The organism is Nocardia sp. CY41 (assembly GCF_009829325.1).
In the GTDB taxonomy this organism is placed as follows: domain Bacteria; phylum Actinomycetota; class Actinomycetes; order Mycobacteriales; family Mycobacteriaceae; genus Nocardia.
Genome location: NZ_VUOS01000028.1, coordinates 1 through 57,671, shown reverse-complemented (window position 1 = coordinate 57,671; position 57,671 = coordinate 1). Strand labels below are relative to the sequence as shown.

The window sequence follows — 57,671 nt, the reverse complement described above, 5'->3', positions numbered from 1 at the left end:
CTTCAGCGTGAGCGAGACCGGGACGGTCACCTCGAAGGTCACCCGTGGACCGCTGTGCAGCACGCGCGGGGCGCCGACTTTGCCCTCGGCCACGAAACCGGCGAGTCCGGCCGGGCCGATCGAGACCGGGCCGATGGTCACACCACGGCCCGTCATGCCGGCGACGGCGGATTCGACGCGGGCGGCGTTCACCGCGTGCGTGACGAAACGCTCGCCGAACTCGGCGTAGTCGATCCACGCGGGCGCGCTACTCGATTCGTCGGTCGGATGCATCAGGAGTTCCGGAACCCTCACCTCTCGATGGACACCCGACACGGTACGCGACCGATCTTGCGCCGCCCCGGAACGCGGTGGTCAGCCTGAGATCCCCGTCCTGCCGATGAGGGGGAAGCAGGGCGGGGATCGGCGGCGGCGCTGCCGGGCGCCGCCGACTCCATCGTAGGGCCATCCGGCACGCCGATTCACCCGCATATCGAACAGATTCCGCTCACCGGGGAGGGGCGCTCATCACAATCGCCCGACACCGACCACGCCCGGCACGTCGTCGAGCGCGAAGCGGTGGATCCGGATCTCGCCGTACTCGTTGCCCCCGATCGTGGTCACCTGCCCGGCGTCGGCCCGCAAGACGATGTTCGTGTGCTGGCCGAACGGGCTCGATTCCCGGTACAGCAGCACGTCACCGGTGCGCGGGCGGTAGCCGGAGCCGAGTGGGACGAAGCGGCCGGCGCTCTCGTAATACTCCTGCAAGGTGTAGACGCCGGGAATCCGCCAGGAGCCCGAATGCGGGTTGGCCAGCGGCGCCCCCGCCTCGCGCAACACCCAGCTGACGAAGTCGGCGCACCACGCCTCTTCGGCGCCTTCCGCGTATTTCGTGCCCGCGCCCGGCTCGGCGAACTCGCGCTCGGCGACCGTGACGATTCCGGCTTGGACCGCGTCGAGCGCCGACCGGTCCAGCGCGGGGAATTCGGTGAGGCGCTCACCCACGACCGCTTCGCGATCGGCTCGGTCCTGCCACCACAGGGCCCCGGCGAGCCCGGCTCCGGCCACGCCGAGCACCACCAACGCGAGCGCGATCCACCGCCCCGCCCGCGATCTCAGCTGTTGTGCCATCGCTCCCCCGATCCATTCCTGTGATGCTGTTGTCGAGCTTATGGGTTTCGACGCGCGAGCACGCCGAACGGTTCCCGACGCCCTACGATCGGTTTCGCCCGGCCGAGCGGCGGGGCAACCCGCAGGAGCCGAAATCGCGTACGGCACCGGGAAAACCGCGCTAGTCTCCGGAGAGACCAGCCGATGGGGAGGTACGGCCCTGGACACGCTGTGGACATTCATCGTGCACCGGCGGCACCAGTTGCTGGTCGACTCCTACTTGCACGTCTCGGCCGTGGTGCAATCGGTGCTGCTGGCCACGGTGGTCTCGGTGCTCATCGGAGTTCTGGTCTACCGCAGTCCATTCGGCTCATCGATCGCCTCCGCGCTGGCAGGCGCGGTGCTCACCGTTCCGTCGTTCGCGCTGCTCGGCCTGCTGATCCCGATCCTCGGCCTCGGCGTCGCACCGACGATCACCGCGCTCGTGGTGTACGCACTGCTGCCGATCCTGCGCAACACCATCATCGGACTCGATTCGGTAAACCCGGCCGTGACCGATGCGGCCCGCGGCGTGGGAATGAACCGCCTGCGGGTGCTCGCCCGCATCGAACTGCCGCTGGCCTGGCCTGCGATCCTGGCGGGCATGCGGGTGAGCACCCAGTTGATCATGGGTATCCTCGCCCTCGCCGCGTACGCCAAAGGCCCCGGGCTCGGCAACCTCATCTTCTCCGGCCTCGCGCGCCTGGGGAGTCCGAACGCGGTGCCGCAGGCTCTGGTCGGCACGATCCTCGTCGTCGTGCTCGCGCTCGTACTCGACGGCATCTACGTGCTGATCGGCCGGCTCACCACCTCGAGGGGAATCCGTGACTGAGACCGAAACACCCGACGGGACCGCGGAATCCGTCGTCTCCGGCGTCGAGATCGTGCTGCGCTCGGTGACCAAACACTATCCGGGACAGCGTGATCCGGCCGTGGACAGCGTCTCGCTGACCATCCCCGCCGGTGAGATCGTGGTGCTGGTCGGACCGTCGGGCTGCGGCAAGACCACCACCATGCGGATGATCAACCGGCTGATCGAGCCCACCTCGGGCACCATCACGATCGACGGGCGCGACGCGGCCACGATCCATCCCGACCGGTTGCGCCGTGGCATCGGCTACTCGATCCAGCAGGCCGGACTGTTCCCGCACCTGACTGTCGCGAAGAACGTCGCCACCGTGCCGGGGCTGATCGGCTGGGACCGGCGGCGCATCGCGGCCCGGGTCGACGAGATGCTGGAACTGGTCGGACTCGACCCGGCCACCTTCCGCGACCGGTATCCCCGGCAGCTGTCCGGCGGCCAGCAGCAGCGCGTCGGCGTGGCCAGGGCGCTGGCGGCCGACCCGCCCGTGCTGCTGATGGACGAGCCGTTCGGGGCGGTCGACCCGATCACCCGGGGGCTGTTGCAGGACGAGTTGCTCCGTTTGCAAGGCGAACTCGGCAAGACGATCGTCTTCGTCACCCACGATTTCACCGAGGCGGTCAAACTCGGCGATCGCATCGCCGTGCTCGGCGACCGGTCCCGGATCCTGCAGTACGACACGCCCGCGGCGATCCTCGCCGATCCGGCGGACGAGACGGTCGCCGGTTTCGTCGGTGCGGACGCCTCGCTCAAACAGCTCACCCTCACCCGCGTCGGGGACATAGACCTCGGCGACTGCCCCACCGCCACCGAACAGGACCCGGTCGACGAACTGCGCGCCACGCTCGTAAGCCGAGACTGGCCGTGGGCGCTGGTGCTGGACGGTCAACGCCGGCCGCGCCGCTGGGTCTCGGCCGAACAGCTGGCGCACGCCGACTCGCTGCACGGCCTCGGCTCACCGGTGCCGGAGACGTTGTCGCTGAAGTCGACGCTGCAAGACGCGCTGGACGCCTTGCTGACGCATCAGAGCGCCACCGCGGTGGTGACGGGGACGCGCGGCGAATACGTCGGGCTGATCACCATCGACACCCTGATCGGGCACCTGTCGGCGCTGCGGGCCGAACACGGCGGCCGCTCCGGGACGGATGGCGCGCCATGACCACGGCCGCCGTGACTCCCCCCGCCCAGCGCCGCGCCGAACGCCTCCGGTTGGTCGCGCAACCTCTGCTCGTGCTCGTGCTCACCGCGGGCGTACTGGTGTGGGCGTTCGCCCGCGACCTCACCGCCACCCAGCGAGCGAGCCTGAACGCGCGCAATGTCGCGACCGTCACCTGGCAGCACATGTTGATCACCGCGACGGTGGTGCTGATCGTGGTCGCGGTGGCCGTCCCGCTGGGCACCCTGCTCACCCGACCGGGATTCCGTCGTCTCACACCCGTTTTCGTCGGCATCGCCAACATCGGCGCGGCCGCGCCCGCCATCGGCCTGATCGTGCTGTTCTACCTGGCCACCCGCACCACCGGCTTCTGGATCGGAGTGGCGCCGATCGCGTTCTACTCACTGCTTCCCGTGCTCCGTAATACCATCCTGGGCTACCAGCAGGTGGACCCCACGCTCGTCGACGCGGGCCGCGGTCAGGGCATGTCGGCCCTTGCGGTATTGCGCCGCATCGAGTTTCCGCTCGCGGTGCCGTACATCCTGGCGGGGTTGCGGACGTCGTTGGTGCTCGCGGTCGGCACCGCGACGCTGTCGTTCCTGGTGAGCGCGGGCGGGCTCGGCATCCTGATCGACACCGGCTACAAACTTCGTGACAACGTCACGCTGGTGGTCGGCGCGGTGCTCGCGGTGGCACTGGCCCTGCTGGTGGACTGGCTCGGCGCGGTCGCCGAAGCGTTCCTCGGGCCGAAGGGGCTGAAATGAGCCGGGCGTGGCGCGCGCTCGCCCTCTGGGTGGGGATGGCGTTGCTGGCGGCCTGTGGGCTGCAATCCGGCAGCGCGGTGCCGCTGCGGGTGGGGCCGGGCAGCATCCGCCCGATCCCTGAACTCGACGGTGTGCGCGTCACAGTGGGGTCCAAGGACTTCACCGAGCAGAACATTCTCGGGTACCTCATCGAGTTCGCCTTGACGGCGGCGGGCGCCGAGGTGCGCGATCTCACCAATATCCAGGGCTCCAACAGCGTGCGCGACGCCCAGCTGCACGGGCAGATCGACCTCGCCTACGACTACACCGGCACCGGCTGGATCAACTATCTCGGCAACGAGACGCCGGTCCCGGACGAGATCGGCCAGTTCGAGGCGGTGCGCGACGCCGACCTCGCCCGGCACGGCATGGTGTGGGCCGCCATGGCGCCGATGAACAACACCTACGCGCTGGTCATGAGCGCGCGGACCGCGCAGGAGACCGGCGTGCGCACACTGTCGGACTACGCGAGGCTCGCCGCTGCCGACCCCGCCGCCGCGGCCCTCTGCGTCGGCACCGAATTCAACGTCCGGCAGGACGGCTTCCCCGGTCTGGCCCGCAGATACGAGATCGATGCGGGCAAGGTACGCAAGCAGATCGTGCAGGACCCGGTGGTCTACCAGGCGACCGCCGACGGCAGACAGTGCCGCTTCGGCTCGGTGGCCGCCACCGACGGACGCATCCCGGCGCTCGATCTGGTGCTGTTGCAGGACGATCGCGGATTCTTCCCGAAGTACAACGCCGCTCTGGTGCTGCGCAAGAGTTTCGCCGACGAGCACCCGGAGGTGATCACGATCCTGACGCCGATCTCGCAGCGCCTCACCAACGAGGCGATCACCGAGCTCAACCGTCAGGTCGATGTGGACGGACGCGAACCCGCCGAGGTGGCCCGGGACTGGATGGTCGCCCAGGGGTTCGTCACCGCCCTCTGACCGCGCCGCTACGCCGTCCGCGGGGCTCGGTCGGTGAGCCCCGCGTCGGCGGGGCTGCTCAGCGCGGATCGCGGCCCAGGTAGCGCAGCAGCTCTCCCAGGGCGCCATCGGACGGGCCGTCGACGATCGCGGCGTAGGCCCCCCACTGACGCAGCGGTTCGGTGATCTCCGCCGTCTCACCGGTGCCGGGCGCGGGGTGACCGGCCCGGGCGGCGGTGAGCAGGTGGGCGGCGAGGTCATCGGTCAACGGGGACGGCTGACCGGTCGCGATGGCGATGTCCCAGGCATGGACCGCGGCATCCAGTGCGCACAGGACCGCCGCCACCGGGGTGGGAAGCGCGCCGTGCGGCAGCGGGGTGGGCACGGTTTCGGTGGCGTCGTCCACCGTGGTCCAGGCGAAGGCGGTCTGCTCGACCGCCACGCGCACCAGATCCCCGGCAGTGCCGTCGATCGCACCGGAGGGTGCGAACGGGTTGTAAGCCGGGCCCTCGCCGATGCCGAGGGACTTCGCGTACGCCAGCTGGTCACCGGCGGCGTGCTGCACCACCTGCGTCACATCCCATTCCGAGCACGGGGTGGGCAGGCGCCACTGATCCGCGCGCACCCCGGCGACGACGCTCTCGAGCGCGCGGTGTGCCTCGGCAAGCACGTCCCGCCAAACATGGCGCAGAGTCGCGGCGGCGGTGGTGGTGGCGTTCATGTCGGGAGCCTCTCGGTCGTTCTCGCTGATGACACAAGCCTATCGGCGCATTAGGCTATTTTCTTTCCTAATGGATCAGGAGGAGAAAAGTGGCGTCGACCACACCCCGGCTGCTGCGATTACTCGCACTGCTGCAGGACCGCGCGCACACCGGCCGCGAGCTGGCGGAGCGGCTCGGCGTCACCGATCGCACTCTGCGCCACGACATTCAGCGCCTGCGCGAACTGGGCTATCCGGTGCATGCCGGACGCGGCGCGATCGGCGGCTACCGGCTCGGCCGCGGCGCGACCATGCCGCCGTTGCTGCTGGACGACGACGAAGCGGTGGCCGTTGCGGTCGCGGTCGGGCTCGCCGAGGACGGCTCCACCGGCATCGCGGACATCGCCGAGCACGTCACCAGAGCGCTGGGCAAACTGGATCAGATCCTGCCGAAACGTTTGCAACGCAAAGTGTCCGCACTGCGCGAGGCGACGGCGATCGGGCCGGCCACCACCGGATCGCGCGAGCCGGACGCGCCGGTTCCCGCCGCTGTGCTCACCACCCTGGCCGGCGCCATCCGCGACGGTGCGACGGTGCGGATCGCCGAAGCCGAGTCTTCCGCCGAGATCGAGCCGTACCGGCTGATCAACTGGCAGCGCCGCTGGTACCTGGTCGCCTACCGCCTGGACGACCACTCCTGGGTGGCGATTCCGGTCGCCCGCGTCCTGCGGGCGGAGACTACTTCGCGCCGTTTCGCCGCGCGCTCGCTGCCCGACGACGATCTGGTCGCCTTCGTCATGCGCCACATCGCCACGACCGGGTGGCGAGTGCAGGCCCGGGTCACGGTGCTCGCGCCGGCCGAAACCGTCGTCGCCCGGATCAATCCCGCCGTCGGCGTGGTCGAGGCGGTCGACGCGGACACCTGTGTGCTGTACACCGGCGCGGACGCGCTGGAGACCATCGCGATCTACCTGTCCATGCTGATGATGGATTTTCGGGTCGACGGCCCGCCCGAACTCGTCGCCCACATCCGCGCTCTCGGCCGCCGGTACACCGAGGCCGTTGCCGACAGCTGACTACGGAGGCGTTTGCACGTGATTCGCCGACCACCGACGAGGCACACGGTCACGCGCACGAGACCTCGCGCGCGGATTTCGGCACTCGACAAGCAGAGTCGCGGGCGACGGAAGCCGGTACCGAGTACGGCAGCCGTCAGGAATGCCCGGTGGTGGTCGCCGCGTCGGCGCTCTTGCGCATCGGGATCAACGTGGTCAGGCCGATCGCGACCAGCGCTGCCACCATCGCGATGAGAAAGGTGGTGTGGAACCCGTCGCGCGAGGGCAGCAGGTGCGGACCGAACTGGATGGTCATGTGCGCGAGCACCACGCTCATCACCGCCGCCGAAGTCGAGGTGCCGATCGAGCGCATCAACGAGTTCAAGCCGTTCGCCGCCGCCGTTTCGGTGATCGGCACCGCGCCCATGATCAGCGCGGGCATCGCCGCGTAGGCCAGGCCGACACCGCCCGCGACGATCACCGAGGCGAGCATGATCTCCCAGACGCTGTTCATCAACACCACTGCGCACAGGTAACCGACGGCGATCACCGCCGACCCGAGCGCGAGAGTGACCTTGGGCCCGCGGCTGGCCGACAGCCGAGCCGACACCGGCGACAGCAGCATCATCACGAAACCGGTCGGCGCCAGCGCCAACCCGGCGCTGATCATGGACAACCCGAAGCCGTATCCGGTCCGCTCCGGCGCCATCAGCAGCTGCGGGAAGGTCAGCGACATGCCGTAGAGCGCGAATCCGACGGCAATCGAGGCCGCGTTGGTGAACAGCACCCGCGGCCGCGCCGAAACCCGCAGATCCACCAACGGCGAACGCTGCCGCAGTTCGAAAGCGCCCCAACCGATGAACACCACCACAGACGCCGCGAACAGAATCAGGATCGGAGCGCTGGCCCAGCCCCAGTCCGCGCCTTTCGTGATCGCGACCAGCAGCGCCAGCAGCGCCGCCGACAGCCCGATCGCACCGCCGAAGTCGAAGCGGGCGGGCGTGCGCACCGGCGACTCCGGCACGAAGACGAAAACCAGGGCGGCACAGAGGAGGCCGAGCGCGGCGGAAGTCCAGAACAGCACGTGCCAGTTCGCGTTCTGCGCGATGGCCGCCGCGACGGGCAGGCCGATCGCGCCGCCGACGCCGAGCGTGGCGCTCATGATCGCCATCGCCGAACCCACCCGCTCGGCGGGCAGTTCGTCGCGCATGATGCTGATGCCGAGCGGGATCGCGCCGACCGCGGCGCCCTGCAGCGAGCGGCCGACGATCTCCGGCAGCAGCGTGGAGAACGACGCGCAGACCACCGAACCGGCCACGAGCAGAAGCAGATTCGCGAACAAGATGCGGCGCTTGCCGAACATGTCGCCCAGGCGGCCGCTGATCGGGGTCGCCACCGCGCCCGCCAGCAGCGTGGCCGTCACGACCCAGGACGCGTTGGACGCGGAGGTGTGCAACAGGACGGGCAGCGACGGAATGATCGGAATCACCAGTGTCTGCATGAGCGAGACGACGACACCGACCATGCCGAGCGTCGCGATGAGCAGAGCCGGCGATGGCCGCCGCCGGTCGCCGGATTCAGAGACGCTCGAGGACGCGTCGGCAGCTACAGTCACATGTGCACGGTACATATGGTGTGTATGCTGCACAATTTGGTATCGACGTGATCCGCGCGACATAGTGGGGCATGTCCGATTCCGGTACCGGCGACGACAGCGCGGCGCTCCAGCGCCTCACCTTCGAACTGTCACTGCTGTCCAGGCACTTCCCCGCCGCTTTGCTCCGGCGTCCCGGCTTCCGGCTCGACCGCTCGGCGTTCCTGATCTTGACCCGGCTGGAACTGGACTACCCACTGAGCCTGCGCGAGCTGTCCGAGGCGTTCCAACTGGACATTTCCACCATCAACCGCCAGGTCGGAGCCATGCTCAAGCAGGGGTTGGTCGACCGGGTGCCCGACCCCGACGGAGGCATCGCCCGCAAGGTCCGCGCCAGCGCGAAAGGATTGGAAGCACTGGCCGCGGACCGGATGCAGAGCCGGCAGGGCATCGGCGCGGTGGTGGCCGACTGGGCCGAGGCCGACGTCGACCTGTTCGGCAAACTCATCGAGCGCTTCAATCAGTCGGTCGAGGACAAGGAGCACAACCCCTGGCCGCGCCCGCCCGAGTCGGCCTGAGGAGCGGTCACGCGGCGGAGTAGACGCCGGGCGTGATGCCGTAGCACCGGCGGAACCAGCGGGTGAGATGTGCTTGGTCGGCGAAACCGGCCGCCGCGGCCGCTTCGGCGACCGGCCTGCCCGCCGCGATCAACCGGCGAGCCGCGCGCAGCCGCAGCAGACGCTGATAATCGCTCGGCGCGAGACCGTAGTTCGCACGGAAAGCGCGATACAAGGCGAAGCGGCTGGCGCCGCTCGCTTCGACCAAGTCATCCATCGAAAGCGGATCGAGATAGCGGTCGTCGAGCAGCGCGCGGACGCGGTGCGCGATCGCGGCGCCCGGCTCGGCCGCCGAGCGCGCGAGCGGACGGCGCGCCGCACGCCACGTCAACGCCGCGACGGAAGCGGCCAGTGCCTCGTCGGCGGCGAGTTCGGTGGCCGGGCCGGTCAGGGCGGCGCACAGCCGACGCAGCGCCGAGGTGAGCACCGGGTCGCGCAGCACCGGCTCGGCGAACAGCGGCAACCCGGCCGGTCGACCGGCCTGATCGGACAGCAGATCGGTGACCAACTCGGCGCCGATGTGCACGATGGAGTAGGTGAAGCCCTCCGCGGTGCTGCTGTGGCCGTTGTGCGGCTCGTCCGGGTTGAAGGCCATCACCATGCCCGCCGCACTGGTCCGCGCCGCGCCGCGGCAGTCGAAGCTCTGCGCGCCGAACTCGGTGCAGCCGAACGAATAGGTCTCGTGACTGTGCGCGTGGTAGACGTGCCCTTCGAAGTGCGCGTGCATCAACTCCACCGGGCGGTTCGGCATTCGCCGGTATCGCACCCACTCACCGTCGGCCACCATCTCATTGTGCGCGCGCACCAGCGTTCAAGACCGCGGGGCCACCCCTCAGCAGGATCGGATCCGTGCGTATCCGATTGTTGCTCGTTGTGGTCATGGCGTTATGGGGTAGCGCGTTCGCGTCCTCGAAACTCGCGATCCGGGAGGTGCCGCACGAGGTGGCGGGCTTCCTTCGCTTCTTCCTCGGCGCCGTCGTCCTGCTCGTCGTGCTGCGCCTGCCCAGGCTCGCGGTGCGGGACGCCGGGCGGGTGGCGGCGCTCGGCCTGATCGGCGTCTTCGGCTACAACGTCCTTTTCTTTCTCGCGCTCGCCCTGGCGCCCGCCGCGGACGGCAGTGTGATCGTGCCGATGGCGGCGCCGGTCATCACCGTCGCAGGCACGGCGGTGCTGACTCGCACCCGGCCGACCGCGGCCCGAGCCGTCGGGCTCACCGTCGCGACCGGCGGCGGTGTCGTCTTCTTCCTCGGCATCCCCTCCGGCGGTGGTGATCGTCTGCTCGGCGACCTCGTCTTCCTGGGCGCGGCGGCGTGCTGGGCGTGCTACACCATGCTCGGCGCTCCGGTGCTCGCCCGGCTGGCGGCCCCTACGGTGACCGTATACGCCACGGCCATCGGCGCTTTGGCGCTCGGGGTAATCGCGGCGCCACGCACGGCCGACGTGGCCTGGTCCGACCTCGGTGCCGAATTCTGGCTCAACCAGGCATATCTCGGCGTGCTCCCGACCGCGCTCGCGTACGTTCTCTACTACCGCGCCGTCGGCGAGGTGGGCCCGGCGTCAGCCGCCTCCGCCATGTTCCTGGTGCCCGCTTTCGGTCTCGCCTGCGCGTGGCTGCTGCTCGGCGAATCCATCGCCCCGGTCCAAGCCCTCGGCGCCGCATTGATGTTCGCGGGGGCGTGGCTCAACACTCGCGACGGCAAGCCGAGCGCGGCCACGCCGCCGCCGATCGAGCCGGATGCCCGCGATTTGCCACTTCCCTCGGGATCAGGGGCGTCAGGCTCGCCGCATGCGAGATCCACATCGTGCGACGAACTGCTCGTCAGCCGCGCATTGCGCAGGTGGGTCGAGCAGCGCCTGCGAAGCTCGACGTAGCCGCTAGCCGCAGACCTGCCGATGCGCGTTCCGCAACGCGACCGCGAGCGGATCCTGCGACAGGCCGTACGGGTCGATGCTGTTCCGCACCACCCATATGGCACCGCCCACCACCACGCACAGCGGAGTAGGCGGCTGCGACGGCGGATTCGCTTGCGCGATCGTCGTCCCCGCTGCCATGAACGAACCGGCGATCACCAACGCGGCGAGCATTCTTCGCATCGTGGAGTCCTTTCGTCGCCGCACAGCGTACGCCGGATGCCACGGCGAAACCGCAGAATGCCGCCCTTGCGAACGCCCTGGTGCCCAGATCGGGCTCGCCGGACGGCCGAGCCCATCGACTCGGCCGTCCGGCGCCGTCGTGCGCCGAGGCCGTCGGCACAGCAGCCCGGAAGCGCTATGCGATATAGGGATATTCGGCGCGGGCCGACCGCAGAACGCGACCCCACCAGACCAATTGGCCCAGTAGTTTGTCCGCCGCGACGGCAGGCATCTCTTGATCCGTCGGCTGACCCGCGGCGTCGAACTGCCTGCCCGCATCGTGGAAACTCACCGTGTCGCGCACGGTTACCGCGTGCAGTTCGACGAAGACGTGCCTGAGGTGCTCCACGGCTCGCAGACCACCGGAGATGCCGCCGTAGGAGACGAAACCGACCGGCTTGGCGCGCCATTCGGTGTAGTGCCAGTCGATGGCGTTCTTGATCGACGCCGGATAGCTGTGGTTGTACTCGGGTGTCACCACGACGAAAGCGTCCGCCGCGGCCAGTCGGGGACCGACGGCTGCCAGCGCCCGCGCCGCCTCGGGTTCGGGACGGTGGGAAAGTCGGTCCGGCAGTGGCGTTTCGGCCAGGTCGACGACGTCGACGGTGACGTCGTCGCGCCGGTCGGCATGTGCGGCGAACCACTCGGCGACGGTGGGGCCGAAGCGGCCCGCGCGGGTACTGCCGACGATTACGGCGAGCTGAATCGGGTGGTCAGGCATGGGAATTCCCTTCGACGCTTTTCGGTACGGGATCAGCGTCGAACCTGAACCATAGTTCAGGTCAAATCGGCACGCGCCGATCAGACCTCCAGATCCTCCTCGATTCCTCGCAGGCGGTGGCGGGCCAGCGCCAGATTCGCCCGCCCCCGGTCCAGCGCGAGATACAGGAACAGGCCCTTGGACTTGCGACCGGTCATCGGCCGGATGATGTGGTACTGCCCGGACAACGTGATGAGGATGTCCTCGATGTCTTCCTTGAGCCCCAACTGGTCCATGGTCCGCAGCTTCGCGCGCACCACCTCGGTGTTGCCCGCGCCCGCGACCTGGAGATCCAGCGACTTGGAACTGCCGAGCATGCCCAGCGCCATGCCGCTGTTGTAGTCGACCACGGCGGCGCCGATCGCGCCGTCGATCACCATCATGTCTTTGAGTGCCAGATCCATATTGGACATATGTGTTCCTTTCAGTGGGTTTTCGTTGCCAGTCGGCTCTCTGCGTCGGCTGCCACCGGCGTCAGCAAATCGGCGATCGCACGGGCCGCCGGACGGGATTCCAGATGCAGCCGACCGATGTTCACCTCGGGTGCGGCCAGGACGGTCAGTGAGGTCCAGCCCGCCGCGTAGATGACCACGTGCCCCCCGGTGCCGTGCACCACCACTTCGCTGAACCCGCCGCCGTGCGCGGTGGTCGCCAGCCGATGGGACAGCGACAGTTGCGAGGCGGCCATGGCTGCCATCCCGTTGGGCTCGATCTGCGGGGGTAGATCGTGGGCGACGAGCAGCCCGTCGTTGGAGGCCACGAGCGCGCCGGTCAGGCGCGGGACGCGATCGCGCAGTGCCTTCAACTCGGTGAGCACCGCCGCGTTCGGTTCGGGTCCGGACATCCCCACCTTTGTCAACCTTCCCATCCAATCACCGAGCAGTTTCTTCCGCGCGGTCACGCGAGTTCCTCCAAAGCCGCTTGCAGGCGGACGAGCAGGTCCCGGTCCGGCGGCTCCAAGCGTTCGACAGGGGCCGGCGGGGCCGAGTGCCTGCCCCGCCGCCGAGGAAGCCGGCCCGGCGCGGCGGCCACGGGCGCGACCGCCGGGCGTTCGGCGACCAGCGACGCGAGCGCGGACGGTCCGGCTGCCACGGGAACCGCCGGCGCGGTGGGTGGCTCGATCAGCCCCGCCGCGGTCAGATCCCGCACCGCCACCAGGCATCCGTAGGTCGTGCGGCCGAGTTCCCGGCCGATTCCCGCGATGCTGCGCCGGGCGTCGGCGGCGGCCAGCACCTCGGCCTGTCCGCCGGTGAGTACCAGACGCCGCCGCCGCACCCGGCGGACCGGCACCACCGGGACGCGATCGACCAGGTCGGCGGGCCACGGCCCGGACTCGGGATCGCCGCGCCGCGCACACTCCTGCACGAGCGCGCGGGGCGTGATGTGGCAGACCGGGGCCAGCCAGTGCGGCGGGGCCGGGCGGAACTCCGGGACGGCGGGCGAGGCCAGCAGGAAGTAGGCGGCATCGAAGACCGACAGCATCGCCAGGGTTTCCAGCCGTGGCCGCCCCAGCACACGACCGGGGTCCCCCGCATCGGCGCGCCGCCAGTCCTCGGCGGTCGCCACGCCCGCCTCGACGACCAGCCGGTCCAGCCCGGTGGTGCGGCGGCAGTCGGCGGAGACGATCGCGCCTTCGGCGAGATGAAACGCACCGTCGCCCGCCCGCAGCACGCCCGTACTCCCTTCCTTCTCCAGCCGCCGCAATTCGACCGCGAGTTCAGGACTCATGCGCGCCCTCAGCCAATTCGTCGAGAATTGCGTGCAACTGGAATCGCGCCATCGCGAGATTTCCGGCGTCCTCGTCGAACAGCACGTGCACGAAAAGCCGTCCGTCGAAGTCGCCGTTCAGCAGGTTCAGCAGGTGATATCCGCGGGTCCCGCAGACGATGATCTCGGTGACGTCGTCACCGTCGCCGCCGCTGGACAAGGCCGGACAGGCCAGCACCGCGCGTACGACATCCGTTGTGGCGGCGGCATCTTCGTGCTCGTTCACCAGTTCGTGCCTGCCGTCCGCGGCGATTGCCAGACCGCTCGCACCGTCCACCAACGTCACACTGCGCGCACCAGGAATATCCATGATGCGTTTCAGACAGCCGTCGATACCGATCACGCGCCACCACTTGTCATGGGAGGGGTTTACGGGTTCCAGACGCTACACACGGGCACGGTGCGGTGTACAGCAAATCGGGGAGAAATTTCCGGTAAAAATGATTTCCCCTGGCAGCGCGGAATAAATACCTTCCGGTATTCAAACCTCCTGGTATTCAATACCTTTCGGTTTCCATTGTCGACACGCCGAAAATGCCACAATAAACCCTCGATACGGCCGCTCGAGTGCTCCCGTGCCACTTTCGCGACACGCCTGCGACTGCGCACGCACGAACAGGTGCCCGGGGAACGGCACAGCCGCACGGATTTCCCGCCGTGCTCGGCGCACGGCGACGGACGAGATCCGCACGACCGCAGTGATCTCGCAGCAATTACGACATCGGACAGATGCCGCGCCGGTGGATGCGGCACCGGATGAGGAAATCAGCCGCCGGTGAGGCCGGTGGAGATCTTGACGACGACCTTGTCGTCGGTCACCTCCTGCACCGTGACGGTGCTCCCGTCGGCGGACCGGGTCTCCCCTACCGGGACCGTGACCTCTTGACCGCCCACCGACAGCGTGACCAGATTGCCGTTCACCGAAATCAGTTTCGCTTCGATGCCCAGGATGCTCGCTTTGGCATCCACGCCCCGAGCGAACGTCACCGTGCAGCCGCTCACCGCGCAATCGGTCTTCGAACCGGGACCTTCCGCCGTGCAGGCAGCCACGCCCAGCGGAGTCACCAAGGCGAACAAGGACACTGCGACGAACCGACGAAAAGCCACACGCTCAGTGTAGGGCCGACCGCCCGCGTCGTCGGGCGTCTTCACTGCCCCGGAGTTCGACCCCGGCCGCGCAGATAGTCGCTCACCACGGCGGCGCCCAGACCGTCCAGATCGGGCGCCACCACGCGGCCGCCGCTGCGGCGGGCCATCAGGTCGACGAACGCGGCCAGTCGCGGATCCTCGCCGAGCATGAAGACCGTCACCGACGCGCCCAGCTTGGCCAAGGCGTCGACCTGGGCCATCGTGACGGCGAGCGTGCGCTGCGCGGGCGGCCAGTTGAAGTACGTCTCCCCGTCCGGCTCCAAGTGGGCGGTCGGCTCACCGTCGGTGACCACGAGCACGACCGGCACCGCGTCCGGATGCCTGCGCAGATGTCCCGCCGCGAGCAGCAGCGCGTGATGCAGGTTGGTGCCCTGCTCCCAGACGCCTTCCAGTGCGGTCAGTGCGCCGATGTCGACGGTGGTCGCCTGCCTGCCGAACGTGATCACGCTCAGCGCGTCCGAGCGGAACCTGGTGCCGATCAAGTGGTGCAGCGCGAGGGCGGTGCGCTTCATCGGCACCCACCTGCCGTCCTGCACCATCGACCAGGACGTGTCCACGCACAGCGCCACCGCGGCCCTGGACCGCTGCTCGGTCTCCATGATCTCGACATCGGCGACGTCCAGTCGCACCCGGCGATCCCCCGCCGACGCCGAGCGCAGCACGGCGTTGCGCACGGTCCGCGACACATCCCACGGTTCGGTGTCGCCGAATCGCCAGGCCCGGGAGCCGCCGGTCGGCTCGCCCGCCGCACCGGCCAAGGCCGTGTCTCGTTCACCACGCCGGGATCGCAAGCGCCGCACGATGTCTCGCAACGCCGTCTCGCCGAGCCGCCGCAACGCCTTGGGCGTCAACCGCAGTGAGCCGTCCTCGCCCCGTTCGAAGACGCCCTGCCTGCGCAGTTCACGTTCCAGCTCGGCCAGGCGAGCCGCGTCCACACTCGCGTCCGCGCCGAGATGGCGCGCCAGTGCGTCCAGGTCGATGTCCTCCAGACGGGCGCCGGCATAGGACTGGCCGAGTTGTTCCGCGAGCGCGTCGAGTTCGGCGAGGTCCTGCAGGGCTTGCGCACCTTCGCCGAGCCCGAGTGGATCCTCGCCGCGGAACCTCTGCCGGGAGTTCCAGTCCTCGCCGGGACGCAGCGCGCGCAGATTCGCGTCCAGCGCGGCCACTTGCCGGGCGATGCCCGGATCGCCGAACGCCTGCCCGATCAGCTCCGACAGCTCCGCGCGCTGCTGCTCGGACATCGAGTTCATCATGCGTTGCGCGGCGGCGGCACGAGCGGCGAGCGCGTCGATCAGTTCTTCGGTGTCGCGCGGGTTCTCCGGGAAGAATTCACCGTGCTCGGCCATGAACTCGGCGAAACGCTGCTCGGTGTTCTCGCCCGTGGCGTGGGCGGCGAGCAGGTCGTTCAGGTCGGACATCATCCGCCGGACCCGCTCGACGTCCTGCGCAGTGGTGTTCTGCAAGGCTTGTTTCATGCCCTGGAAGCGCGATTCCAGCAACTCGCGACCGAGCAGGTCCCGGATCTTCCGGTAGTTCTCGCGGCCGGTCTCCGATCGCCAGGTGTACTCGGCGAGCTCGGTGACGGCGGCGGCCGTGCTCGACGGCAACGCGTCCAACTGCGCCTCGGCGAACCTGGCGTCGTCGGACGGGTCGGGGAACAGGGCGCCGCGCTCGGCCTCCAGTGCCTCTTCCAGCAATTCCCGGACCTGCTGCAACGTGCCGTCGAGCCGGTGGGTGCGGGCGATCTGTGCGCGTCGCTGCCACAACCGGCGAGTCAGCTCCTCCAGCCCGGGCATGGAGCTGGTGCCCCGTCGCAACAGCTCTTGCAGAGCGGTGCGCGGCGAACTGCCCTCCATCACGTCCCGGCCGATGCTGTCCAGCGCTTCCCGCAGATCGAGCGGGGGCGCCAAGGGATCGGGCCCGTCGTGATAGGGGCCGTAGGAGTAGCGGTCCGGGGTCGTCACGATGCCCTGCCGGCAACAGCGGCGCTCATCGGCCGTACACCGCCAGACCGTCGTCGGAATCCTTGGCGATCTGCCTCGCCAGATAGAGCGCCTCCAGAGCGAACTCGACGGCAGAGGCGATCCGGGGCGGCGGGTCGGCCGCGTCCACACCGAGCCGTCCGGCCACTTCGTGTAACACGGGTAGTTCCGGCAGCGCCGAGAGGACTTCCTCGCCGGGCACGCGTTCCCCGGTGGTGACCAGATGCCCGTCACCGACCGCCTCCGCCAGCGGACGCAGGTTCAGGCCGCCGAGCAGCGCCCGCGCGGTCTCGGAGAACGAGCGGCGCAGCAGGTGGGTGAGATGCTCCTGCTCCCGGCCCTCCTCGCCGGACTCGAACTCCAGCTTGCCGCGCAACACCGCGGGCACGGATTCGAGGTCGACGGGCCGCGCCACGGCGGGACTCTCCCCGGTGACCGCGGACCTGCGCAAGGCCGCCGCCGCCACCGTCTCGGCCGCGGCGACGGCGAAGCGCGCCGACACCCCCGAGCGCTGGTCGATCGCGGACGACTCCCGCAGTTGCCGCACGAACCGAGCGAGCACTTCGATCAGCGGATCGCCCACCTCGGCCACCAACTCGGCCTCCTGGCGCACCAGCGCCACCTCGGCCGCCACGCTGAGCGGGTAGTGGGTGCGGATCTCCGCGCCGAACCGGTCCTTCAGCGGCGTGATGATCCGGCCGCGGTTGGTGTAGTCCTCCGGGTTGGCGGTGGCGACGAGCAACACGTCCAGCGGCAGCCGCAAAATGTAGCCGCGGACCTGGATGTCGCGCTCCTCCATGACGTTCAGCAGCGCGACCTGGATGCGTTCGGCCAGGTCGGGCAGTTCGTTGATCGCCACGATGCCGCGATGCGCGCGCGGGACGAGCCCGAAGTGGATGGTCTCGGGATCACCGAGACTGCGCCCTTCGGCCACCTTGACCGGGTCGACGTCACCGATCAGATCACCGACGGAGGTGTCGGGCGTGGCGAGTTTCTCGGCGTACCGCTCCGACCGGTGCCGCCACGCGACGGGCAGGTCGTCGCCGAGTTCGGCGGCCAGTCGCCTGCCGGCCGGGCTGATCGGGTCGAGCGGATGTTCGCCCAGCTCGGCGCCTGCGATGACGGGCGTCCATTCGTCCAGCAGGCCGACCAGGGAACGCAACAGCCGGGTCTTGCCCTGGCCACGTTCGCCGAGCAGCACGACGTCGTGCCCCGCGAGCAGCGCGCGTTCCAGCTGCGGCACGACCGTCCGGTCGAAACCGACGATCCCGGGCCACGGGTCGCCGCCGGAACTCAGCAGCGCGAGCAGGTTCTCGCGGATCTCGGTCTTCACCCCACGCGGCAGGTAGCCGGCCGAACGCAGTTCGCCCGCCGTGGTGGGCAGGTGTGCGGGAACTTTCACGAATTCGACGCTACGTCCATTCCGCCATCGGGTCGACCGGGAAGCTCTACGCCGAAAGCGAAGCGTCGTAGCCGGACCGCCGCACCGAAGCCGCTGCGGCCCCGGCAGCGCCGGACGGTGAGGCGCTCGAATCAGCGAATGGTGAGCTGCGGTTGGGCCGCCACACGCGGTGTGGTCGCGGCGGCGTCGTCGGGTTCGTGTCCGATCGGCGACATACTCGCGGCGCCGACCGGTGCGACCTGTTGCATCCGCGCCGGGCGCTCGCTGCCGTCCACGCCTGGTGCGTAATGCTGGGCCATGCCCGCATCGATCGGCTCCAGCGCGCGAACATCCGGTTCGTGGTGCGTCGCGGCGATCTCCGAGCCCGTGCCCTGCGGCCCATCGACGCCACGGTCGATGACCTGCTCCGCCGCGTCGTGAGCGTTCGCCTCGGGAAGCGCCTCGGCGGCTTCGCGTGCGCCGTGCTCGGCGGACGCCTCGGCGAGTTCGGGAGCATCGGGTTCGGGCGCGGAAACGGGGGCGTCCTGCACCGGCTGCCCGCCCGCCACCGGCTGCTCGCCCGGCTCCGGCTGCTTGCTGAACCGAATCCGGTGGAGGGTCTGCCGCACCGCCGCCGCCAACCGCGCGTCGAGAACGGCCTCGTCAGCGCTGTCTCCGGCAGCGGGGTGCGCACCCTGCTCGGCGGGCCGCTCGATCGCGGGCAAAGGCGTCGTCGCCAACCACAACTCCGTGAGTTCCGGAGCCGGAACAGGCGGCGCGGTCGGAGCCCCGGCGGGCTGCCCGGCAACCGCGGCGCCGTTGTCGTCCTGCACCGCCGCCTGCCCCGCGATAGCCGCGCCCTGCGCCGCCGGTGCGGGCGGTTCGGTCGCGGCCGTTTCGTCCGCGCGGTGGACGGGCACCGCCGGCTCCATGAGGATGCTCGGCAGGATCTGGTTCCCGGCCCCGCCGACCTGAGTAAGCGCCGCCAGTCGTTCCTGGAGGTCTTCGTGGTCGGGCACGGCGGCGGTCGCTTGCTCGATCGCGCGCCCGTACCGCTCGGCGACGAGCCGGTGGGTGACGAGCGCGACGCCGATCATGATCGGTGCGATCGCGTGGATTCCGATTCCGGCCAAGTCACCTGTTCGGAAGTACGGGAACGTGTTCAGCGCGATGCTCGCCGTCAACAGGACGCCCTCGACGGTGTAGACCTGCCACAGCCGATCGATCACACCCCACTCGGCGGTATCCCCGGTGGACAGCATCAGCGCGACGAGCACCGCGCTGATCAGGGCTTCCAGGCCGTAGGACAGCCAGAACATCGGATTGGCCGCACCACCGGTCGGCGCGATGTTCTGCTGCACGGTGACCGCGGAGAACAGCATCGAGAACGCGACCACACCGGCGAGCAAACCCAGCACCCGCGGCTTGCGCTGGTGCAGGCGAGCGACTTTCGCGTGCGGGCTGCTGCTGTGGCGCTGTTCGCCGATCGCCTGCGCGGCCCGCAGCAGGTCGGCGGCCTCGCGTTCGGCCAGCTCGGCGGCTGTGCGCCGCACCCGCTCGGCGGCGTCGGCAGCCGCCTGGATCCGCGCCCGTTTCTCGTGGCGTTCGTAGTCGCGCACAAGCTCGGCCAACTCGCGGGAGGCGGCGAGCTCGCGCTCCGACAAAGCTTCCAGCAGTGCCGGATCATCCTGGTGGGCCAACCGCTCATGCGCGATCTGCACCCGGTCCGGCAGCGCGCCGGCCACCAGATCATCCACCGGCGGCGCCGCCGTGGGCGCGTGGGTCGTGAAACGACGGAACATCAGCAAAGAACCTTTCCGACGATCGAGTGTTCCAGACGCAGCGCGCCAGAGCTGCCTCGGCCGTCGACCACTTCCGCCGAACCGGATGACCGACCCGGCTGAGACCGAAAAGATAACCCGTCATCGAATTCCTTTCGACCCGACGAGCAAACGGGGCCGCACGCAGTACACAACCGGGCCTCGGGAGGAACCGCCCAGGACAGAACTTCGACCCAACGCGGGCCTCCAGCCGGGTTCCGCGCTCAGTAGCCTTTCGGCGAACGGTTCGGATCCGCCTGCTGAACCTTCGCTTGCAGGTCGTGGCCGTCGCGGGAGACGCCGTACCGTTCCATGACATAGTTCATACTGGCGGCGACATTGGCTACCGGATCGTGGATGTTGGCGGACGTTCCGGCCACATGATAGGCCGAGAAGGTGCCTGGGATGGTCTGGGTAAGCCCCCTGGATGCCTTCCCGGCGGCGGCGTTGCTGTCCCAGTTGTTGACAGCGTTGGGGTTTCCGCCGGATTCCCGTTCGATCAGCACCTGGTAGCCGCGCTTCCAGTACTCGCGGGCCACCGGATCGGTGATGCCGAGCGCGTCCAGCGCGCCCTCGATGGCGGCGTCGACCGAGACGTTGCCTTGGTAGCGGGCGTAATCGGCGGTCGTCGCGGCGGGCACGAACCCCGGGCCCGGTGAATAGCTGCGCTGCATATAGTTGCTCGGCACGTAGTTGCTCGGCATGGGACTGCTTCCCGCGGACGCCGGGGAGTACGTCGGCGCGGAACCATCGATGTTGGTCGCGTGGGTCTGAACTTTGTCGTTCGCCTTCTCGATCTCGTCGTTCACCTTGTCCACCGTCCTCAGCACGGTGTTCTCCAGCCTCGTCTGGAGATCCAGGTCGATGAATTCTTTACCCGGACTCGGCTTCGGAACGTCACGCAGGGCGTCCTGTAGATCTTCGACATGCTTTTTGACCGCCGCGAAAGCGCCGCTGGAGATGTCGTAGGTGCCGTAGGCGGACAAGTCGACGCTGGCGTCCTGCTTGTGAATCTCGGCCTTGATGGTGTCGAACTTGCGTACCTGGCTGGAGTAGTCCTCGGCCATGACGGACTTGTTCTCGTCGCCGGTGACCAGCTTCTCGTCGCGCAGCAGCTTCAACAGATCCGGAGCCTGCGACGGCGTACCTGTCGCGAGTAGATCCGCGGAGGTCTGAATACCCTCCTGCACAGCCGCGAGGAACTCCGGAAACCCGGGGCGCACGCCGGCGGGCGGGTCGAGCTTCACCACCCAGCGCTCGGGACTCATCGCAGCACCCTCACCCGAGCCGGCCGCAAATCTGCGAACAACATCATCACCTCACGCCTGACAACCCTCATCAGGCCACGCGCGGCCTGCCACTACGACACCACCGAGTATCGCGCAAGGGAGAATCGCTCATTCCCGACATTGGGAGGGCACCCTCGACCGACATCGGTCACGCCAAAGCGCGGCAGAGCAGCCCCGCGCCAACCTTTTTCGTCGCCGATGACACGGATCGGCTGCCGATGCTCAGACGTGGCGAATGGCCTGCGGCCAATACTCGGCGAATATTCGGAATCAACAGCCGATATGCCGATTCGTCAGCTTGTATACCGGTTCACCCGAATGCCATAGCGAATACCCAGCCGTGACGAGCCGCGCAACGGCAGCCTGCGTCGCTGGTTACTTCCGCTCATCGAGCATGGTGAGGTAGGTATCGAGCTGGGCAGCTCCGGCGAGCAGGTTGCGGCTGCGGGCGGTCAGCCGGTCCTGCCAGACGTCGAGGAAAGCGCTCAACGCCTCCGCCCCGCCTGCCTCGCGCAGTGACGCGATGAACTGCGCGACCTGGGACAGCAGGTAGCCGCCACAGCGCAGCTGTCGCGCGATCTCGGCGTCACGTACGCAGTCCGGCCCGTATCGGCGGTAACCCGTTGCCCGTTCACGCTCGGGGCGAAGGATGCCCTGAGTCTCCCAGGTGCGCAATGTCGCCGGATGCACGCCGAGTCGGCGCGCGAGTTCGCCTACGGTCAGCGATCCACCGTGAACAGGGGTCGGCACCGTGGTGGACAGGCCGGCCAGAGCGGTGGCGACCTCGGTGCGGGTGTCGCGTTCGGCGAGCAGTTCGACGTGCGCGGCGTCGATGAGCCGGTAGGCGGACTCGAGGTCGCCGCGGTTGGCCGCGCGCATGATTTCCGTCGCCCGCTGGTGCCCGTGGCCACCGCGCAACGCGAGGAAGGCGCGCAGAGCCTGCGCGTGCAGGGACGTGTAGCGCCGGTAACCGGTATCGCTGCGCTCGGTGGGCGGGAGGATGCCCGCGCCGTCGTAGTTGCGGATCGCCTGTGCGGACAATCCGTGTTCCCGGGCGAGGTCGATGGGCCGCAGCTCGCACCTCCGATCGAGGCTTTGTTCTCTCGATTCCAGGGAGAAATCGCGAAAGTTTCACTCCATTCTTCAACGAGGGCAATCTCCCGCCGCCGCGGGCTCAGCGTCCGGCGGCACTGAGCTGGCAAGCCGCTTCGAGCAGCATCCACCCGCTCAGCTGTACCGAGAGATCGCGGCTCGAGTTCGCCGGTGAAACCGCGGAGGAGGGCGTGAGCTGGGGGAAGGTTCCCGGATGCTCCGGCACGGTGACCGGGCGGGACCAGTCGATGCCGAACAGCGGTAGCCCGTCCACCTCGGCGCGGTGCTTCCAGGCGGCCCGCGCGGAAGCGTGCACGATATCCGCTGCGGTGGTGTCGCCCAAGGCCAGTGCCGCTTCCGCGAGATATCGGGCGAGGATGCCCATGAACAGCCCGGAGTCGTCTCCGGAGGCCGCGGCGATCACCCCCGCGTTCGTGAGCCCGTCCCCGGCTGCCGCAACGAGGGCTGCCACGCGCCGGTGATGACTCGATTCACCCGTGCGTACCGCCAGCTCGGTTTCCAGGCCGATGGCCACGCCCTGGCAGTAGGTGTGGACGGTCCGGTCCACTCGTCCGCCGGGCTCGTGCACACCGTCGAGGATCAGGCCGCTGTCGGCGTCACGCAATCGGGTGTACAGGAAATCGGCAAGTCGCCGGGCGCGCGACAGCTCGCCCAGTCGGGCCAGAGCGATACCGGTCGGACCGATCGCGGGGGTGTTGTAATACTCGTCGCCGGACCGCCAAGGCACCGCGCCGACGACCGGGTTCCAGCCATCGATCAAGTCGGCCCGCAGCTCGCCGACAGCGTCGCCGAATCGGACGCCGAGCAGCCGGTCGGCGCGTTCGAGCGCCAGCGCCAGCCACGACATATCGTCGTAGTACCGATTGGTCCAGCCGGTGAGGTTGCGGGTCCGGATACCGCGTGCGAGAGCGACGACCCGATCGATGCGTTCGGGGGTGCGGGCGCGGTACGCGGCGTCCACCGCACAGTCCAGAAGGTGGGCTTGCCACCAGTAACACCATCGCAGGAACGACTGGTCCAGCACCGACGCGGGCCAGACGAGCGTGCCCAGCCGCCTCTGCGGCCGACCCCACAGCGTGCGCAGGTGGCGCTGCACGATCGCCTGTTCCGCCAGGTCCGCCCGCTTTCCGGGCTCCTCGGGGCCGGCGGAGATCTTCCGTGTGATCGGCACCGCCTGCGTCGGCGGCGCCATCGCGGTGACTGCGATCGAGGCTCCAGCCGTCAACAGCACACGCCGGCTGATCCCCTTGTTCCGGCGATCCATCCGCTCGGACTCCCTTGCTGAACAACTGTTACTCGGGCGGGAAACCGTGCAGCTAGATCCTATCCCGCAAGGACCACTACGGCGCGACGTCGACCGGTCGCAGGAGTCACCTGCGAAGCGTCCGTCCTGCGTGCCCGAACTTGGGCATCGGTGCTTCAGGTAACGCGGCGAAGTATCGAGGTCAAGGACACCACCTATCGATCAGAGCCGTAATCGGCCATCGAGCCTCCACGTCGTCGACATCGAAGACGACATCGGCCCGCCGCATCACCCGCTCGATGTGACCGTCCAGATGCGCGCGTCCCGGCACGATGACCGCCTCCGCCCCAGTGCGCTCGACCTGATCGAGCAATAAGCCGACCGGGTCCTCCGTCTTCGCCGATAGCGCAATTGTTTTGCACAGGTCGTAACCGAGCCGCTTCGCCAAGCTCCGCATTGTCGTCTCTAACCACTTCTGCTGCGAGCCTGCGATGTCCGTCCGCAAGAACCCGATCGCCCGAGGACGACCGGTCGGCGTCATCGCACACCTCCCCGCAGGTCGGCAGGCCGGTCATCGATGACCTCGACCCCGGTCCATGCGCACGTGTCCGGCCCATCAGTCCGGTGCTCACCGATCCGCCCGCCGATCACCGGCACCATCCGCTGGCAGAGCAGGCACATGACCTGCTCGATCGGGCCGGTCACACCGCGCGCGTATGCCGCGCCGCACATGCTGACCGTGATTCGCGGTCGGGTATGTCCCGACAAGCCGATCCGCCGTTCCACCATCCGTGTTCCCTCCCGTTGACTTCGGTCAGCGCTGCTCGGATGAGCACCGCGTCCGCCGTGCGGCACTAGTAGATCTCATGAGACTCGCAAAACCTGACGTCCGCATAAAGGCCATAGAATGGGACATCCACAGGACGTTCATGCCCAATTCACTTGCGGCATAGTCCTCTACGTGGACTACTCTGGCCCCCATGGCATCGAAAGGGAACGCTTCACTTCGCGCGGCCAGGCAGGCTCTAGGTTTTCGATCTCAAACGGCACTCGCAGAAGCTGTGACGGAAGCCGCACGTCAGATCGGACTACGCATCGAGGTCGCCAGCCGGACGGTCCGTAGATGGGAATCCGCAAATCCGCCGTGGCCTCATCCCGACCACGCAGCGGCACTGGAGGCACTTTTCAAGCGGCCGGTTACCGAGTTGGGTTTCTCACCGCCTTGGACGGATGAGATGGGCGATGAACGCACAGGTCAGAAGTTCGGTGACACACGCTCGCGTCTTCCGCTCCGCCACAGGGGTTTCGGCACTGCCGCATCGCACCTACCGGCATCGGTCGCGCAGGAATTCGCCACGATCACCGCGTCCCACCGCCGCCTGTACTGGTCGACACCGGCGGCACGCCTACACCGTCTGGTCGCCGATCATGCGCAGTTCGGATTCGAGCTCTTGCCGCAGGTATCGAGCGCGGCCGAGACGGTTCTGGCACGAGCCGTCTCGGAATCGAGTCTGCTGGCCGGGCGCTTGGGATTCTTCGATCTACAGCAGCCCGAGCTCGCGCAGCCGAGCCTCGTACTCGCACTTCAAGCTGCACACGAAGCCGGCGATTCGCTGCTCGGCGCGGCCGCACTCGCGCACATGGCATTCGCGCCAGCGTTCTCGGGAGACCCGTCTCGCGCCGAGGAAGCTCGTGAACGACTGCGTGCCGCACGCGCTTTCGCGAGCAGAGGCAATGCCAACTCCGAGACGATGGCTTGGCTGGACGCTGTCGAGGCGGAGGTCGAAACTCGCTTCGGTGACCCACGCCGAGCGCTTGCCCTCCTCCAGCACGCCGAGAAAATCGTCGACGAACACGACAGCGAGTCGCATCCGTCCCCGGAGTGGTTCGACTGGTTTTCTCCAGTCCGGCTCGCAGGCTTCAAAGGAAACACGCTCCTCCTCGCCGGCAGAGGCCGCGAAGCTCGCGAGACTTTGGAGCAAGTACTCACCGTCCTACCCGAGGGGGACACGAAGCAGAGGTCGATCTATCTCGCCGACGCGGCCGCAGCAGCCGTGCTGGAAAAGAACCCCGAGCTGGCGTGCCGATACCTCGAAGAATCCCTGGATCTGCTTGCGCGTAACTGGTATGCGACTGCGTTCGATCGAATCAAGGCTGTGCGTCACTCGCTCACCCAGTGGGAATCGTTGCCCTCGGTTCGAGAACTCGATGCCCGGTTGTACGACTGGCATACCACCGTAAATTCGTTGGTCGGCTAACCGGAGGAATTCTCTGCCGCGACGATGTTCGCCAATTCGTTGAGGTCGCTGATCTGCCAGTCCGATAGATCCGCGACCTCCTTCTTGTTGCGATGTATCCACCCCCAAGGACCCCTCAGTAAGTAGGCCGTTCGCATTCCGACCCGTTTCGCAGGAGCGACATCGTTGTCGATGCGGTCGCCGACGTAAATGATCTCTTCCGCTGGTCGGCCCGCCGCCGAGACAACCTTCGCGAAAAACTCGAGCGAAGGCTTTTGCACACCCCAGTCGTCGGAGGTAGCGATGAAGTCGGCGGGCAGGTCCAGACCCCGGAGCAGCGTTCCGGCGCGGACGGTTTGATTCCCGACGATCCCGACCCAAACCCCCATCTCACGCAGCTTCGCCAACGCGGGCCGCACATCGGGATAGAGATCGTCCTCGCCGAACCACTCGGCCTGCCCTGCATCAGCTCGTGCTTGTCGCTCCTTGTCGAGGTCGAACCCGGGACGGAAGATCTGGAACGTCTCGCGGTAGTCCAGACCGGTTGCGATGACGGCTCCGAACGCTGCCGCGAACGTATGCCGGGGTACACCCAGCCAGTCCGCCCACGTTCCATACTCCCGGGTCTCGTCGACCAGCGTCTCTCCGACATCAAAGACAACCGCGGCAATCACGAGCCAACTGTACCTTGCTGTCTCGACCCAATCACGATGCGCTCGTGTGATACTCAAATAATCTGAGTCCTCATAGATTCTCGAATATGCCCGATTTAGAAGCACAGCCCCTTACTGCCACTGTATCGAAGGAGATATCACCACAGCCAACGGGCACAATGACTGCTCCGCCGGCCTCGGGAAGGCGAACGCGCAGAAGGGCGAATCAGACGGCCATGGCCGATTGGGAAAGCAAATTGTGCCTGCCGGCCCCGCACCCCATGCCGTTCGCCAGATTCGCTATTCAGACGCCTTGTTCTGGCTTACCTAGCCATCTTCCATTCGCATCATCCACGCGAACCGAGCCGACAGGTTGTCCTCGTCGTCAGAGGCCGCGGGGCGACGTCAGTGAGTACAGCAACCGATCGCCTCGGGCGGCGTGACTACACATTGAAGCGGAACTCGACCACGTCGCCGTCGGACATGACGTAGTCCTTGCCCTCCATGCGGACCTTGCCCGCGGCCTTGGCGGCCGCCATGGAGCCTGCTTCGACCAGGTCGCCGAAGGCGACGACTTCGGCCTTGATGAAGCCGCGTTCGAAGTCGGTGTGGATGACGCCGGCGGCCTTGGGGGCGGTGTCGCCCTGGTGGATGGTCCAGGCGCGGGCCTCTTTCGGGCCGGCGGTGAGGTAGGTCTGCAGGCCGAGGGTGTGGAAACCGGCTCGGGCCAGGGCGTGCAGGCCGGGTTCGGTCTGTCCGATGGATTCGAGGAGTTCGGTCGCGGATTCCTCGTCGAGTTCGAGGAGTTCGGCTTCCACCTTGGCGTCGAGGAAGACCGAATCGGCCGGGGCGACGGAAGCTTTCAGCTCGGCGACCTTCGCTTCGTCGGTGAGCACCGACTCGTCGGCGTTGAAGACGTAGAGGAAGGGCTTGGTGGTGAGCAGCGACAGTTCCTTCAGCAGCTCGGTGTCCACCTTGTCGGCCGCGGCGAACAGGGTGGTGCCGCTGTTGAGAATCTCCTGCGCGGTCTTGGCCGCGTCGGCGACCGGCTTGCGGTCTTTCTTGACCTTGGCTTCCTTCTCCAACCGCACGACCGCCTTCTCCAGGGTCTGCAGGTCGGCGAGGATGAGTTCGGTTTCGATCACCTCGATGTCGGCGCCGGGATCGACGCGGCCGTCGACGTGCACCACGTCGTCGTCGGCGAACACCCGCACCACCTGGCAGATGGCGTCGGCCTCGCGGATGTTGGCGAGGAACTTGTTGCCCAGGCCCGCGCCCTCGGAGGCGCCTTTCACGATGCCCGCGATGTCGACGAACGAGACGGTGGCGGGCACGATCCGCTCGGAGGAGAAGATCTCGGCCAGTTTGTTCAGCCGCGGGTCGGGCAGCGGAACCACGCCGACGTTCGGCTCGATCGTCGCGAAGGGGTAGTTCGCGGCGAGCACGTCGTTCTTGGTCAACGCGTTGAACAGCGTCGACTTCCCGACGTTCGGCAGGCCAACAATTCCGAGGGTGAGACTCACGAGGAACAGAGTCTACGCGTCCCGCGAGGGGCACATGGTGGAGAGGTCTTCTCGACGTTTGCCGCAGCCATGTGCCACTCGCGCGGCTGGTCAGGGAATGAGGACGACCTTGCCGAGGTTGGCGCGGGCTTCGATGACGGTGTGGGCGGTGGCCGCCTCCTCGAGGGGGTATCGGGCGTGTACGGCGGGGCGCAGTTGGCCGGAGGCGAAGTACTGCCAGAGCTCTTGGCGCCAGTGTTCGTACACGTCGGGCCGGCTTCGCGCGATGCGGGCCATTTGGAAGCCGATGACGGATTTCGCGCCGACGAGCAGGTCGTATGCCTCGATGGTGCCGCCTCCCGAGCTGTAGGCGACCAGGCGTCCGCCAGTGGCCAGCGCCGCCAGCGCGGGCGAGAGGAGGTCGCCGCCGACCGCGTCCAGCACGTAGTCGGCGGGAGTGCCCCAGGATTCCTGGCCGTACTCGACCACGTCGTCGGCGCCGAGTTTCTGGACGAACTCCGCCTTGGCGAGATCCGACACCGCGCCGACCACGCGCGCGGCACCGCGCACCCGCGCCAACTGAACCGCGAGGTGGCCGACGCCGCTCGCGGCGGCGGTGATCAAGGCGGACTCGCCTTCCTGCGGAGCCGCGGCATCGAGCGCGCCGAGCGCCACCAGGCCGCTGCGCACCAGCGCGACGGCGTCGACCGCCGACGCCCCATCGGGGATGGGCGACGCCATCGCCGCCGACAGCAGGGCGTAGTCGGCATACCCGTGTCCGAAGACGAGGCCGGTCACGCGGTAGCCGGGCGCGTAGTGATCGACGCCCTCCCCTACCGCCACTACCTCGCCCGCGACTTCGCCACCCAGCGCGATCGGTTCGCGCTGCTCGCGCACCTTCCGCACCACCGGCAGGGTCACCCCGACCGCCTCGACGCGCACCAGCAGCTCACCCGGCCCTGGCGTCGGGACCTCGACCGAGACGAGCTCGAGCACCTCGGGACCACCGCTGCGCTCGTACTGCACCCGCCGCATCACACCTCCAGAAATCGTTAGGAGGCGCAACGGTAACCGGTGAGCACAGTCCACTACACGCTGTAGTGGTACATCTCACCGGCGGCTCGAGCCGACGGAGAGCCATCGAGTAGGCCGGACCTCGACCGGGGCACCCACCGAAGTACGCTCGAGTTGATCCGAGGCCGGTGCCGACTCCGACCGGGCAGACGGTAGGCATCACGTCGAGCGCCGTCAGCTGGCGCAGATCAGCAGCCCTAGCCCGCGCGAATTCGCGAGCCGGTCCACCTGGCCGCGACAGCCACCGGTGCGCGAAACCGCCCATCCTGGCTCCGCTGCTGCGGCACAGCCTGGCCGACATGTCCGCAGCGGAGCAGGTGGTGCGGGATTCGGCGCTGGACTGGACGATCGTCCACGCGCCACAGTTCACGGACACCCCGGGCGAAAGGCTCCTACCGCACCGCGGTCGAACGGAACGTGCTGTTCGGCGTCCGCGTCACCCGCGACGACTCGGCCGCCTGCAAGCTCGACACGGCCGGGGACGAATCGGCGATCCGAAAGCACGTCGACGTCGCGAATCGACCGCCCGGAGCCTGTCGGTCCCCCGGCGTAGCGTGGCCCGTATGGAGCCGACCACCGAGGTGGTGACTGCGCGTCCGGCGCCCGTGCTCGCCGCGTTCATCGACCGCTACGTGGGATATCGCATGTCCGGGTTCGCGGCGGCGATCCATCGCGGGTTGCCGTCGCGGCACATGACGTTCATCGTCGCGATCGGTCCGACCATCGACGTCGTCGAGCAGACCGATCCGCGCCAGTCGCCGCAGAACTACCGGTGCGTGCTGAGCGGCTTACAGGCGAGCACGGCGCTGATCGCGCACAACGGTCACCAGGAGGGCGTGGCCGTCGCGCTGACGCCGCTCGGCTGCCGCACATTGTTCGGCATGCCTGCGGCGGCGCTCTGGGATACGTCCGTCGAATTCTCCGATGTCGTCGGGCCCGTCGGCCTCGAGTTATGGGAACGGTTGCAATACGCGCCGACCTGGCGGGACCGTTTCGCCACCTGCGACCAGGTGCTTTCGGCGCTCGCCGATCCGGATCGCTCGGTCGGTCCGGAACTCACCTGGGCCTGGCGGACTGTGGTCGATTCCGGGGGCGGCATCGCGATCGGCCCACTGGCCGAGCAGATCGGGTGGACCAGGCAGCATCTGGCGCGCCGTTTCAACAGGGAGTTCGGTCTCAGCCCGAAACTGGCCGCCCGGATCACCCGTTTCGAACGGGCCCGTCGCATGCTCGCGCACACGCCCTCCTACGTCACCATCGCCCAGGTGGCCGCAGCGTGCGGGTACTACGACCAGGCTCATCTGGATCGCGACTTCGCCGATCTCGCCGGCACGAGCCCGACCTCGTGGCTGGCCGAGGAGGTTCCATCCGTCCAAGCCCCCGACGTGCCCGCCGGATGACGATTCATCCATGACGAATCCGACAGAAACCAGTACCCGTACCGCCGTCTGGCCAACGCTGACCTTCCGCGATGCCCGCGCCATGGCCACCTTCCTGGTCGAGGCGTTCGGCTTCCGGGAAGCCGCGCTCTACGCCCGCGAGGACGACCCGTCGATCATCGAGCACGCGGAACTGCGCTGGCCGCTGGGCGGCGGCGTCATGTTCGGCTCGGCCGGTAAGGACGACAGCCCATTCAGCACCCGCCCGACCGGCACCGATTCGGTCTACCTGGTCTGTGAAGAACCCGACGCCTTATTCGCCCGCGCGACCGCCGCGGGCGCCGAAGTGGTCCGCGGCCTGCGCGACGAGGACTACGGCTCGCGCGGCTTCACGGTGCGCGACCCAGAAGGCAACCTCTGGAGTTTCGGCACCTACTGGGGCGCTTGATCGGCGCGGAAGCAAACGCCCCCTCAGAGAGCGCAGCCGCGGCCGGCGCCGACCTCCTCCTGGCCGCGGCACCGCGCCGACGCGGTGGACGAAGTTTTGTCGCGAATCACCCCGGCCCCGGTGTACCGGAGCACAGCCAGTCAGCGACGTCGGCCGAACACTGTGTCGGCCGGGACCGACGCGCTGAGCGATGGCCGTGCTCACGGGAACCTGGCCAGCCGAACGCAGCCGCCCATCCGGGACCGGGCGAACCCGAAAGCAGCGTCCGGGAGGTCACATGGATCACCTGCCGAATCAGGCGGGCCGCGTTCTCCCGCCAGCCGAGCGTGGACGAACCGACGCGAGGGCAACCCGCTCGGGCGCCGAACGTCGCGATGGCGCGGACGAACGCGCTGGACGATCGCCGTGCCCACGGCAACGGCGAACACGCGCGAAGCCGCCCCGGACCGGGCGAACCCGAGCGCATCCCCTCAGCGCCCGCCCAGCCCCGACATCGCGATGCCGCGGATGAACGCGCGCTGAGCGATCGCATAGATGAGCAGCAGCGGAAGCAGGATGACGATCGCGGCGGCCATGAGGATCGGCCACTGGGTGTGGTACTGGCCTTGCAGCCGGACCAACCCCAGGGTCGCGGTCGCGACGTCTTCGCGCTGGATCATGACCAGGGGCCAGAGGAAGTCGTTCCACACGGTGATCCAGGTGAGCACGGCGAGCACCATCAGGGCCGGGCGGGTGTGCGGCAGCAGGACCCGACAGTAGACCTGCCAGGTGGAGCAGCCGTCGAGGATGGCGGCCTCCTCGAGTTCCTCGGGCAGCGTGCGGAAGAACTGCCGCATCAGATACGTGCCGAAGGCGCTACCGAACAGGCCGGGCACGATCATCGCCCACGGGGTGTCCACCCAGCCGAACGCCCGCATCAGCAGGAACTGCGGGATCACCGTCACGGTCAGCGGCACCATGAGCGTCGCGAGGTAGGCGAGGAACAGCATGTCGCGTCCCCGGAAACGCAAGCGCGCGAACGCGTATCCGGCCAGCGAGCAGAAGAACACCTGCCCGGCCGTGACGCACAGCGCGTAGATCGTGGTGTTGAGCAGCATCCGCCCCATCGGCAGCAGCTCGAAGACCTTCCCGTAATTCGACCACTGCGGCCGTTGTGGAAGCAATGCCGCGTCGGCGATCTCGCCGTCCCGCTTCAGCGAGCCCGACACCGCCCACAGGATCGGCAGCAATGCGCTCCATGCGATGCCGACCAGCACCGCGTATATCGCGGTCCCGCGCACAACCCGTCGCACGATGGCCCGGTCGACCCGGCCCAGCGCGACGATCGCGCGGTCGCGCCGCACCGGCAGGGCGCGCCGGGCCGCTTCATAGGTATTCACTGTTCCACCTCCGAGCGCCGGGCCATCCGCAGTTGCACCAGAGTCAGCAGGAACAGCATCGCGAAGATCACCCAGGCGAGCGCGGAGGCGTAACCGACTTCATAGAAGCCGAAGGCGTTCTGGAACAACATGATCCCCAGCAGGTACGTACCCGTCTCCGGTCCCCCGTTGCCGCCGGTCAGCGCGTAGGCCTGGTCGAACGCCTGCACCGAATTGATGATCGTGATGATGAAGACGAACGACAGCGGGCCCCGGATCAGCGGCAGTGTGATCGAGAAGAACCGCCGCAGCGCGCCGGCGCCGTCGATCTTCGCCGCCTCGTAGAGCGTCTCCGGGACACCCTGCATGGCAGCCAGCAGGATGACCGTCGCGAACGGCACGCTTTTCCACACGGTGACGATGCTGAGCGAGACCAGCGCCCAGTCGGGATGGGTCAGCCAGGGCACCGGATCGATGCCGAGCCGGCCGAGCGCGACGTTGAGCAGCCCGTCGTCGGTGAACAGGAACCGCCACACGACGGCCATGGCGACCGCCGAGGCGACCAGCGGGAGAAACGCGATAGTGCGAAATATGCCGACGCCGCGCCACTTTCGATTCAACGCGGCGGCGACGGCGAGTCCGATCGCCACCGTGGGCACCAGCGTCGACACCGTGAAAACGGCCGTGTTGCGCACTGCGATGAGAAACAACGGATCGGACGCGAACAGCCGCCGATAGTTGTCCACACCGACGAAACGCATGGGGCCGAACAAGTCCCACGAATGAAAACTCAGATAGAGCGAGAATCCCAACGGAAACAACAGAAAAATCGCGACGGCTGCCACGTTGGGCGCGACGAATACCCACCCGGCGCGCTCTCGCCGCCGCGCCAACCGGGACGCGACGCCGCGCAGGTCTTTGCCCGAGGTTTGCGACGGCTGCGCTCCGGTCATGGCGCGTCCAGCAGTGCGTCGACGTCGGCGGCGAAACGCCCGTCCAAGGAGGCTGCGGTGGCGGCGCCACGCAGCACCCGGTTGGAGCCGCGTTCGAGCAAGGCCGACACCTTGCCCCAGGCGGGCGTCACCGGTAAGGGGCGGGAGCTGGCCGGGCCCTCGGTGAACACCGCGAGATTGCGGATTTCACGGTGCGCGTCGGCGAACCCCGGCGATCTCATCGCCGACGCGAGCACCGGCACGAACAGCCCGGACGCGGCGATGATCGCCTGCCCCACCGGCCCGGTCGCGAACTTGACGAATTCCCAGGCCTGTTCGACACGCGGGCTGTCCGCGGCGATGGCCAACCCGGTACTGCCGACGTCGGTGACGGCGCCCGGACCGCCGTGCGGGCCGACCGGCAGCACCGTGACGTCGATCGGGAGGTCGTCGTGCCCGGCGAACTCGGAATACAGCCAGTGCCCGCCCAGTGCCATCGCCGCTCGACCCCGCCGGAACAGGTCGGGCGCCGAAACCGAGAGCGTGTCGGCGGCTTTCGGCGCCACCCGGTGACGGACGGCGAGGTCGGCGTAGAACTGGAATCCCGCGGCGAACCGCGGATCGCCGAGGTTGGTTCTGGTCGGGCGCACCGAGGGCGAGAACCATTCGGCGCCGTTGTTCATGCCGAAGCAAGCCGCCGAGAAGTACGGCACCCAGGCGTCGGCGAAGCCCCACCGAGTCCGGCCGGAGGGGTCGTGCCTGGTCAACGCCTGCGCAGCGGACAGGAACTCGTCGAACGACCAGGCGTCACGCCAGCGCGCGGGCGGGATGATCCCGGCCTCGTCGAACAGTTCCCGGTTGTAGTACAGGAACACCCCGGACCACTGTTCGGGCAAGGCGTACTGCCCGCCCGCGTAGGCGAAGGTGTCGTACAGCGCCGGGTAGCTGTCGGCTTTCAGCTCGGCGGCGTACTGCGGATCGCGGGCGAGCAGCGTATTCAGATCGAGCAGCACCCCGCGCTCGGCCAGTCCGGAATAGAGCAGCTCCCACGCCATCAGCACGTCCGGGCATTTCCCGCCCGCGCAGTAGGTGAGCATCTGCTGCAGCGGGTCCGGCCCGGACATCACGGTGCGAACCCTGATGTCGGGGTGCAGCTTCCGGAACTCGTCGATGATCTTCAGCCGGACCCGGGCCTCTTCCGGCCTGGCCTGGAAGAAGAAGGTCAACGCGTCGTCGTCGGAGCCGCAGCCGCCGCTCGCCAGCAGCGGGGCGGCCAGCGCCGACCCGAGCACCGTCCGGCGACGGACCCGGGCGACGGGATTCGCACGCAACACAGCCCTCCTCCGGGGCGGATGTGGAGCTTCTCGAACCGCATGGCAGCATACGTTCGGCAATCACGTGGTGACGGCCGACACATGAACAATATTTCACGGTGCCCGCCCGGCGTCCGGAATCGGCACGACGGCGCTCATCGATCGGATACGTTGTCACGTGTTTCAGCAAGATCCTGCGCGTTTTACAGGAGAGTAGGCAGATGGCGACAATCGAATATCTGCGGACCGATCCCGATCTGCCGCCCGTCGGCGTGGTCGACAAGTCCCCGATCACCCCGGCCAAGAAATTGATCTTCGCCGGGATCGCCGCGCTCGGCGCCGTAGCGTGGGCGGTGCTCGCCATCTCACGCGGCGAATCGGTCAACGCGGTGTGGATCGTGATCGCGGCGGTGTGCACCTACGTCATCGCGTATCGGTTCTATGCCAGGTTCATCGAGCGCAAGATCGTGAAACCGCGCGACGACCTGGCCACGCCCGCCGAGATCCTGGAGAACGGCAAGGACTACATGCCGATGGACCGGCGGGTGCTCTACGGGCACCACTTCGCCGCCATCGCGGGCGCGGGTCCGCTGGTCGGACCGGTGCTGGCCGCGCAGATGGGCTATCTGCCGGGGACCATCTGGATCGTGGTCGGCGTGGTACTGGCCGGCGCCGTGCAGGACTACCTGGTGCTGTGGGTGTCGATGAAGCGGCGCGGGCGCAGCCTGGGGCAGATGGCCCGCGACGAGCTGGGCGTGATCGGCGGCTGGTCGGCCATCGTGGGCGTGCTGGTGATCATGATGATCCTGTTGGCGGTGCTCGCGCTGGTGGTCGTCAACGCGCTGGCGCACAGCCCGTGGGGCGTCTTCTCGATCGGCATGACCATTCCGATCGCCCTGTTCATGGGCGTGTACCTGCGGTTCCTGCGGCCGGGCAAGGTCGGCGAGGTCTCCGTGATCGGGTTCGCCATGTTGCTGGCGGCCATCGTGGGCGGCGGCTGGGTCTCGGAAACCGACTGGGGCTCCGACTGGTTCACGCTCTCGCCGGTGACCATCTCCTGGTTGCTGATCGCCTACGGCTTCGTCGCCTCGGTGCTTCCGGTGTGGCTGCTGCTGGCGCCGCGCGACTACCTGTCGACGTTCATGAAGGTCGGCACCATCGTGCTGCTCGCGGTCGGCATCCTGGTCACGCTTCCGGTGCTGCAGGCGCCCGCGGTTTCGTCGTTCGCCGCGAGCGGCACCGGACCGGCCTTCGCGGGCTCGCTGTTCCCGTTCCTGTTCATCACCATCGCCTGCGGCGCGCTGAGTGGTTTCCACGCCCTGGTCTCCTCCGGCACCACGCCGAAGCTGCTGGAGAAGGAATCGCACGCGCGGATGATCGGCTACGGCGGCATGCTGATGGAGTCGTTCGTCGCGGTCATGGCCATCATCACCGCCTCGATCATCGACCAGCACCTGTACTTCGCGATGAACGCGCCGGTCGGTCTCACCGGCGGCACCGCGGAGAAGGCCGCGGCCTACACCAACAGCCTCGGGCTCGCCGGTCCCGCGGTGACTCCGGCGGAGTTGAGCCAGGCGGCGAGCGATGTCGGCGAATCGTCGATCATCTCCCGCACGGGCGGCGCGCCGACGCTCGCGGTCGGCATCTCCGAGGTGTTCCACCAGTTCCTCGGCGGCGCGAGCATGAAGTCTTTCTGGTACCACTTCGCGATCATGTTCGAGGCCTTGTTCATCCTCACCACCATCGACGCGGGCACCCGCGTGGCGCGGTTCATGCTGTCGGACGCGCTGGGCAATTTCGGCGGCGCGGCGAAGAAGTTCCGTGATCCGTCCTGGCGGGTGGGCGCGTGGCTGTGCTCGGCCGTCGTGGTCGCGGCGTGGGGCTCGATCCTGCTGATGGGCGTCACCGACCCGCTGGGCGGCATCAACACGCTGTTCCCGCTGTTCGGCATCGCCAACCAGCTGCTCGCGGCCATCGCGTTGACCGTGGTGCTGGTGATCGTGGTGAAGAAGGGCCTGGCGAAATGGGCCTGGATTCCGGGCATCCCGCTGGTCTGGGACCTGCTGGTGACCATGACCGCCTCCTGGCAGAAGATCTTCTCCGCCGACCCGAAGCTCGGCTACTGGAAGCAGCACAGCATCTGCCAAGCCGCGCAGGACGCGGGGAAGCTGTGCCTGACGGCGAAGACCCCCGACGACATGACCGCGATCGTGCGCAACACCTTCATCCAGGGCACGCTGTCGATCATCTTCGCGGTGCTCGTGCTGATCGTGGCGGTGGTCGGCGCGGTGGTGGCCTACCGCGCCTGGAGCTCCGGACAGGCGACGACCACCGAGACGCCGGAGCAGCCGTCGAAGATCTTCGCGCCCAGCGGATTCCTCGCCACCGCGGCGGAGAAGGACGTGCAGAAGCAGTGGGACGAGTTGATCGCGACCGGAAAGGCCCGCGCCTCCGGCGCGGCACACGTCCACGCGCAATGAGCGACTCCTCGCACCAGGGCGCCGACCGGTCCGCGCGACCGGTCGGCGCCCGGCGGCGCGCCGCGGCCCGCATGTGCGGCGGCGGCATCCGGGCGGGCGTCTGGTGGTTCGACTCGATCCTCGGGGGCCGGGGGTGACAACGCTACGTCGAGCACCTGCGGCGCAGGCATCCGGACCGCGCCGTGCCGACCGAGCGGGAGTACTGGCGGCAGCGGCATGCCGAGGCGGATCGCAATCCGACGAACCGGTGCTGCTGAGAAGATTTTCCGGCCGAGCCGCCACACACCGCTTTGGTAGTCGCAACAACCGCCGACCAGGCGACAACTGTGCGATGTCATGACCGTTGTGTGAGGTGGTGACCACCCCCCGTGGTGGTGACCGATTCCCGCTAGCACGGGTTCGCCGCAGCTGCCATTGTGGTGGACGTGACGATCACGGCATTTGATTTCGAACGTTGCTACCGGGCGGTGTCGACCCGGGACTCTCGATTCGACGGGCAATTCTTCACCGCGGTGCGCACCACCGGAATCTATTGCCGCCCTTCGTGTCCGGCGATCACGCCGAAGCGGGCCAACGTGACGTTCCTGCCGACCGCCGCCGCGGCGCAGCAGGCGGGCTACCGCGCCTGCCGCCGCTGCCTGCCCGACGCGGCGCCCGGTTCGCCGCTGTGGAACACGAGAGCGGACTTGGCCGCGCGGGCGATGCGATTGATCGGTGACGGTGTGGTCGAGCGGGCAGGCGTGCCCGGGCTGGCCGCCACGCTCGGTTACTCGCAGCGGCAGCTCACCCGGGTGCTGACCACCGAACTCGGCGCCGGGCCGCTGGCGCTGGCCCGGGCACACCGAGCGCACACCGCGCGGCTGCTGATCCAGACCACCGCGATGGCCATGTCCGATATCGCGTTCGCGGCGGGTTTCGCCTCGATCCGCCAGTTCAACGACACGGTGCGCGAGGTGTTCGCGGTCAGCCCCACCACCATGCGGCTCGAGGCGCAGCGCGCGAAAACCGCCGCCCCCGCGCGCCCGGCGCCGGCCGGGAGCGGCTCGCTCACGCTGCGGCTGCCCTATCGGGAGCCCCTGGACCGGGCCTGGCTGGAGTGGTTCCTGTCCGCGCACGCCGTGCCGGGCATGGAGTCGTGGGAGAACCGCGCCTACATCAGGAATCTGCGCACCCCGCACGGGCACGCCACCGCGCGACTGAGCTTCCAGCGCGACCACGTGCGGGCGGAACTGTCCCTGCACGATATGCGCGATCTCGCACCGACGGTGACCAGGCTGCGGCACCTGCTGGATCTGGACGCCGATCCGGTCGGGATCGATGAAGCGCTCGGTGTCGGGTCCGCGGCGCGCGGGCCCTCCAGGAAACGCCTGCCGGAACATGCCGCCGAGGACCTGCCGGATGCGGGGGCGGGCTCGCCGCCGGAGAGCGAGAACTCGCCCGAGCTGCCTCCGCTCGCCGGCCCGTCGTTCACACCGGGTATCCGAGTGCCCGGGTGCGTGGACGCACCCGAACTCCTGCTGCGCACGATGATCGGGCAGCAGATCTCGGTGTCCGCCGCGGCCACGCACACCGCGCGACTGGTCGAGGCGCTCGGCGAGCGGGTGGACGGGCCGATCCCGTTGCTGTTCCCCGCACCAGGGGTGATCGCCGAGCGGGGCGCCGAGGTCTTGACCGGGCCGGCGCGGCGTATCCGTTCCATCATCGCGGCAGCCGAGGCACTCGCGTCCGGTGAGCTGCTGCTGCACCAAGGACGCACCGCCGCCGACCTACGCCGCGACCTGCTCGCGCTGGACGGCGTCGGACCGTGGACGGCGGACTACGTGACGATGCGCCTGCTCGCCGATCCGGATGTCCTGCTCGGCACCGACCTGGTCGTCCGCCGCGGCGCGAGCCTGCTCGGCATCCATCTCACGGACACCGCTCGCTGGGCGCCGTGGCGGTCGTACCTGTCCATGCATTTGTGGAAAGCGGCGCTGACCAGCCGCGCCACAGCTTCCGGTATCCCCGCGCTCGCCACCACGAAAGGCAGTGACGAATCATGAGCACCAGCATCGCCGTCGACAACGCGATCGGCGGCACCTCCACCAGCACAGCGGATTTCGCGGTCACCGCGACTCCGCTCGGACCGTTCACCACGCTCGTCGACTCCGACGGCGCGGTCCTCGCCTCCGGCTGGACCTCCGACGCGGAGAACTTGCGCGGCCTGATCCACCCCGCCCTGCGCCCCGGCGAATTACGGCGACGGGATTCGCTGGGCGAGGTGACCGGCGCGGTCACCGCCTACCACGAAGGTGATCTCACCGCGATCGACCCGATTCCGGTTCGCCAGCGGTCCGGAGAGTTCCTCGTGCACGCCTGGGAAGTACTGCGCGCCGTCCCGGCGGGCAGCCCGCTCACCTATACCGAATTCGCCGCCCGCGCCGGTCGCCCCGACGCCACGCGCGCCGCGGCCAACGCCTGCGCTCGCAATGCCGCCGCCCTCTTCGTGCCCTGTCACCGCATTCTCCGCATCGGCGGCGCACTCGGCGGCTTCCGTTGGGGGTTGCCGGTGAAGCGGTGGCTGCTCGACCACGAGGGGTGAGCCTCCGGCGACGGCGGACAACCCACCCTCAGGCGATGGTCGCCTGGAGGTGGGAGCCGTCGCGGCCGCGGAGGACGTGTAGGCGGCTGGGTATGCGTTGGCGCATCTCGTCCACGTGACTGACCACGCCGACTACGCGGCCGCCGGCACGGAGTTCGTCCAGCACGCCCATCACGGCGTCCAAGGTGTCGGCGTCCAGGCCGCCGAAACCCTCATCGATGAACAGGGTGTCGAGCACCAGGCCACCGGATTCGGCGGCGACGGTGTCGGCCAAGCCGAGCGCCAACGACAGTGAGGCCATGAAGGTCTCGCCGCCGGAGAGCGTCTTGGCGGGGCGGACGGCTCCGGTGTAGTCGTCCCGGATGTCCAAGCCGAGCCCGCCCCGGCGGCCGCGCGGACCGGCCTTGTCCGAGTGGACGAATTCGTACCGTCCGCCGGACATCCTGCGCAACCGCAGCGATCCCGCCTGGGCGACTTCCTCCAACCGGGCGGCCAGCACGTAGGAGTGCAGGGACATGCGGCGGTTGTTCGCGCCGCGTCCGGCGACCACGTCGGCGAGACCGTTCAGTTCCTCGAACGCTTGCTGCGCCGGGGCGATCCGGTCCACGGCGGCCCAGAGCTGGCCACCGAGCTCCTCGAGCCGGCTCGCGCGCCTGCTCGCCTCCGCCTGGGCGGCCACCGCCGCGTTGAGCGCTGCTTGCGCGGCTGCTACGAGCGCGTCGAGCTCGGCCGGATCGCCGGGCTCCTGTTCGGCCGCGGCGCGGACCTCCGGTTCCGCCAGCACCGCTTCCGCCGCGGCGCGGGCACGGTCCGCGGCCACCAGTTCCGCTTCGATCTCCGCCTGCTGCTGCGGGCTGCGTGACGCGGCGGCGACCACCTTCGCGTAGGCGGTCAAGAGTGCGACGTCGTCGCGTGCGGTGACCTCTGTGTCGGCGGTGCGGCACAGCTGATCCTCCGCGCCGACCGGGGCAGACGTGGGCGGTGGACCGCCGAACTCGCCCTCCGGCACGAAACCCGCCGCCCGAGCGAGAGTTTCGACACGGCCGGCGATCGCCGACACCTGCTCCCGCGCCGCCACCGCTTCGGCGCGGCCGTCGCGCAGGGCGGTCGCCTCCCTGACCAGCGCGGCCAGCCGGGCGCGGCGGCGGTCGATGGTCTGGTCGGCGCCCGCCGCGGTGCGCAGCCGTTCGGTGAGTTCGGCCAGGCGGGTTTCGCCCGAGACGATGGTGGCGGCCACCGCGCCACGGCGCGCTTCGGACGTGCGCAACTCCTCGTGCAGGCGTGCCTCGTCCTCGCGCAAGCGGATGACTTGGGCTTCCAGTTCATCGGCACAGGCGGCCAGCTCCGAGGTGTCCTCGTAGCGGTCGGTCGCGGCACGCAGGGCGGCGGCGAGTTCGACTCGATCGGTATCGCCGCCGCGAGCGACCAACGCTTCGATCTCGCGCTCGAGCTCGGTGATGCGGGCCAGCGCTCGATCGCGGGCGTCCTCCGTGGCGCGCTCGGCCGCGGCGGCGGCCTCCTCCTCGTCCTTGGACACCGCGGTGGCGGTCGGCCGGGCGGGTGCGGGATGCTCGGCGGAACCGCAGACCGCGCAAGGGCTGCCGTCGACCAGCTCGCCGGCCAATTCGGCCGCCATCCCGCTCAACCTGCGCTCGCGCAGATCCAGGACGAGTTCTCGGGCGTCGAGATGCGCGATGCGGGCGGCGTCGAACTCGACGCGGGCGTGGTCGAGCGCGGTGCGGCGGGCGGCCAGCTCGACCGCGGCCGTCGCGGCGGCCTGCAGCCGTTCGGTCTCCGCGGTGATGCCCGGCAGGGCCGCCACCGCTTCGGCCGCCTCCCGCAACCTGGCCTCGGCCGCGGTGCGGGCCGCGGGCAGTTCGTCGCGCCGGGCCGTGAGCGCGGTGACGCGCCGGGCCAACGTCGCGTCCTCGGTGCGCAACGCGTCGATCTCCCCGCCCAGCCGGGTGGCGGTGGCGGCATCGGTCCGCACTTCATCCAGCGCGCCGATCTGCGCGCTCCAGCGCCGGATCGCCGCGTCGAGATCGGCGTCGTCGCGCACCTGCGCGGCGTCGGAATCCAGCAGTTCCGCGCCGCCGAGTCCGGCGCTGGCCTGCTCGCGCAGACGCACCGTGAGCCGCTCTGCCGCTGTGCGCTTTTCGCTGTCGAGCCGACGCTGAGTCTGGACCGCCGCACGCGCTTCCTCGATCGCGGCGGCGACCGGGTCGGCCCGGCGGGCGAGGTCGAGCTCGGCTTGTAGTGCGGCCCGGCGATCGGCGCCCGCGGCGTAATCGTCCAGGTGCACGCGTGCCGCGCTCATGCGGCGCCGCAGCTCGTGCAGGCGACGCTGCTGTTCGGCCTGTTCCCGGACCTGCGCCGACTCCCGCTGGCAGCGTTCCATTTCCGTCACGGCGGTAGCCAGGTCCGTGCGAGCGGTGGCCAGCAGGTCCTGGGACCAAGCGACGCACTCCGCGGTACCGACCGAATCCGCCACTCCGGCCGCCATGCCCACCTGGGTGATCAGCCGCTTGATCCCGTCGGTACGAGCATCCAGATCCGCTTCGGCAGCGCGGCGTTTGTCGGCCAGCCACTGTTCGGCGGTGCCGAAACGCCTGGTGTCGAAGAGTTTTTCGAGCAATTTCTCGCGATCTTCGTTGTCCGCTCGCAGGAAGCGGGCGAAATCGCCCTGCGGCAGCAGCACCACCTGGAAGAACTGATCGGCGCTCATCCCGAGCAGGCGCAACACCTCCTCCCCGATATCCGGTATCCGGGACAGGTTTTCCCCGCGGCCGTCCAGCCAGGTCAGCGTCGCTTTCGGGTTGATGGTGCGCATACCGGTGCCGTCGCGCTTGGGACGCTGGAACTCGGGGCTGCGGGTCAGCCGTAGCCGCCGACCGCCGAGGGTCGCCTCCAGCACCACCTGCGGCGGCGTGTGCTCCGGGGCGTGATCGGAGTGCAGTCGCCTGCTTTCCCCTCGCGCGCCGGGAACGCGACCGTAGAGGGCGAACGCGATGGCGTCCAGCACCGTGGTCTTGCCCGCGCCGGTCTGGCCGTGCAGGAGAAACAATCCGTCGGCGCCGAGCGCGTCGAAGTCGACGACCGTGGTGGCCGCGAACGGGCCGAAAGCGGTCATTTCGAGCTTGTGCAGCCTCATGCCACCGCGCCTACGCCCGGCTTCGGCAGAACGCTCATGCGGTCAGTTCCTCGGCGGCGGCCACGGCGGAGATCTGCTCCGGCTCGGCGACGGCGGCCGAGAGCGCCCGCTCCAGCCAGGCCATCTCGCTCGAGCTGGGTGCGCCACGGACGTCGCTGAGGAAGCTGCGGGCTACTTCGATGTCGCGGCGGCCGTGCACCCGCTCACGGTAGCGCAGTTCCGGGCTCCCCTCGGGCCGCGCCCATTCGACGTGGACGGCGTAGGGGAACCGCTCGCGCAGTTTGCGCATGGCGTCGACCGGGCGGGCGACGTCGGTGAGTACGGCGGACACGTAGTGCTCTTCGGCCGCGCCGTACTCCGCGCCGTTCAGCAGCTCGTCCAGGGTGCCGGTCACTTTGCTCAGGCCCCGGACCGTGGGCAGGTCCCGGCGCCGCACCGCCTGTAAGCCGGACGCGTCCAAGTCGACGATCCAGACCGCTTTCCGATGGGCGTTCTCGCCGAACGAATAAGGCAGGGGCGAGCCGGAGTAGCGAACCTGATCGGCGAGCGTCTGCGGCGAATGCAAGTGGCCGAGCGCCACGTAGTGGATGCCGTCGAAGGCGGCCAGCGGGACCGTCTCCACACCGCCGACCGAGATGGAGCGCTCCGATCCGGTGGCCTCCCCGCCGACGACGAAGGCGTGCGCCAGCACCACCGTCCGCACCCCCGGCCGCCGCGCGATGTCGGCACGTACCCGGGCCATGGCCGCGTCCAGGATCTCGGCATGCGAGCGCGCCTGCGGCACTTCGAGTTCGGCGCGGGTGATCTCCGGTTCCAAGTACGGGATGCCGTAGAACGCCACCGGCCCGTGCGCGTCCGCCAGCAGAACGGGGCTATCGGCCTCGGCCACGGTGGTGCGCAAGTGCAGCCCACCTGCGGCGGCGAAACTCGCGCCCGCGCCCAGACGGGCGGGCGAATCGTGATTGCCGGAGGTGGCGACGATCTGGGCACCGGCGGCGCGGATCGCCTCGAATCCCCGGTTGCACACCGCGATCGCGTCGGCGCTGGGAATGGACCGGTCGTACACGTCACCGGGTAGCACCACCACGTCGACCGACTCCTCGGCCACCAGCTCCGCGATCGCGGTCAGTGAACGAGCCTGGTCGGCAAGCAGATCGACCCCGTGGAACGTGCGCCCGATGTGCCAGTCCGAGGTGTGCAGCATCCGCATGCCGCGAAACCGTAGGGCAACCCACCGACAGACTTCAATCGCCCCGCCCGCTGTGTCGGGTTCGCCCAGCCCGCGCACGGCGTGTCCATCCGAGCGGGCGCACGTGTTGGGGCGCCTGCCGGACCGGCCGAAACATCGCACAATCCTTGACCTCTACCACGTCGCGACCTGGGAAGGTCCGGATGCCAGCAGCCGGACACGTATGTGACACAGACGGAGATCCGCTGGCAGGGCCGGTGGACGACGCGATGCCGGACAGTTGCTCGGTGCTCGTTCTTGTCGGTGACGTACGGCACTATCTGCGCTATGACCGCACCGATGCTCGCCGCACTGCTGCTGGTGTTCGCCGCCGGTTCCGGCCTGGGCTGGCTGGGCCACGCGGCGCGGGCCGGACAGCGCGCCGCGGTGGCAGAGGCGCGGCTGGCGGCGGCCGCGGGCAACGAACGGCTGCTGCGGCAGTCGCTCACCGTGGCGAACGAGGATGCCGCGCGCAGGCATTCGCATGCCGTCGGCGCGATGGTGGAACCGCTGCGCGCGGCCGTCGGTGCGCTGAACGAGCAGATCCAGCAGGTGGAGCGGCAGCGGCTCACCGCGTATTCCGGCTTGCGCGAACAGGTCGCGAGCATGCAGCGCACCTCCCAGCAGCTCACCGGGCAGACCGGGCGGCTGGTCGCGGCGCTGCGCGCGCCGCAGGTACGAGGCCGGTGGGGCGAGATCCAGCTGGAGCGGGTGGTCGAACTGGCCGGGATGACCAGGCACTGCGATTTCCGGACCCAGGTGAGCCGCACCGGCCGCGGCGCGGACGAGCGGACGGTCCGGCCTGATCTGGTGGTGCGGCTGGCGGGCGGACGGCACATCGTGGTGGACGCGAAGGTTCCGTTCGCCGCCTACCTGGACGCCTGCGACACCGACGACCCCGACGTGCGGGCCGAGCTGCTCACCCGGCACGCCAAACACCTGCGCGCGCATGTCGACCAGCTGTCCGACAAGGCGTACTGGGCCGCCTTCGATCCCGCACCGGAGTTCGTCGTGCTGTTCGTACCCGGCGACCCGTTCCTGGACGCCGCCGTGACCACCGACTCGGAGTTGCTGGAGTACGCGTTCGGCCGCAATGTGATCCTCGCTACTCCGACCACCCTCGTCGCGTTGCTGCGCACCATCGCCTTCGGCTGGCGGCAGGAGGCACTGTCCAGGGACATGGCCACCGTGCAGCGGCTGGGCCGTGAGCTGTATCAACGGCTGGGGACGACGGGCACGCACCTGGACCGGTTGGGCGTGCAACTCGGCAGGGCGGTGGAGGCTTTCAACTACACCGTGGCCTCGGTGGAGTCGCGGGTGCTGGTCACCGCGCGCAAGTTGCACGATCTGGAGATAGCCGAGCAGGAAGTGCCCGAGATCGGGCGGGTGGATTCCCGGCCCCGCCCGGTGGGCTTCGCCGACGCGGGCGAGTAATCAGGACTATGGCCGTGCCGCCACGCCGCCGCGAACGGCGGCAACTAGTGTGCATGTCGTGGCTGCTTCCGAACGTGTGCGATCCCGGGTGCCCGCGCCGCAACGCTCGATCCTGCCGTCGGTGCCGGGGATCCCGGTCGGCGCGGCGATCTCGATCGCGGTTGCCTGCACGTTCCTGGGATTCTTGATCGATGCCGTCGGCGGCGGTGCCGAGCTGACCGGCACGTTCGCCGCCCTGTATGTCCTCGGCTGTGTGGTGGCCGTCGCCGCCGTCCGCTACCGCGGCTTGTTCAGCACGATGGTGCTGCCACCACTGCTGCTCTTCGTCGCCGTGCCGCTGGCCTATCAGCAGCTCACCGGCCGCGGCACGACGTCGCTGAAGGACATCCTGCTCAACCTGGCGATCCCGCTGGTGAACCGGTTCCCGACCATGGTGCTCGCCACGGCCGTCGTCCTGCTGATCGGTGGCGCCCGGATCTATCTGCACCGCCGTGAAGAGGAGACCGACCGGCCGCGGGCGTCGCGCCGCGGCGACAGCTGGGGCAAGTCGCCGGCGAAGAAGAGCAGGCCCGGCCGTTCGTCCCCCGGCGCCCCCGACTCGGCCCGCCGCAAAGGCCGCCGTCCGAAGGACGAGCCGGACGAACCGGAGCCGGACGACCTGAACGAGCCCGCTGCGCGCCCGGCTCGCCGACCCGCCGCGCAGGTCGCCGACACCCCGCCGCGCGTCGCGCCCTCTCGTCCGCGGGAAGGACGGGCTCCCGCGCGGGGCGCCGCGCGGCCGACAGCGGCCATGCCGCGTCCCGAGGGCGAACCACCGCGCGGCGCGAACCGCCGCCGCGATACGCCGCCGCATCCCCAGCCCAATGTGCGCTACCGCGAGCGCGATTCGGGCCGTCCGGAACGGCGCAGACCGGAGAACTCGTAAGCGCGTTCACCGGTCTCGCGAAGTCTCCCTCGGCGCCACCGGTCCGAGCGCCGCGTGCCGACACCGTGCCGGCTGATCGGCGGGAACCGTGCTGACTTCAACGCGGCGGAGTTCGCGACATCGTGCGAGTCGCCCAGCGGAGACGCCACCGGGTTGCGGTGACCCGCGTTCCTCGACCTCTCCGGCACGGCGCTGCGTGGTCACCCGGAGACGGGTGATCAAGCTCTGCGCTGCCGGATACGGAGACGGATTCGCGCGATCCCACCGGACTCGCACCGCGATCCACGCGGATCCGGCGACAGCCGACGACGAAGTGACCGGTGCAGCGAAGACCACCGCACCTCGTCTCGGGACCCGGACGACCGACCCGGTTACCACCGCGGCCGTTCAGCAGTGTGATACTGGATTTGGGGTGCCGTTAAGAATCGTGTCACCAGGTACATGAAGGTTCTGACACCCAGGGTGCCTGGCACGAAGCCGAACACCGCGGCGGCTTCCGGACGTTCGGCGTCGTGTTCTGTGTTCGCCCGGCCTCCGAGCAACTGGCCGACCTCGTGCACCGGTCTTCATATACCTGTACCTGGTGACACGATTCTTGACGGCACCCCTACTACGGCGACCCTCACTCCACGGATAATCCGCGGAGTGAGGGTCGCCCACATCGTGCCCGGTGAGAGCGAAACCGCTTACCGGGAGTTTTCTCGATCCTGGTCCGGCCGGCCCGAGCCCTGCTGTGTCGTCTAGGTGTTGTTGAGGACGAAATTTCCGGCGTCGAGCGGGTATCGCTGGGCGGCTCCGGGCATGAGGACCTCGAAGTCCATGCAGTCACGGGGCGGCGGTTCGTCCCCGCCCTGGGCCTGGACGGAGGCGACCTGGTCGGGTTGCCCGTCGATGATCTTGACGTAGAACGCGTGGTTACGCACCGGTGTCTGCCCCTCGGGGACGACGGCGGTGAGCAGCGCCACACCGTTGCTGACCTGCGCGCAGGTGATGTCGGCGACGCCTTCGCCGACCACCTCCCCGCTGGGCAGGACGTGCTTGAACGAGAAGTCGCCGAAGCTGCCGTCGACGGCGGTGGCGCCGGCCTGCGCACCGAAAGTGATCTGGTGCCCCTCGAGACCAGGTTCCTGGAAGGTGAACTTCCCCTTGCCCGTGATGGCCGGGGGATCGGCGGCCGCGGCCGGGGTGGCAGCCGAGCCGAGCGCGGTGGCGGTCGCCAGGAGACCGGCGGCGGCCAATTTATGAATGGGGCGCACCATCATGAGCTTTCCTTTCGAACGGACAGATATGAACAGACAGATACGCTGTCCGGATTTTCATTTTCCGGTGATCAAGAGTCCCGTTCCCGGGATTCCCGAATAGGCTGCCATTGATTTCGAATATGTCAAGAGCCAATATAATGTTAGTAAATGCAAGCAACAGAAGGGTGTGGTAGCGCAACGGACGACGATCACATCCGACGCCACCGCCCCCGTCCCGCTTCTCTGGGCTCCGAGCCGGTCACTACCTGCTGAGAGGCCCGAGCGAGCACCTCGCGACGCACCACGACGAACCGGCGATACATACTCGGCGTCCCTCATCCCGGATATCGACCGCCGCGATCCCGCCGCCCCACCTGACCACCGCGACACGAAACTCCGGGGCAGCGTATATTGCTGTTTCACAACAGTTTTGGAATCAATACTAAACCGGATCATCCTTCACCGGTCACGTCATACATTTCAGCTCAATCGCTCACGCGAGATATGTAGTAAACCAGTACGGTTTCGGTGATAATGGAGAATAAGACGCCGCCTCACGTCGTCGTTGGTTCGTGATGTGTCGTTATGTGTCGTAATCGGTTGTGTTGCATGATGTCTCTGGTTGTGGTCGATGTTTTGTCGCAGCGCCTGGTGCCGGACGGGTTGTGGGCGCTGGTCAAGCCTTTGTTGCCGAGGTTCGAGCCCCGCGCCCAAGGCGGTGGGACCGCGCCGGTTGATGAGCGGGCGGTGTTCCCCGCGGTGGTGTTCGTGCTGACCAGCGGTTGTGCGTGGCGGATGCTGCCGCCGTCGTTCGGGGTCACCGTTCCGACAGCACATCGCCGGTTCACCGTCTGGACCGAAGCGGGCCTGTGGCGGCGACTACATCGCACTGTCCTCGACGAACTGGGCAGCGAAGGCTTCATCAATTGGTGGCGGGCGGTGATCGACGCGGCATCGGTGCGAGCGAAAAAAAGGGGGGCGCCGTGACCGAGCCGAGCCCGGTCGATCGAGGCAAGTCCGGATCGAAGATCCACGTGCTGTCGACCGTGTAGGAATTCCTCTGACCGTGGCGATCTCGGCTGCCGACACAACGGCGCCGAAGCGCTGCGGCCACTGGTGGCAGCCATCCCAACGGTGCGGTCGTGGCGCGGGCCATGCAGCCGCCGACCGGCCAAGCTGCACGCCGACATGGCATACGACCACACCGAACTGCGCCAGTGGGTTCGAGACCCGGGGAATCGGCGTCCGGATCGCCCGCAACGGCATCGATCCAGCGACCGCCTCGAACCCCATAGGTGGGAACGATCTCCTGGCTGACCGGCTACCACCGGCTCAACATCCGCTACGACCGCAAGGCCACCTACTTCCTGGGCGTCCTCACCCTCGCCGCAGCGCTGACCGGCTACAAGAAACTCACGAAAGCAAAATCAGCGACGTGAGGCACGGTCTAAGGAGCATCCGGCGTAAATCCGGCGGTAAACCCGATTCGGTTGGCGGGATTGGGCTATAAGTGATTCTATGCCGCGGTGATCGGTGAGGGCATCTACGGGCAGGGGCGATTGGCAGCATCCTCACCGCGCCCATCCGAGCGTCTTCCGCGCTACGGCAGATGGTTTCCCGAGCCACCCCGGCACGGAAGTGGCGGTGCGCCAAGACAAGCCGCATTCTATGAGTATGGAGCCGACTACTATGCCAACTGCTCCCGGCAACTGGCTGGAGACAGATAACCCGGTGCGGCACAAAACCCGGGGAGCTTCAGGGTGTGTTGTGTGGTCGGTGAGAAGGGGCTGCTGGTAGCAATGATGCCCGAGCTTGTCGAATCGTTGGCCGCGATTCCTGTTCCGGTGCAGTATGCGGTGTTCGGTGACGAGTTTCCTACCGCGGATGTGGAGGCTATGCGGGAGCAGGCTCGGGGGTATCGGCAGGCGGGGCGGGATATCGAGCGGGTGCGTGAGTATGCGGCGTCGGTGATCGCCCGATTCCCGGCGGTGATGGTGGGTAGCGCCGGGCAGGAGGCGGTGGCGGCGGCTCGCCGGTTGGAGGCGGCCTCGGTCGAGCAGGAACGTATGGCTGTGGCATTGGCGCAGGAGTTGGAGACCGCTACAGCGGATTTGGAGAAAACCCAATGGGAGATGGCTGTTTTCGGGTTGATGGTCACCTATCAGATCGTGGCGTTGGCGGCGGGTGGTCCGGCGGGGGTGACGGCCGGGCAGGCGGTGTTGGCCGGTGGTCGAGCCCGGTTCTTGTCGATGTTGGCGGGTTTGGTGTCGCGGCTGGCCGCGGGCGGTACGAGGGGTGTGGCGATGCGGGCGGGGATGTATGCGGCCGTGCCGTCAGGGGTGGATGCTCTGGCGCAGGGGGTGCAGATCGTGCAGGGGCACCGCGGCGGGTGGGATGTGGAGTCTGTGCTGTTGATGGGTATCGAGGGTGCCGCTGGTGGGGTGGGTGGTGAACTGGTCGCGGGGGCGGTGCACTCTCGGTTGCGTTCGGTGTCGCAGCGGTTGCGGCATGTTCTGGCCCAGGTTGGTGGTGGTATGGGTGGGGTGTTGGGTGGTTCGGCGGCCGTGGGTGTGGTCACCGGGCAGTTCTCCATGACCCTGCCGTCGCTGGTCAATGGTTTGGCGATGGGTATGGCGGCTGCGGGCAGCCGCGCCGCTGCCGGGTCGGGGCCCGGTCTCGGAGGTGACGGTGCCGGTCCGATACCGCCGGTGCGTGTGTCCACCGACGCGGTGTCCAGGCCCGGTCCCGATACCGCCGGTCCGTCCGAACCGGGGGCGGGTGAGGGCGGTCCCGAAAGGTCCGCCGGGACCGTGTCCGAGTCCTCCGAGACCGTGTCCGAGGTGTCCGGTGATTCGTGGCATCCCGATACTGCCGCGCTGATCGACGAATCGGTCGGATCGCGGCCACCCATCTACGATGATCTGCGCCGGTCTCTGCAGGATCTGGCCGACCGTCACCCCGACCTGGCCGACTGGCGTGAGATCGGGCGCACGCGCGCGGACCGTCCGATGGACATGCTGACCATCCACGGCGACAGTCCGAACCCGCACAATGTTCTGCTCATCATCGACCCGCACCCCATGGAACCCATTGGCCGTGCCAGCGCCTACACGCTGGCCGAGCACGTCCTGGCAAATCCGCAACTACGCGCGGATACCTCCTACCACATCATCGTCAGTTCCGATCCCGACAGCTCGGTACTCAACGCGCCCTGGCCGGCCACCGAGGGACCCGTCGACATGGCCGAATTCCATCTCGGTATCCACCTCGCCGGTATGCGCGAACAACCCGACTGGACCTTCCCCACCTCCTGGTTCGACGAACCCCTACCGGAAACCCGCGCCCAGATGAGTGTCATCGACGAACTCCGCCCCTCCTTGATGGTGTCCCGGCACAACTGCGACCTGGATCACGCCCATCTGACCCTGACTCTCGGCGAGGACCGGACGGCCGCCGCTGTTGTCCCGCGCATCCCCGATATGTTCCACACCGCCGCCGAGAGACACGGGCTCCCGATCTCCGAACACGTCACCGACCTGGTGGGCTTCCCTTCGATCGGACCAGGCGTCTTCCTCAGACCCTCACTTCCCGACACTCCCCCACCCCCCGCAGAGCCAGTTACGGTGCGCAGAGCACCCAGTATGCGGTCCGACACGGCGGCGTGGGGCTTGTGGTCGAGGCGCCTCAATGGAATTTCCGTCCGTCTTCTCTGCAAAGGGATGAGGCCGTGACCCTGATGAAAGAGGCCGCCACCATGCTCGAGGACATCTCCGGCCGCCTCCCGCCGCAGATCTCGTCCACCACCTTCAGCGAGTCCGCCCCGCCCTGTCCGCCGCCGATGATCAGATTCCCCTCCCAGTGGCCCGGTGCGCGACGCTCGTTGACCTCCACCGGCCGCTGGTGGATGAGCCGCATGTTCTTGATCCAGTTCGGGTGTGCGACCCCGCGACGTTGCTTCTTGCGCCGGGTGCGGCCGGTACGCAGCTTGCCCTTCTTGCGTCCGAGCAAGCCGGCGAACAACCCGCGGTAGATCGTCTCGGGACAGACACGCATGGCGGTCGCGGCGGCGAAGGTGCGGGCCAGATACCGGGAGATCTCCTGAGGTGACCAGTCCTCACCGAGCTTGTCGTAAACGATCTTTCGCAGTGCGTTTTTGTCGCGAATCTTATTACTTTTCGGCCGTTTGCGGCGCAGTAGTGCCTGGTTGTGCGCCCACCACGGCTGGTATCGACCGTCGGGTTTGCTGTTGCGTTCGACCTCCCGGTAGACAGTCTGGAAGCTCTTGCCGATCGAGGCGGCGATGTCGTTGATCGACAGTTTGGCCTGGAGGCCGTCGGCAATGGCGATCCGGTCGTCCTGGGTGAGCAAGCGGGGCGAAATGGGCCGGGGTCGGGCACGAGCATCCCGCCAGCATCGAGGAACCATAGCGATCCGCAGCTGGTTGACACACCGACGATCCGTGCCGCGGCAGCCCCCTTCAGCCCTTGCCGGATCAACTCGAAGTACCGCTTCTTCACCGCAGTCGGCAGCTTGTTGGGTGCATATCGGGGCATGCGAACCATCGTCTATATCGACGCCCTGTGGCTCAAGGTCCGCGACGGCGCCGTGGTCAACCGGCCCGTCTACCTGGCCGTCGGCGTCGACCTGGACGGGTGCAAACACGTGCTCGGGCTGTGGCTGGGCAACACTGAGGGCCAGGGAGCACGGTTCTGGATGACCGTGCTTGCCGAGCTGCGTAACCGCGGACCCCGATAGTCGGTTCGGCAGATAGATGACAATGTGCCGGGACGGGTCCAGGGCGGTGGTCGCGGCGCGGACCGCGACGGTCTTGCCGGCGCCGACCTCACCGGTGATCACCCCGATCGCGCGCTGGTCGACGCACCAGCAGATGCCGGCGACGGCTTCGCTGTGCCGGGGTGGCGGTGCAGCATCGACAGCGCCAGGTCCCGGCCGAACGGCATGCGGCTGAACCCGTAATACTGTTGCAGGTGAACGACACCTCATGCGATCCCAGCCTCGGGCCCTGGCCTCCGATCAACCGTGCCACCGAGATACATCCTCAGAAACGGAACGGCGAAGAGGGCGGGAACACGACCGGCAATGCTCCCAGTGCTCGGTGGAATGGGCCTGGGCGCCATACAAGAGCCTTCTTGGCGACTGCTAGCCTCAGCTCGGGGAGGGTATCCAGGAGTTGATCGATGACTTCCTGCGCGAGCAGAAGTCCGTAGGGCCGAGCGTGAGCAGGGCAGGCGTGCGGGCCGGTGCTGAACGCTAGATTCCACCCGTTGTCGAGGAATTCGCCGGTGTTCATCGCTGGATCGGTATTGCAGGCGGCCATACTGATGATGACCGGCTGATTCGCTGGCAACCATACGTCCTCGATCAGGATTGGCTGGCGCGGGTAGGTGATGCAGTAGTTCGCCATTGGCGGGTCGGTGGCCAGCCTCTCGTGAAGCGCGGTCCTGGTCGGCATGTGCAGGCTGTCACCGAAGCGGGTGTCGGTGAGCATCAACAGCAGGGTGTTGGAGATGAGGTTCAGTGGGGGTTCGACACCGGCTGCGAACAGCAGGACCAGCTGATGCACCATCTCCTCGTCGTTCAGCCGGGCGGGATGCTGCACCAGCCTGGTGACGACGTCGTCGTCGGGGTAGTCGCGTTTGAGCGCGGTGAGGTCGAGCAGCGCTTGACCCATGATCGCGTTCACTGTTTCGGTATTCACGCCGTCGAACATCGCGGCGCTGGCTTGCGCGACCCGCTGACCGATGTCCGGTGGACAGCCGAGGACCTGGCAGAAGACTGAGAAGACCAGCGGTTGGACGTACTGGCTCAACAGTTCGGCGTTCCCGGTCTCGCAGAAGGTGTTGATGATCGGGATGGCGGATCTCTCGACCATGGCGCGCAGGGAGTTCAGGTCGATCCCGTCCAGGGCGTCGGTCAGTGCAGCGCGGTAGCGCGCGTGTCTTTCACCGCTGGTGCGAATGGCGTTGGGGCGAGCCTCGATCATCGGCATGATCGGGATGTCGCCGGGTGCGGTTCTCTGCCACGCGCTTGGATCGGCTGGAAAGTGGTCGTCGTCGTTGAGAATCCGCACGGCGGTGCGGTAACCGATGACCAGGGTTGCGGGGACTCCTGGCCACATCTCGACCGGCACCAGCGGCCCGTAGTCTCTACGCATCAGGCGGTAGTATCCGTGTGGATCCGCCGCGAATTCTGGACTGTGAATCGGGATTCTAGGACCAATGCTCTCGATGGGTGACATCGGGTCGGTCGCGGTAGCACCCAGATGCGTGTACTGCGGATACACGTAGTCTCCTTGGTTTCGGTTGCGGCAGCATACTACCCAAGGCGAAGGCCGACGGCTCGCTAATGTCGTTGCCTGCCAACATGCTTCGCTTGACCAAGTCCCCGTGTCGGCGGCGCTTGCCCTGGCTGAGGCCCCAACAGCAGAGGCCTATGAGTTCCGCTACGGCACAGGCTCGGGCACCCTGCCGGGCGCCCGAGCCTGGAGTTGCCGTGAAGTGTCAGTGATCGTGTTGGTCGCGCAAGCGGGAGTCCCACGCGGTAGGTAAATCGTCGGAAAGTACCGGTGCGCCGAGGACCTCGTCGTCGAAGTCGAAGGCGTCCAACAGTGCAGGCAGGTGGACGCCGAGGTGGTCGATCGCCCGGGGAAGCAGCCCTCCGCGGCCGTGCTGCTTCACGGCCTTGACAGCAGCGATGTCGAGTAGACCGTGGGTGAGATACCACGAAACATGCTGGTTGATCTGATCCAGAGCGAAGACGTCACGTACGGCCGCGATCTCGGGATGGAATTCGGCGAGCTCGTCGATCAGCTGCAGGGCTTGTTCGGCGCAATATGCCTCGGCGAGTTCGAGTGAGTCCGGAATGACATCCAGTCGAGCTTCCAGCGCTGGGTCGCTCAGCAGTGGTTGCGCTTCTTGCGCGATCATCAGCGTGCGCGCGCGGAGCAACCGCGCGCGGTCTGTGGGGTCGGTGGGATCATGCAGCGTCGGTTCCGGTGGCGGTGTGCCGCCGAGTTCTTTGGCTAGTACGCGCCCGCTCACGCTACCCAGCACTTTCGTATCACCCTCGCCGGTGATGGCGGCATGGCATATGCCGATGTAGTCGGCGACCCGGTTGTCGCTGAACATTCCTTGCGCAGCCATTTTCAGGCGACAGTCGGTGACCGTGGCCAAGGCATGCTCTTGGATGAAGTACTTGGCCGCCATGACCGCCACGACGGTGCCGCGCTTGGTGAGATCAGCGCCTGCGAGGAAAGTCTTGACCGCATTACCGTAGATGGTCCGGGCGACGGTGCCGGCCAGTTCGGTGAGTAGGGTGTCTTTCACGTGCGGGATGTCGACCATAAACGGTTTGGCGTCTGACGTCAACGGCACGCGCCGATTTAAGGCGTAGCGAAGCGCGATGTAGAGCGAGGCTCGGGCGGTGGCGGTCAGACACGATGAGAGAGCTAGGCGGCCGACGGTGAGTTGGCTGATCGCCGAGGAGAATGCCCGCTTCCGGCTGTTCTCGTCGGACCAGGTCAGCACCCCGTTGGTGTCGATGGTCGCCAGGTCGTTGCTCAGCCAGGCACTGCGCTCGACCCGGAGGTTGTCGAAGCTGATGACCGCATTGTCCATGACGACCAGCTGCTGGCGGCCGAGCTGGGTAATCGTCACGCCGGGAGCCGGATCGCCGTTGGTGTCGCGCAGCCTCGCGGCGAACAGGTGCACACCCTGATCGACGCCCTCCGCGTCGATGAGCCGCGCACCGATGACGCAGACCCGGGGAACCGAGATACCGAGGCTGGGCATGAATTTACGCGCAAGCGGTTCCGGGGTGTTGAGTACGAACCCCTCGCCATCCCAGGTCGCGGTGGTCTGCATGAAGCCGATGTTGGAGCCGCACCCATACTCGGTCAGCAGCATGACCCCGATGCTGGTGCCGTCATCCAGGTCCTCGAGGTACTCCTTGGCGGAGTCGGGGTCGGTCAAGGTGGCCAGGCTGCCCGAGGACAGATTGTAGTGGCCGGAGATAAGCGGGATCAGGTCCGGCGTGAGTACTGCGGACTGGTCGAACACCGCAAACAACTTTGGAAGATCGGTGGCGACATTGCGGGCACCGATCTCGTTGATCAAGTCTACCAGCTGGTCATACGCTTTCTGCCGCCGCTGCACCTGGCTCATGTCCTCGGTGACGCGGAAGTCAGGCTTGGTCAGGATCTTCTGCAGCTGCTGGTGAAATTGCGGGTCGCCGTGCCGGAGAATCTCCGTCAGCGAGGTGCGTTCCCTCGACCCATGTGTACCCATAACCGCCTCCTACTCACTTCCGATCCCAACGGCTACTCATCCACCGCTGGGCATGCCCGAGGCCATCGCGTGAACTACAGCGCACCGGAGCCAGCGGTCATCGCACGGCCACGCAGACGCAACCGGGGCCCGGAACAAACGAGTCGGACGATCACCTCTCAAAAGCCCACTGCACCAGACCTTCACATGAGGTTTCGCTCCGATACCCAGCAAAAAACCTCGCGCACCACGCCGAGACCGGCTCCCGAGAAATCGCAAGAACACAGAGGAAGGATTGCGAAGCCGCGGACGCCCGATCCGGGACGCTGACAGGATGGGACATCTGTTCGCATCCGCTGGGCAGTAGCCCGTACGCGCTGACCAACCCAGGAAACGGTCGCGTCGACCTGCGACATCACCGTTGCCGCAGAGTTGCCGTTAACCAACCGATACACGAAATGCATTGTGCCACAACTGGCGATGCGGCTGCTGGCGAACTGAAGGCATGGTCGATGTCGTGTCGATGACCTGCGGCGCTACCGACCTGGGCGACCCGGCGATACCCGCGTCGATTGGACGGCATACCTGCGGCCGATTCGCCAGGAACTGCCGAGAGGTCGGACGTGCGTTGCTCTCGAGCCGCGAGTCGATCATCCGAGCCTTGCACATGTAGGAGACGGTCTCGGGCCGATCGCCGACGCAGCGGCGGGCCCAGCAGCCAGAGGCCCCCATACTCCGACATCCACGTGAAGAACGTCATGATCACCGACGACGGCCAGGAGGTGCTGATCGATCTCGAGGCGTTCGCGTTCGGGCCGACGGAGTGCGATCTGGCCAAGACCGCGGCCGAAGCGTCGATGGGAATGCTCTCCGAACGCGACTACGCCGCGTTCGCGGGTAGCTACGGCTACGACGTCACCTGGTCCGGATGGTCGGTCCTGCAAGCGATCCAGCAGGTGAAGATGGTCAGCTGGTTGTCGCAGAACGTCGATCACTCCGCCACTCCGCGCACGTCCGCAGTGAATACGACAAGCGGATCCGCGCACTGCGCACCGGCCGGCTGACCGAATCCTGGCGTGGTCTCTGACCGTCGGGATGATCAGGGACACCACCGTCAGCCCCGGACCCACCAGCGCTGGATCCGCAGCCCACTCAACGACACAACACCGGACGCGTGGCATTCGTCCTCAGCGACGGGAGACGCCTCGGTCGGGGAAGAGCCTGTCGTAGTCGTCGTAGGGACGGGGCAACCGGGTAGCGCCGCGCCGGAGCCGGACAACCACTACGACTCCACCCACCACCCGCCACGCCCCGCCACACCCCCGGCGCGCACCACGCGCAGCGACACGCATGTCAGACCCCGCGGACACAATCACCCGTATCCGCACCCCGAAACCAACTCACCGACAGAGGATTCGATGATCACAACCAACCGCAGCCCGACCGGCCAGTTCCTTCACGATTGCCGCACCTGGCCGGTCAGTCGGGTCATTCGCCGTTGGTAGCGTCCGAGCAGCCCGGGAACCTGTTCACGGAAAGTCCTGCAGCACTGCGATGTCGGGCAAACCAGTCGTCAAACCCGTACTCGGACGATCACCAGGCGACCGTCGGCGGGCAGGTCGGCGACGGTCCGGTGGTGGTAGCTGTGGACTTTCTCCGACTCCTCACCGCAGCGTGAGCACACCGCCGGACCGGGCGCTGTCCGGGCCCGCACTACGAGCCTCCAGCCCTCCTCGATCACCAGCACCGACAAACCCGAGAACACCAGCCCGACAGCAACATCCGCCTCACCCACCCAGGCATCGTGCCGTCAGGCGACCACGCTCAGCCACCAGAAGTGAGCCAGAGCCCCTTAGAGCTCCTAACAGGTTCTGTAGAGTGGCGGTGATTCTCGTTGCGGTGCAGTATGTTTCGTCGTGGCGGCCCCGTGGATCGTGGACGACGAGTTGTGGACAGTGATCGAACCGCTACTGCCGGTCCGGGCACC

General features: G+C 68.0%; 50 protein-coding genes and 5 pseudogenes (1 of these 55 running past the window's edge). 21 read left to right on the top strand and 34 right to left on the bottom strand.

Features of this window, described 5'->3' with window-relative positions; genetic code table 11:
- A protein-coding gene (locus GVY64_RS29065) for a hypothetical protein (protein WP_159848279.1) crosses the window boundary here: on the bottom strand, positions 1 to 273 show its start. The gene continues 855 nt to the left of window position 1, outside the view; 273 of the gene's 1,128 nt are visible here — the first part of the coding sequence; it begins with the start codon at positions 271 to 273; the stop codon falls past the left edge of the window.
- A 234-nt stretch (positions 274 to 507) separates the two neighbouring features.
- Entirely contained in the window at positions 508 to 1,110 is a 603-nt protein-coding gene (locus GVY64_RS29060; protein WP_159848277.1) for a CHAP domain-containing protein, read from the bottom strand.
- 199 nt (positions 1,111 to 1,309) lie between these two features.
- Here GVY64_RS29060 and GVY64_RS29055 point away from each other — a divergent pair, with 199 nt between their 5' ends.
- Genes GVY64_RS29055 through GVY64_RS29040 form a run of 4 tightly spaced genes read left to right on the top strand, consistent with a single transcriptional unit; the run spans position 1,310 to position 4,881 of the window.
- Positions 1,310 to 1,960 (top strand): ABC transporter permease, encoded by a 651-nt coding sequence (locus GVY64_RS29055; RefSeq protein WP_159848429.1) that lies wholly within the window; start codon positions 1,310 to 1,312, stop codon positions 1,958 to 1,960.
- On the top strand, positions 1,953 to 3,149 hold the full coding sequence (locus GVY64_RS29050) for an ABC transporter ATP-binding protein (RefSeq protein ID WP_159848275.1): 1,197 nt from the start codon (positions 1,953 to 1,955) through the stop codon (positions 3,147 to 3,149). Before GVY64_RS29055 ends, GVY64_RS29050 begins: the two co-directional genes overlap by 8 nt.
- Positions 3,146 to 3,910, top strand: a complete 765-nt coding sequence (locus GVY64_RS29045; protein WP_159848273.1) for an ABC transporter permease — start codon at positions 3,146 to 3,148, stop codon at positions 3,908 to 3,910. Before GVY64_RS29050 ends, GVY64_RS29045 begins: the two co-directional genes overlap by 4 nt.
- Positions 3,907 to 4,881: a glycine betaine ABC transporter substrate-binding protein gene (locus GVY64_RS29040; RefSeq protein ID WP_159848270.1), complete on the top strand. Its 975-nt coding sequence runs from the start codon at positions 3,907 to 3,909 to the stop codon at positions 4,879 to 4,881. Before GVY64_RS29045 ends, GVY64_RS29040 begins: the two co-directional genes overlap by 4 nt.
- A gap of 58 nt (positions 4,882 to 4,939) precedes the next feature.
- Here GVY64_RS29040 and GVY64_RS29035 read toward each other — a convergent pair whose 3' ends face one another.
- Positions 4,940 to 5,581, bottom strand: coding sequence for a TIGR03086 family metal-binding protein (locus GVY64_RS29035; RefSeq protein WP_159848267.1), 642 nt, complete (start codon positions 5,579 to 5,581; stop codon positions 4,940 to 4,942).
- 89 nt (positions 5,582 to 5,670) lie between these two features.
- Here GVY64_RS29035 and GVY64_RS29030 point away from each other — a divergent pair, with 89 nt between their 5' ends.
- On the top strand, positions 5,671 to 6,636 hold the full coding sequence (locus tag GVY64_RS29030) for a helix-turn-helix transcriptional regulator (protein ID WP_159848264.1): 966 nt from the start codon (positions 5,671 to 5,673) through the stop codon (positions 6,634 to 6,636).
- A 136-nt stretch (positions 6,637 to 6,772) separates the two neighbouring features.
- Here GVY64_RS29030 and GVY64_RS29025 read toward each other — a convergent pair whose 3' ends face one another.
- The gene (locus GVY64_RS29025) at positions 6,773 to 8,230 is read right to left on the bottom strand and encodes an MFS transporter (protein WP_236567321.1); all 1,458 of its coding nucleotides are present in this window, start codon (positions 8,228 to 8,230) and stop codon (positions 6,773 to 6,775) included.
- 71 nt (positions 8,231 to 8,301) lie between these two features.
- Here GVY64_RS29025 and GVY64_RS29020 point away from each other — a divergent pair, with 71 nt between their 5' ends.
- On the top strand, positions 8,302 to 8,787 hold the full coding sequence (locus GVY64_RS29020; RefSeq protein WP_159848258.1) for a MarR family winged helix-turn-helix transcriptional regulator: 486 nt from the start codon (positions 8,302 to 8,304) through the stop codon (positions 8,785 to 8,787).
- Between the two features lie 7 nt (positions 8,788 to 8,794).
- Here GVY64_RS29020 and GVY64_RS29015 read toward each other — a convergent pair whose 3' ends face one another.
- Positions 8,795 to 9,631, bottom strand: coding sequence for an AraC family transcriptional regulator (locus GVY64_RS29015; RefSeq protein ID WP_236567320.1), 837 nt, complete (start codon positions 9,629 to 9,631; stop codon positions 8,795 to 8,797).
- A gap of 44 nt (positions 9,632 to 9,675) precedes the next feature.
- Between GVY64_RS29015 and GVY64_RS29010 the strand changes: the two genes are divergently transcribed.
- Positions 9,676 to 10,698 carry a DMT family transporter gene (locus GVY64_RS29010; RefSeq protein ID WP_159848255.1) on the top strand — a complete coding sequence of 341 codons (1,023 nt, stop codon included), beginning with the start codon at positions 9,676 to 9,678 and terminating at the stop codon, positions 10,696 to 10,698.
- Between the two features lie 3 nt (positions 10,699 to 10,701).
- Here GVY64_RS29010 and GVY64_RS29005 read toward each other — a convergent pair whose 3' ends face one another.
- The 15 genes from GVY64_RS29005 to GVY64_RS28935 form a co-directional block, all read right to left on the bottom strand.
- A complete protein-coding gene (locus GVY64_RS29005; protein WP_159848252.1) occupies positions 10,702 to 10,920 on the bottom strand; it encodes a hypothetical protein in 219 nt (72 codons plus the stop codon).
- 175 nt (positions 10,921 to 11,095) lie between these two features.
- Complete coding sequence (locus GVY64_RS29000) at positions 11,096 to 11,680, bottom strand: NADPH-dependent FMN reductase (RefSeq protein WP_159848249.1); 585 nt, start codon at positions 11,678 to 11,680, stop codon at positions 11,096 to 11,098.
- A gap of 80 nt (positions 11,681 to 11,760) precedes the next feature.
- The gene (locus tag GVY64_RS28995; protein ID WP_159848246.1) at positions 11,761 to 12,132 is read right to left on the bottom strand and encodes a hypothetical protein; all 372 of its coding nucleotides are present in this window, start codon (positions 12,130 to 12,132) and stop codon (positions 11,761 to 11,763) included.
- An 11-nt stretch (positions 12,133 to 12,143) separates the two neighbouring features.
- The gene (locus GVY64_RS28990) at positions 12,144 to 12,563 is read right to left on the bottom strand and encodes a roadblock/LC7 domain-containing protein (protein ID WP_159848243.1); all 420 of its coding nucleotides are present in this window, start codon (positions 12,561 to 12,563) and stop codon (positions 12,144 to 12,146) included.
- Positions 12,564 to 12,616: 53 nt separating this feature from the next.
- Positions 12,617 to 13,447, bottom strand: a complete 831-nt coding sequence (locus GVY64_RS28985) for a hypothetical protein (RefSeq protein WP_159848240.1) — start codon at positions 13,445 to 13,447, stop codon at positions 12,617 to 12,619.
- Positions 13,437 to 13,796, bottom strand: coding sequence for a hypothetical protein (locus tag GVY64_RS28980; protein ID WP_236567319.1), 360 nt, complete (start codon positions 13,794 to 13,796; stop codon positions 13,437 to 13,439). The genes GVY64_RS28985 and GVY64_RS28980 overlap by 11 nt, the downstream gene beginning before the upstream one ends.
- A gap of 455 nt (positions 13,797 to 14,251) precedes the next feature.
- A complete protein-coding gene (locus GVY64_RS28975; protein ID WP_159848234.1) occupies positions 14,252 to 14,593 on the bottom strand; it encodes a hypothetical protein in 342 nt (113 codons plus the stop codon).
- A gap of 41 nt (positions 14,594 to 14,634) precedes the next feature.
- The gene (locus GVY64_RS28970) at positions 14,635 to 16,599 is read right to left on the bottom strand and encodes a vWA domain-containing protein (protein ID WP_236567318.1); all 1,965 of its coding nucleotides are present in this window, start codon (positions 16,597 to 16,599) and stop codon (positions 14,635 to 14,637) included.
- A 25-nt stretch (positions 16,600 to 16,624) separates the two neighbouring features.
- Positions 16,625 to 18,019 (bottom strand): sigma 54-interacting transcriptional regulator, encoded by a 1,395-nt coding sequence (locus tag GVY64_RS28965; RefSeq protein WP_159848231.1) that lies wholly within the window; start codon positions 18,017 to 18,019, stop codon positions 16,625 to 16,627.
- 131 nt (positions 18,020 to 18,150) lie between these two features.
- Positions 18,151 to 19,800, bottom strand: a complete 1,650-nt coding sequence (locus tag GVY64_RS37375) for a hypothetical protein (RefSeq protein WP_201298205.1) — start codon at positions 19,798 to 19,800, stop codon at positions 18,151 to 18,153.
- Between the two features lie 242 nt (positions 19,801 to 20,042).
- On the bottom strand, positions 20,043 to 21,086 hold the full coding sequence (locus GVY64_RS38110) for a transglycosylase SLT domain-containing protein (protein ID WP_236567317.1): 1,044 nt from the start codon (positions 21,084 to 21,086) through the stop codon (positions 20,043 to 20,045).
- Positions 21,087 to 21,482: 396 nt separating this feature from the next.
- Entirely contained in the window at positions 21,483 to 22,181 is a 699-nt protein-coding gene (locus GVY64_RS28950; protein WP_159848417.1) for a MerR family transcriptional regulator, read from the bottom strand.
- Between the two features lie 100 nt (positions 22,182 to 22,281).
- Entirely contained in the window at positions 22,282 to 23,484 is a 1,203-nt protein-coding gene (locus GVY64_RS28945; RefSeq protein WP_159848228.1) for a glycoside hydrolase family 76 protein, read from the bottom strand.
- A gap of 181 nt (positions 23,485 to 23,665) precedes the next feature.
- Positions 23,666 to 23,911 carry a hypothetical protein gene (locus GVY64_RS28940; RefSeq protein WP_159848225.1) on the bottom strand — a complete coding sequence of 82 codons (246 nt, stop codon included), beginning with the start codon at positions 23,909 to 23,911 and terminating at the stop codon, positions 23,666 to 23,668.
- 89 nt (positions 23,912 to 24,000) lie between these two features.
- Complete coding sequence (locus tag GVY64_RS28935) at positions 24,001 to 24,252, bottom strand: hypothetical protein (RefSeq protein ID WP_159848222.1); 252 nt, start codon at positions 24,250 to 24,252, stop codon at positions 24,001 to 24,003.
- Positions 24,253 to 24,443: 191 nt separating this feature from the next.
- Here GVY64_RS28935 and GVY64_RS28930 point away from each other — a divergent pair, with 191 nt between their 5' ends.
- Positions 24,444 to 25,721: a transcriptional regulator gene (locus GVY64_RS28930; RefSeq protein ID WP_159848219.1), complete on the top strand. Its 1,278-nt coding sequence runs from the start codon at positions 24,444 to 24,446 to the stop codon at positions 25,719 to 25,721.
- On the opposite strand, the gene GVY64_RS28925 is transcribed toward GVY64_RS28930, so the two are convergent.
- The 3 genes from GVY64_RS28925 to GVY64_RS28915 all read right to left on the bottom strand — a co-directional run bounded on the left by GVY64_RS28925 (position 25,718) and on the right by GVY64_RS28915 (position 28,890).
- Entirely contained in the window at positions 25,718 to 26,374 is a 657-nt protein-coding gene (locus tag GVY64_RS28925) for an HAD family hydrolase (protein WP_159848216.1), read from the bottom strand. The genes GVY64_RS28930 and GVY64_RS28925 overlap by 4 nt on opposite strands.
- 422 nt (positions 26,375 to 26,796) lie before the next feature.
- Positions 26,797 to 27,876: a redox-regulated ATPase YchF gene (ychF, locus tag GVY64_RS28920; RefSeq protein ID WP_159848213.1), complete on the bottom strand. Its 1,080-nt coding sequence runs from the start codon at positions 27,874 to 27,876 to the stop codon at positions 26,797 to 26,799.
- Between the two features lie 90 nt (positions 27,877 to 27,966).
- On the bottom strand, positions 27,967 to 28,890 hold the full coding sequence (locus GVY64_RS28915; protein WP_159848210.1) for a quinone oxidoreductase family protein: 924 nt from the start codon (positions 28,888 to 28,890) through the stop codon (positions 27,967 to 27,969).
- Between the two features lie 602 nt (positions 28,891 to 29,492).
- On the opposite strand from GVY64_RS28915, the gene GVY64_RS28910 reads away from it, so the two are divergent.
- On the top strand, positions 29,493 to 30,329 hold the full coding sequence (locus tag GVY64_RS28910; RefSeq protein WP_236567315.1) for an AraC family transcriptional regulator: 837 nt from the start codon (positions 29,493 to 29,495) through the stop codon (positions 30,327 to 30,329).
- Between the two features lie 10 nt (positions 30,330 to 30,339).
- Positions 30,340 to 30,756, top strand: coding sequence for a VOC family protein (locus GVY64_RS28905; protein ID WP_159848204.1), 417 nt, complete (start codon positions 30,340 to 30,342; stop codon positions 30,754 to 30,756).
- 470 nt (positions 30,757 to 31,226) lie between these two features.
- Here the strand turns inward: GVY64_RS28905 and GVY64_RS28900 are convergent, their stop codons facing one another.
- The 3 genes from GVY64_RS28900 to GVY64_RS28890 are packed head-to-tail and all read right to left on the bottom strand — an operon-like array spanning position 31,227 to position 34,377.
- Positions 31,227 to 32,072, bottom strand: a complete 846-nt coding sequence (locus GVY64_RS28900) for a carbohydrate ABC transporter permease (RefSeq protein ID WP_159848414.1) — start codon at positions 32,070 to 32,072, stop codon at positions 31,227 to 31,229.
- 59 nt (positions 32,073 to 32,131) lie between these two features.
- A complete protein-coding gene (locus GVY64_RS28895; protein WP_442939645.1) occupies positions 32,132 to 33,007 on the bottom strand; it encodes a carbohydrate ABC transporter permease in 876 nt (291 codons plus the stop codon).
- 56 nt (positions 33,008 to 33,063) lie between these two features.
- The gene (locus tag GVY64_RS28890) at positions 33,064 to 34,377 is read right to left on the bottom strand and encodes an ABC transporter substrate-binding protein (RefSeq protein WP_159848197.1); all 1,314 of its coding nucleotides are present in this window, start codon (positions 34,375 to 34,377) and stop codon (positions 33,064 to 33,066) included.
- A gap of 203 nt (positions 34,378 to 34,580) precedes the next feature.
- Here GVY64_RS28890 and GVY64_RS28885 point away from each other — a divergent pair, with 203 nt between their 5' ends.
- The 4 genes and pseudogenes from GVY64_RS28885 (at position 34,581) to GVY64_RS28870 (ending at position 39,420) form a co-directional block, all read left to right on the top strand.
- Positions 34,581 to 36,839, top strand: coding sequence for a carbon starvation CstA family protein (locus GVY64_RS28885; protein ID WP_159848194.1), 2,259 nt, complete (start codon positions 34,581 to 34,583; stop codon positions 36,837 to 36,839).
- 71 nt (positions 36,840 to 36,910) lie between these two features.
- Positions 36,911 to 37,096: pseudogene (locus GVY64_RS38105) on the top strand (CstA-like transporter-associated (seleno)protein).
- 168 nt (positions 37,097 to 37,264) lie between these two features.
- On the top strand, positions 37,265 to 38,881 hold the full coding sequence (locus GVY64_RS28875; RefSeq protein WP_442939641.1) for a DNA-3-methyladenine glycosylase 2 family protein: 1,617 nt from the start codon (positions 37,265 to 37,267) through the stop codon (positions 38,879 to 38,881).
- Entirely contained in the window at positions 38,878 to 39,420 is a 543-nt protein-coding gene (locus tag GVY64_RS28870; RefSeq protein ID WP_159848191.1) for a methylated-DNA--[protein]-cysteine S-methyltransferase, read from the top strand. Before GVY64_RS28875 ends, GVY64_RS28870 begins: the two co-directional genes overlap by 4 nt.
- 28 nt (positions 39,421 to 39,448) lie before the next feature.
- Here GVY64_RS28870 and GVY64_RS28865 read toward each other — a convergent pair whose 3' ends face one another.
- Both GVY64_RS28865 and GVY64_RS28860 read right to left on the bottom strand, forming a co-directional pair.
- A complete protein-coding gene (locus GVY64_RS28865) occupies positions 39,449 to 42,571 on the bottom strand; it encodes an AAA family ATPase (protein ID WP_159848188.1) in 3,123 nt (1,040 codons plus the stop codon).
- A 34-nt stretch (positions 42,572 to 42,605) separates the two neighbouring features.
- A complete protein-coding gene (locus tag GVY64_RS28860; RefSeq protein ID WP_159848185.1) occupies positions 42,606 to 43,781 on the bottom strand; it encodes an exonuclease SbcCD subunit D in 1,176 nt (391 codons plus the stop codon).
- Positions 43,782 to 44,087: 306 nt separating this feature from the next.
- Here GVY64_RS28860 and GVY64_RS28855 point away from each other — a divergent pair, with 306 nt between their 5' ends.
- Together GVY64_RS28855 and GVY64_RS28850 are read left to right on the top strand one after the other, a co-directional pair.
- A complete protein-coding gene (locus GVY64_RS28855) occupies positions 44,088 to 45,233 on the top strand; it encodes a DNA recombination protein RmuC (protein ID WP_159848182.1) in 1,146 nt (381 codons plus the stop codon).
- 58 nt (positions 45,234 to 45,291) lie between these two features.
- A complete protein-coding gene (locus tag GVY64_RS28850) occupies positions 45,292 to 46,158 on the top strand; it encodes a DUF6542 domain-containing protein (protein ID WP_201298204.1) in 867 nt (288 codons plus the stop codon).
- A 740-nt stretch (positions 46,159 to 46,898) separates the two neighbouring features.
- Here the strand turns inward: GVY64_RS28850 and GVY64_RS28845 are convergent.
- Positions 46,899 to 47,420, bottom strand: coding sequence for a hypothetical protein (locus GVY64_RS28845; RefSeq protein ID WP_159848179.1), 522 nt, complete (start codon positions 47,418 to 47,420; stop codon positions 46,899 to 46,901).
- Between the two features lie 603 nt (positions 47,421 to 48,023).
- Between GVY64_RS28845 and GVY64_RS38100 the strand changes: the two are divergent.
- The 3 genes and pseudogenes from GVY64_RS38100 to GVY64_RS28835 form a co-directional block, all read left to right on the top strand.
- A pseudogene (locus tag GVY64_RS38100) lies at positions 48,024 to 48,701 on the top strand (IS5 family transposase); the annotation flags it as partial.
- Positions 48,695 to 48,838: a hypothetical protein gene (locus tag GVY64_RS37365; protein WP_201298202.1), complete on the top strand. Its 144-nt coding sequence runs from the start codon at positions 48,695 to 48,697 to the stop codon at positions 48,836 to 48,838. The pseudogene GVY64_RS38100 and the gene GVY64_RS37365, both read left to right, overlap by 7 nt.
- Positions 48,839 to 49,168: 330 nt before the next feature.
- On the top strand, positions 49,169 to 51,130 hold the full coding sequence (locus tag GVY64_RS28835) for a M14 family zinc carboxypeptidase (RefSeq protein WP_159848176.1): 1,962 nt from the start codon (positions 49,169 to 49,171) through the stop codon (positions 51,128 to 51,130).
- On the opposite strand, the gene GVY64_RS28830 is transcribed toward GVY64_RS28835, so the two are convergent.
- Entirely contained in the window at positions 51,084 to 51,824 is a 741-nt protein-coding gene (locus GVY64_RS28830; protein WP_201298210.1) for an IS30 family transposase, read from the bottom strand. The genes GVY64_RS28835 and GVY64_RS28830 overlap by 47 nt on opposite strands.
- Positions 51,825 to 51,959: 135 nt before the next feature.
- On the opposite strand from GVY64_RS28830, the pseudogene GVY64_RS28825 reads away from it, so the two are divergent.
- Positions 51,960 to 52,145: pseudogene (locus GVY64_RS28825) on the top strand (transposase); the annotation flags it as partial.
- On the opposite strand, the pseudogene GVY64_RS28820 reads toward GVY64_RS28825, so the two are convergent.
- From GVY64_RS28820 to GVY64_RS28810, 3 genes and pseudogenes are all read right to left on the bottom strand, one after another.
- Positions 52,134 to 52,360: pseudogene (locus tag GVY64_RS28820) on the bottom strand (AAA family ATPase); the annotation flags it as partial. The pseudogenes GVY64_RS28825 and GVY64_RS28820 sit on opposite strands and share 12 nt — an antisense overlap.
- 98 nt (positions 52,361 to 52,458) lie before the next feature.
- Complete coding sequence (locus tag GVY64_RS28815; protein WP_201298209.1) at positions 52,459 to 53,658, bottom strand: cytochrome P450; 1,200 nt, start codon at positions 53,656 to 53,658, stop codon at positions 52,459 to 52,461.
- Positions 53,659 to 53,920: 262 nt separating this feature from the next.
- Positions 53,921 to 55,705, bottom strand: coding sequence for an acyl-CoA dehydrogenase family protein (locus tag GVY64_RS28810; protein ID WP_159848170.1), 1,785 nt, complete (start codon positions 55,703 to 55,705; stop codon positions 53,921 to 53,923).
- A gap of 725 nt (positions 55,706 to 56,430) precedes the next feature.
- Here GVY64_RS28810 and GVY64_RS38095 point away from each other — a divergent pair.
- On the top strand, positions 56,431 to 56,748 hold the full coding sequence (locus tag GVY64_RS38095) for a phosphotransferase family protein (RefSeq protein WP_236567313.1): 318 nt from the start codon (positions 56,431 to 56,433) through the stop codon (positions 56,746 to 56,748).
- A 372-nt stretch (positions 56,749 to 57,120) separates the two neighbouring features.
- On the opposite strand, the pseudogene GVY64_RS28800 reads toward GVY64_RS38095, so the two are convergent.
- Positions 57,121 to 57,479: pseudogene (locus GVY64_RS28800) on the bottom strand (transposase family protein); the annotation flags it as partial.
- Positions 57,480 to 57,671 lie beyond the last annotated feature (192 nt).

Excerpts from the sequence above, each read along its gene's own strand:
- GVY64_RS28915 (WP_159848210.1), bottom strand. The coding sequence starts at position 28,890 with ATGCGGCGGGTGCAGTACGAGCGCAGCGGTGGTCCCGAGGTGCTCGAG.
- GVY64_RS37375 (WP_201298205.1), bottom strand. The coding sequence starts at position 19,800 with ATGTTCCGTCGTTTCACGACCCACGCGCCCACGGCGGCGCCGCCGGTG.
- GVY64_RS28885 (WP_159848194.1), top strand. The coding sequence starts at position 34,581 with ATGGCGACAATCGAATATCTGCGGACCGATCCCGATCTGCCGCCCGTC.
- GVY64_RS29000 (WP_159848249.1), bottom strand. The coding sequence starts at position 11,680 with ATGCCTGACCACCCGATTCAGCTCGCCGTAATCGTCGGCAGTACCCGC.
- GVY64_RS28810 (WP_159848170.1), bottom strand. The coding sequence starts at position 55,705 with ATGGGTACACATGGGTCGAGGGAACGCACCTCGCTGACGGAGATTCTC.
- GVY64_RS28855 (WP_159848182.1), top strand. The coding sequence starts at position 44,088 with ATGACCGCACCGATGCTCGCCGCACTGCTGCTGGTGTTCGCCGCCGGT.
- GVY64_RS28945 (WP_159848228.1), bottom strand. The coding sequence starts at position 23,484 with ATGGATCGCCGGAACAAGGGGATCAGCCGGCGTGTGCTGTTGACGGCT.
- GVY64_RS38110 (WP_236567317.1), bottom strand. The coding sequence starts at position 21,086 with ATGAGTCCCGAGCGCTGGGTGGTGAAGCTCGACCCGCCCGCCGGCGTG.
- GVY64_RS29040 (WP_159848270.1), top strand. The coding sequence starts at position 3,907 with ATGAGCCGGGCGTGGCGCGCGCTCGCCCTCTGGGTGGGGATGGCGTTG.
- GVY64_RS29045 (WP_159848273.1), top strand. The coding sequence starts at position 3,146 with ATGACCACGGCCGCCGTGACTCCCCCCGCCCAGCGCCGCGCCGAACGC.
- GVY64_RS28930 (WP_159848219.1), top strand. The coding sequence starts at position 24,444 with ATGGCATCGAAAGGGAACGCTTCACTTCGCGCGGCCAGGCAGGCTCTA.
- GVY64_RS28860 (WP_159848185.1), bottom strand. The coding sequence starts at position 43,781 with ATGCGGATGCTGCACACCTCGGACTGGCACATCGGGCGCACGTTCCAC.
- GVY64_RS28815 (WP_201298209.1), bottom strand. The coding sequence starts at position 53,658 with ATGTCACCCATCGAGAGCATTGGTCCTAGAATCCCGATTCACAGTCCA.
- GVY64_RS28995 (WP_159848246.1), bottom strand. The coding sequence starts at position 12,132 with ATGTCCAATATGGATCTGGCACTCAAAGACATGATGGTGATCGACGGC.
- GVY64_RS28830 (WP_201298210.1), bottom strand. The coding sequence starts at position 51,824 with ATGGTTCCTCGATGCTGGCGGGATGCTCGTGCCCGACCCCGGCCCATT.
- GVY64_RS28980 (WP_236567319.1), bottom strand. The coding sequence starts at position 13,796 with ATGGATATTCCTGGTGCGCGCAGTGTGACGTTGGTGGACGGTGCGAGC.
- GVY64_RS28910 (WP_236567315.1), top strand. The coding sequence starts at position 29,493 with ATGGAGCCGACCACCGAGGTGGTGACTGCGCGTCCGGCGCCCGTGCTC.
- GVY64_RS28845 (WP_159848179.1), bottom strand. The coding sequence starts at position 47,420 with ATGATGGTGCGCCCCATTCATAAATTGGCCGCCGCCGGTCTCCTGGCG.
- GVY64_RS28905 (WP_159848204.1), top strand. The coding sequence starts at position 30,340 with ATGACGAATCCGACAGAAACCAGTACCCGTACCGCCGTCTGGCCAACG.
- GVY64_RS29035 (WP_159848267.1), bottom strand. The coding sequence starts at position 5,581 with ATGAACGCCACCACCACCGCCGCCGCGACTCTGCGCCATGTTTGGCGG.
- GVY64_RS29005 (WP_159848252.1), bottom strand. The coding sequence starts at position 10,920 with ATGCGAAGAATGCTCGCCGCGTTGGTGATCGCCGGTTCGTTCATGGCA.
- GVY64_RS28870 (WP_159848191.1), top strand. The coding sequence starts at position 38,878 with ATGAGCACCAGCATCGCCGTCGACAACGCGATCGGCGGCACCTCCACC.
- GVY64_RS28990 (WP_159848243.1), bottom strand. The coding sequence starts at position 12,563 with ATGTCCGGACCCGAACCGAACGCGGCGGTGCTCACCGAGTTGAAGGCA.
- GVY64_RS29060 (WP_159848277.1), bottom strand. The coding sequence starts at position 1,110 with ATGGCACAACAGCTGAGATCGCGGGCGGGGCGGTGGATCGCGCTCGCG.
- GVY64_RS29020 (WP_159848258.1), top strand. The coding sequence starts at position 8,302 with ATGTCCGATTCCGGTACCGGCGACGACAGCGCGGCGCTCCAGCGCCTC.
- GVY64_RS28985 (WP_159848240.1), bottom strand. The coding sequence starts at position 13,447 with ATGAGTCCTGAACTCGCGGTCGAATTGCGGCGGCTGGAGAAGGAAGGG.
- GVY64_RS28935 (WP_159848222.1), bottom strand. The coding sequence starts at position 24,252 with ATGGTGGAACGGCGGATCGGCTTGTCGGGACATACCCGACCGCGAATC.
- GVY64_RS28865 (WP_159848188.1), bottom strand. The coding sequence starts at position 42,571 with ATGAGGCTGCACAAGCTCGAAATGACCGCTTTCGGCCCGTTCGCGGCC.